General features: G+C 70.2%; 38 protein-coding genes. 26 read left to right on the top strand and 12 right to left on the bottom strand.

Going from position 1 to position 40,462, the window contains the following annotated elements; genetic code table 11:
* Window positions 1-367: 367 nt before the first annotated feature.
* On the bottom strand, window positions 368-1,231 hold the full coding sequence (locus H504_RS0122270) for a glycosyltransferase family 2 protein (RefSeq protein ID WP_026424587.1): 864 nt from the start codon (window positions 1,229-1,231) through the stop codon (window positions 368-370).
* Between the two features lie 354 nt (window positions 1,232-1,585).
* Between H504_RS0122270 and H504_RS0122260 the strand changes: the two genes are divergently transcribed.
* Window positions 1,586-2,668 (top strand): glycosyltransferase family 4 protein, encoded by a 1,083-nt coding sequence (locus H504_RS0122260; protein WP_026424586.1) that lies wholly within the window; start codon window positions 1,586-1,588, stop codon window positions 2,666-2,668.
* Between the two features lie 5 nt (window positions 2,669-2,673).
* Here the strand turns inward: H504_RS0122260 and rfbD are convergent, their stop codons facing one another.
* Together rfbD and rfbB are read right to left on the bottom strand one after the other, a co-directional pair.
* A complete protein-coding gene (rfbD, locus tag H504_RS0122255; protein WP_026424585.1) occupies window positions 2,674-3,570 on the bottom strand; it encodes a dTDP-4-dehydrorhamnose reductase in 897 nt (298 codons plus the stop codon).
* Between the two features lie 3 nt (window positions 3,571-3,573).
* Window positions 3,574-4,566, bottom strand: a complete 993-nt coding sequence (gene rfbB / locus H504_RS0122250; RefSeq protein ID WP_026424584.1) for a dTDP-glucose 4,6-dehydratase — start codon at window positions 4,564-4,566, stop codon at window positions 3,574-3,576.
* A gap of 206 nt (window positions 4,567-4,772) precedes the next feature.
* Here rfbB and H504_RS0122245 point away from each other — a divergent pair, with 206 nt between their 5' ends.
* The 3 genes from H504_RS0122245 to H504_RS0122235 are packed head-to-tail and all read left to right on the top strand — an operon-like array spanning window position 4,773 to window position 7,813.
* Window positions 4,773-6,380, top strand: a complete 1,608-nt coding sequence (locus H504_RS0122245) for an LCP family protein (RefSeq protein WP_026424583.1) — start codon at window positions 4,773-4,775, stop codon at window positions 6,378-6,380.
* Between the two features lie 10 nt (window positions 6,381-6,390).
* A complete protein-coding gene (locus tag H504_RS0122240; RefSeq protein ID WP_026424582.1) occupies window positions 6,391-7,047 on the top strand; it encodes a TIGR03089 family protein in 657 nt (218 codons plus the stop codon).
* The gene (locus H504_RS0122235; protein ID WP_026424581.1) at window positions 7,040-7,813 is read left to right on the top strand and encodes an SDR family NAD(P)-dependent oxidoreductase; all 774 of its coding nucleotides are present in this window, start codon (window positions 7,040-7,042) and stop codon (window positions 7,811-7,813) included. The genes H504_RS0122240 and H504_RS0122235 overlap by 8 nt, the downstream gene beginning before the upstream one ends.
* Window positions 7,814-7,901: 88 nt before the next feature.
* Here the strand turns inward: H504_RS0122235 and H504_RS36370 are convergent, their stop codons facing one another.
* Together H504_RS36370 and H504_RS43685 are read right to left on the bottom strand one after the other, a co-directional pair.
* A complete protein-coding gene (locus H504_RS36370) occupies window positions 7,902-8,915 on the bottom strand; it encodes an NYN domain-containing protein (RefSeq protein ID WP_211239380.1) in 1,014 nt (337 codons plus the stop codon).
* Window positions 8,903-9,028: a hypothetical protein gene (locus H504_RS43685; protein WP_281173653.1), complete on the bottom strand. Its 126-nt coding sequence runs from the start codon at window positions 9,026-9,028 to the stop codon at window positions 8,903-8,905. Before H504_RS43685 ends, H504_RS36370 begins: the two co-directional genes overlap by 13 nt.
* Before the next feature lie 323 nt (window positions 9,029-9,351).
* On the opposite strand from H504_RS43685, the gene H504_RS36365 reads away from it, so the two are divergent.
* Both H504_RS36365 and H504_RS0122220 read left to right on the top strand, forming a co-directional pair.
* Window positions 9,352-10,956 carry a DHA2 family efflux MFS transporter permease subunit gene (locus H504_RS36365; protein ID WP_169735438.1) on the top strand — a complete coding sequence of 535 codons (1,605 nt, stop codon included), beginning with the start codon at window positions 9,352-9,354 and terminating at the stop codon, window positions 10,954-10,956.
* Between the two features lie 11 nt (window positions 10,957-10,967).
* On the top strand, window positions 10,968-12,785 hold the full coding sequence (locus H504_RS0122220) for a Xaa-Pro dipeptidyl-peptidase (RefSeq protein WP_026424580.1): 1,818 nt from the start codon (window positions 10,968-10,970) through the stop codon (window positions 12,783-12,785).
* A 5-nt stretch (window positions 12,786-12,790) separates the two neighbouring features.
* On the opposite strand, the gene H504_RS0122215 is transcribed toward H504_RS0122220, so the two are convergent.
* A complete protein-coding gene (locus H504_RS0122215) occupies window positions 12,791-13,015 on the bottom strand; it encodes an acyl-CoA carboxylase subunit epsilon (RefSeq protein ID WP_026424579.1) in 225 nt (74 codons plus the stop codon).
* A gap of 10 nt (window positions 13,016-13,025) precedes the next feature.
* Window positions 13,026-14,648 carry an acyl-CoA carboxylase subunit beta gene (locus H504_RS0122210; protein ID WP_026424578.1) on the bottom strand — a complete coding sequence of 541 codons (1,623 nt, stop codon included), beginning with the start codon at window positions 14,646-14,648 and terminating at the stop codon, window positions 13,026-13,028.
* 168 nt (window positions 14,649-14,816) lie between these two features.
* On the opposite strand from H504_RS0122210, the gene H504_RS0122205 reads away from it, so the two are divergent.
* From H504_RS0122205 to H504_RS0122170, 8 genes are all read left to right on the top strand, one after another.
* Complete coding sequence (locus H504_RS0122205) at window positions 14,817-15,611, top strand: biotin--[acetyl-CoA-carboxylase] ligase (RefSeq protein WP_026424577.1); 795 nt, start codon at window positions 14,817-14,819, stop codon at window positions 15,609-15,611.
* Between the two features lie 96 nt (window positions 15,612-15,707).
* Entirely contained in the window at window positions 15,708-16,253 is a 546-nt protein-coding gene (locus tag H504_RS0122200) for a PH domain-containing protein (protein WP_026424576.1), read from the top strand.
* A gap of 1 nt (window position 16,254) precedes the next feature.
* Window positions 16,255-17,196 carry a hydroxymethylglutaryl-CoA lyase gene (locus tag H504_RS0122195; protein ID WP_026424575.1) on the top strand — a complete coding sequence of 314 codons (942 nt, stop codon included), beginning with the start codon at window positions 16,255-16,257 and terminating at the stop codon, window positions 17,194-17,196.
* A gap of 42 nt (window positions 17,197-17,238) precedes the next feature.
* Window positions 17,239-18,087, top strand: coding sequence for an SAM-dependent methyltransferase (locus tag H504_RS38915; RefSeq protein WP_051386128.1), 849 nt, complete (start codon window positions 17,239-17,241; stop codon window positions 18,085-18,087).
* A 623-nt stretch (window positions 18,088-18,710) separates the two neighbouring features.
* Window positions 18,711-19,136, top strand: a complete 426-nt coding sequence (locus H504_RS0122185) for a YbaB/EbfC family nucleoid-associated protein (protein WP_035305342.1) — start codon at window positions 18,711-18,713, stop codon at window positions 19,134-19,136.
* On the top strand, window positions 19,136-19,441 hold the full coding sequence (locus H504_RS0122180) for a WXG100 family type VII secretion target (RefSeq protein ID WP_035305339.1): 306 nt from the start codon (window positions 19,136-19,138) through the stop codon (window positions 19,439-19,441). The genes H504_RS0122185 and H504_RS0122180 overlap by 1 nt, the downstream gene beginning before the upstream one ends.
* Window positions 19,442-19,450: 9 nt before the next feature.
* Window positions 19,451-21,913, top strand: coding sequence for a TNT domain-containing protein (locus tag H504_RS43270; RefSeq protein WP_051386127.1), 2,463 nt, complete (start codon window positions 19,451-19,453; stop codon window positions 21,911-21,913).
* Window positions 21,910-22,176 (top strand): hypothetical protein, encoded by a 267-nt coding sequence (locus H504_RS0122170; protein WP_026424572.1) that lies wholly within the window; start codon window positions 21,910-21,912, stop codon window positions 22,174-22,176. Before H504_RS43270 ends, H504_RS0122170 begins: the two co-directional genes overlap by 4 nt.
* Here H504_RS0122170 and hisN read toward each other — a convergent pair.
* The gene (gene hisN, locus H504_RS0122165) at window positions 22,153-22,932 is read right to left on the bottom strand and encodes a histidinol-phosphatase (RefSeq protein WP_026424571.1); all 780 of its coding nucleotides are present in this window, start codon (window positions 22,930-22,932) and stop codon (window positions 22,153-22,155) included. The two genes, H504_RS0122170 and hisN, sit on opposite strands and share 24 nt — an antisense overlap.
* A gap of 39 nt (window positions 22,933-22,971) precedes the next feature.
* On the opposite strand from hisN, the gene H504_RS0122160 reads away from it, so the two are divergent.
* A complete protein-coding gene (locus H504_RS0122160; RefSeq protein WP_026424570.1) occupies window positions 22,972-23,640 on the top strand; it encodes a response regulator transcription factor in 669 nt (222 codons plus the stop codon).
* Between the two features lie 2 nt (window positions 23,641-23,642).
* Window positions 23,643-24,941: an ATP-binding protein gene (locus H504_RS0122155; protein WP_026424569.1), complete on the top strand. Its 1,299-nt coding sequence runs from the start codon at window positions 23,643-23,645 to the stop codon at window positions 24,939-24,941.
* On the opposite strand, the gene H504_RS0122150 is transcribed toward H504_RS0122155, so the two are convergent.
* Both H504_RS0122150 and H504_RS36350 read right to left on the bottom strand, forming a co-directional pair.
* The gene (locus tag H504_RS0122150; protein ID WP_026424568.1) at window positions 24,942-25,478 is read right to left on the bottom strand and encodes a GtrA family protein; all 537 of its coding nucleotides are present in this window, start codon (window positions 25,476-25,478) and stop codon (window positions 24,942-24,944) included.
* Between the two features lie 82 nt (window positions 25,479-25,560).
* Entirely contained in the window at window positions 25,561-27,927 is a 2,367-nt protein-coding gene (locus tag H504_RS36350) for a sigma-70 family RNA polymerase sigma factor (protein WP_051386126.1), read from the bottom strand.
* Between the two features lie 183 nt (window positions 27,928-28,110).
* Here H504_RS36350 and H504_RS36345 point away from each other — a divergent pair, with 183 nt between their 5' ends.
* The 6 genes from H504_RS36345 (at window position 28,111) to H504_RS0122115 (ending at window position 34,094) form a co-directional block, all read left to right on the top strand.
* Complete coding sequence (locus H504_RS36345) at window positions 28,111-28,941, top strand: hypothetical protein (RefSeq protein WP_051386125.1); 831 nt, start codon at window positions 28,111-28,113, stop codon at window positions 28,939-28,941.
* A 46-nt stretch (window positions 28,942-28,987) separates the two neighbouring features.
* On the top strand, window positions 28,988-30,184 hold the full coding sequence (locus H504_RS36340; RefSeq protein WP_035305336.1) for a glycosyltransferase 87 family protein: 1,197 nt from the start codon (window positions 28,988-28,990) through the stop codon (window positions 30,182-30,184).
* A gap of 12 nt (window positions 30,185-30,196) precedes the next feature.
* Entirely contained in the window at window positions 30,197-31,381 is a 1,185-nt protein-coding gene (locus H504_RS0122130) for a 5-(carboxyamino)imidazole ribonucleotide synthase (protein ID WP_026424567.1), read from the top strand.
* Between the two features lie 53 nt (window positions 31,382-31,434).
* Window positions 31,435-31,905 (top strand): 5-(carboxyamino)imidazole ribonucleotide mutase, encoded by a 471-nt coding sequence (gene purE / locus H504_RS0122125; protein ID WP_035305349.1) that lies wholly within the window; start codon window positions 31,435-31,437, stop codon window positions 31,903-31,905.
* Between the two features lie 91 nt (window positions 31,906-31,996).
* Window positions 31,997-32,836, top strand: coding sequence for a hypothetical protein (locus H504_RS0122120; RefSeq protein ID WP_026424565.1), 840 nt, complete (start codon window positions 31,997-31,999; stop codon window positions 32,834-32,836).
* 73 nt (window positions 32,837-32,909) lie between these two features.
* The gene (locus tag H504_RS0122115) at window positions 32,910-34,094 is read left to right on the top strand and encodes an acyl-CoA dehydrogenase family protein (protein ID WP_051386124.1); all 1,185 of its coding nucleotides are present in this window, start codon (window positions 32,910-32,912) and stop codon (window positions 34,092-34,094) included.
* Window positions 34,095-34,416: 322 nt separating this feature from the next.
* Here H504_RS0122115 and H504_RS0122110 read toward each other — a convergent pair whose 3' ends face one another.
* Entirely contained in the window at window positions 34,417-34,944 is a 528-nt protein-coding gene (locus H504_RS0122110; RefSeq protein WP_035305333.1) for a DinB family protein, read from the bottom strand.
* Window positions 34,945-35,135: 191 nt separating this feature from the next.
* Here H504_RS0122110 and H504_RS0122105 point away from each other — a divergent pair, with 191 nt between their 5' ends.
* Both H504_RS0122105 and H504_RS0122100 read left to right on the top strand, forming a co-directional pair.
* Window positions 35,136-35,750, top strand: coding sequence for a Maf family protein (locus H504_RS0122105; RefSeq protein WP_026424562.1), 615 nt, complete (start codon window positions 35,136-35,138; stop codon window positions 35,748-35,750).
* A 70-nt stretch (window positions 35,751-35,820) separates the two neighbouring features.
* Window positions 35,821-37,182, top strand: a complete 1,362-nt coding sequence (locus H504_RS0122100; protein ID WP_026424561.1) for a dicarboxylate/amino acid:cation symporter — start codon at window positions 35,821-35,823, stop codon at window positions 37,180-37,182.
* Window positions 37,183-37,229: 47 nt separating this feature from the next.
* Here H504_RS0122100 and H504_RS0122095 read toward each other — a convergent pair whose 3' ends face one another.
* Window positions 37,230-37,931 (bottom strand): hypothetical protein, encoded by a 702-nt coding sequence (locus tag H504_RS0122095; protein WP_026424560.1) that lies wholly within the window; start codon window positions 37,929-37,931, stop codon window positions 37,230-37,232.
* A 141-nt stretch (window positions 37,932-38,072) separates the two neighbouring features.
* Between H504_RS0122095 and H504_RS0122090 the strand changes: the two genes are divergently transcribed.
* On the top strand, window positions 38,073-39,842 hold the full coding sequence (locus H504_RS0122090; protein WP_035305329.1) for an acetyl/propionyl/methylcrotonyl-CoA carboxylase subunit alpha: 1,770 nt from the start codon (window positions 38,073-38,075) through the stop codon (window positions 39,840-39,842).
* Window positions 39,843-39,889: 47 nt separating this feature from the next.
* A complete protein-coding gene (locus H504_RS36335) occupies window positions 39,890-40,405 on the top strand; it encodes a DUF1707 SHOCT-like domain-containing protein (protein ID WP_051386123.1) in 516 nt (171 codons plus the stop codon).
* Window positions 40,406-40,462 lie beyond the last annotated feature (57 nt).

The raw sequence follows: 40,462 nt of genomic DNA, 5'->3' as shown, positions 1-40,462 counted from the left end.
GCCTTACCCAGGCTGCCGCTAGGGGCCCCAAACAAAACAACTTCACCACAACGGGCACCACCGCTTTTATCTGGCGCCAATGGCCGGCGTCGCCGCCAGGCGACAAGGCCGAACCCCGAGCGCAGCGAGGCCCAGTGACCCCTCACACCAAGATCAACCAGCCGAAAAGCCCCCAAATACACAGCCTAACCGGACCCACCGACAAGATCCGCCCACCAACCAAGAACCATGATCAACCTGAGCCCCTGAATACACAGCCTAGACAACCCCACCGACAGTCCCAGCCCACCGACAATCCCCGCTCACCAACAAGTCCCCGCCCACCGAACAGCCCCCCAGCAGCCCAACCCCACCAAAGCCCCAGCCCTCACCGACTCTCCATCCGCAACCGCACCGCCAGCCCCGCCTTCACCACCCCCCGCACCGGCGCCCACACCACCCCCCGATGCCGATCGGCAATATACCGATAAGCACTGTCATGGTGCGCCACCAACATCTTATCCGACACTTTCGCCGTAGAAACCCCCTGAATATGCATCACCTTCGCCGACGGAACGTACACGTTCTGCCACCCCGCCAACCCCAACCGCTCCCCCAGATCCACATCCTCGAAATACATGAAATACCGCGCGTCAAACCCATCCACCGAGTCAAAAGCCGCCCGCCGCAGCAACAGGCATGACCCGGACAACCACCCCGCCACCCGCTCCCGAACATCCGCCGCCGACTGCTTGTACGCCCGCGTCCACGGATTGGCGGGCCACACCTTCCCCAGCACCCCGTGCCCAATCCCCTTGCCCAGCGACGGCACCTCGCGGGCGGACGGGTACACCTCACCAGAACGCTCAGTGATCAACGGCCCGAACGAGCCCCCCCGGGGCCACCGGTCAGTCGCGTCAAGCAGTTCGTCCAACGAGCCGGGCGACCACTCCAGGTCGGGGTTCGCCACCACCACCCACCCGTACTCCGGCCCGAGCGCGGCCACCCCCCGGTTGGCCCCCCCGCCGTAGCCGAGGTTCCCCCCGGTCCGGACCAGCTCGACGTGGTCGTGGGCGGCCGCAGCGGCCTCGGGTGCCCCGTCGACCGAGCCGTTGTCGGCGAGGATGACCCGCACGTCGCGCCGGGTGGCGCCGGCCAGGGTGTGGATGAACCGGTCCAGGGTGTCCCCGGGCGAGTAGGTGACGGTCACGACGGCGAGCCGGTCGCCGTAGGCGGTGGGTTCAGCGGTCACGACCCGACATTCTGCACCGCCGGGCAACCCCGGTCGCGGTCGGTGTTCGCGCCGCCCAACCGGCCACCGCTCGATCGGGTGAAATACCGACCGGTCGCGTCCACACTGGACATACCGACACCCGGCGTGCGCCAACCGGCCCCGCCGACTCCCGCGATCGGGTCACCGGGGCGGTGCCGCGGGGAGCGGCGGGGCGTTTCGCGCGGTTGAACACCCATCACACGCTGCGATGAGGCACGCTATGGCCAGTGGCACCGCGCGTGGAGGAGGCAGAGGCTTGGCCGTAGGCACCCCGGCGCGGCCCCCCGCGCGGACCCAGCGCCGTGACCGCACGCCTGTCAGGGGGACGCCCGCATGCCCAAGCCGATCCGGGTACTGATCGACGGGACGCCGCTGCTGGGCAACCGCACCGGCGTCGGCCGCTACACCGCGGCGCTGGCCGAGGAGCTGGCTTCGTCGTCCCATGTGGACATGCGGGCGGTCGCCTTCACGCTGCGCGGCTGGCGCGGTCTGCGCCGGGTGCTGCCGCACGGAGTGCGGGCCCGCGGCATCCCCTCACCGGCCGGTCTGCTGCGGGCGGCGTGGTTGCGGTCGTCGTTCCCGCCGGTCGAGCTGTTCGCCGGGCTCACCGATGTGGTGCACGGGACCAACTTCGTGCTGCCCGCCGCGTTCCGGGCCGGGGGTGTGCTGACCGTCCACAACCTCAGCTTCCTCGACTACCCGGAGGAGCTTTCGCGTTTCGACACGACGCTGCCGGAACTGGTCCGGGTCTCCGCGCGCCGGGCTGGGATCGTGTGCACCCCGACCCGGGCGGTGGCCGACCTGGTCGTCGACCGGCTGGGTGTGGCCGAGGACAAAGTGCGCGTAACGCCCCTCGGCGTCGACCCGGCGTGGTTCACCGCCCGCCCACCGAACCCCGACCTCGCCCAGCGGCTGGGCCTGCCGTCGGACTACCTGCTGTACGTGGGGTCCGCGGGTCCACGCAAGGCATTGGACTGGCTGGTCAAGGCGCACGCGAACACTCCGTCGCTACCGCCGCTGGTCCTGGTCGGCCCCGGCCACGGGTCGTACGGCGGTCGCGTTAGGACACTCGGTTACCTGTCCGAAACGGACCTGCGCAGCGTGATGGCGGGCGCCAGCGCGCTCACCCTGCCCTCCCGCGACGAGGGCTTCGGCCTGCCGGTGATCGAGGCGATGGCCTGCGACGTCCCGGTGGTGTGCACTGACGTCCCCGCGCTGCGGGAGGTGGCGGGCGGACATGCGCACCTGGTGCCCTTCGGCGAGATCGACGCCCTGTCGGCCGCCCTGGTCAACGCCATGGAGAAACCGCTGTCCCCCGGCACGACCAGCGACCGCAGGGCGCACGCCGCGAGCCACACCTGGCGCCGCTGCGCGGAACTGACCGTCGCCGCCTACCGCGCCGCCGCCGGCCACTAGGGCGTTCAGCCAGCCCGGAACTCGGCGCCGTGGCGGGCGAACGCCTCGGTGAGCGCGTCCCGCCAAGGCCGCAGCGGGGTCAGTCCCGCGTCGGCCCACGCCCTGCCGGAGAGCACCGAGTACGCCGGGCGCTTGGCCGGGGTGGGGTAGTCCTCGGTGCCGCAGGACTTCACCCGCTCCGGGTCGGCGCCCAGCTCCTCGAAGACCGCGCGGGCGAACCCGGCCCAGGTGACCTCGCCGCCGCCGGTCGCGTGCAGCACCCGCGACGCCGGGCCGTCGCCGTCGCCGATCCGCCTGGCCAGCTCGACCAGACCGGCGGCCAGGTCGAACGTCCAGGTCGGACCACCCAGTTGATCGTCTACAACGGACAGTGTGTCGCGCGAGGACTCCAGCCGGGCCATCGTCTTCACGAAGTTCCTGCCGTACGCCCCGTACACCCAGGCGGTGCGCACCACCCAGGCGTCGGCCCCGGAGCCCAGCACCGCGTCCTCGCCCGCCAGCTTGGTCAACCCGTAGATCGACTTCGGTCCCGGCGCCGCGTCCACCTCGTACGGGGCGGTCGCGTCACCGGGGAACACGTAGTCGGTGGACACGTGGACCAGCGGCACGCCGCGCGACGAGCACACGGCGGCCAGCACCCGGGGGCCGTCGGCGTTGACCGCGAACGCCCGCGCCTGGTCGGTCTCGGCCTTGTCCACCGCCGTGTACGCGGCCGCGTTGACCACGACCAGCGGGCGGCCCCGGTCGACGAGGGTGGACACGGCCTCGATCACCGAGCCCGCGCTGGTGATGTCCAGCTCGGCCGAGCCGGGCGCCACCACGCGCAGGTCGGCGCCGCCGAGCGCGGCGAGCTCCCGGCCGAGCTGACCGTTGCCGCCGGGTACGAGGAGGGCGAGGGTCACTGGTCAGCTCCCGGGTAGTGCGGCGCGCTGCTTGAGGGGCTCCCACCACGCTCTGCGGTCCCGGTACCACGCGACGGTGTCGGCCAGACCGTCCGAGAAGGACACCCTGGGCGCGTAGCCCAGCTCGGTGCTGATCTTGGTGATGTCCACCGAGTAGCGCCGGTCGTGCGCCTTGCGGTCGATGACCGGCTGCACGAACGACTCGTCGGCGCCGGTGGCGGCCAGCAGCAGGCTGGTCAGCTCGCGGTTGGTCAGCTCGGTGCCGCCGCCGATGTTGTAGATCTCGCCCGCGCGGCCGGAGTCGGCGACCAACTGGATGCCGTGGCAGTGGTCGTCGACGTGCAGCCAGTCGCGCACGTTGAGGCCGTCGCCGTAGAGCGGGATCTTCTTGCCGTCCAGCAGGTTCGTGGTGAACAGCGGGATGACCTTCTCCGGGAACTGGTACGGCCCGTAGTTGTTCGAGCACCGGGTGACGCACACGTGCAGCCCGTGCGTGCGGTGGAACGAGCGGGCCAGCAGGTCCGACGACGCCTTGGACGCCGAGTACGGCGAGTTCGGCTCCAGGATGTGCGTCTCCGCCCAGGAACCCTCGTCGATCGAGCCGTACACCTCGTCGGTGGAGACGTGCACGAACTTGGCCACGCCCGCGTCGACGGCGGCCTGCAGCAGCACCTGCGTGCCGAGCACGTTGGTCAGCACGAAGTCCGCCGCGCCCAGGATCGACCGGTCCACGTGGGACTCGGCGGCGAAGTGCACCACCAGGTCGACCCCGGCCATGACCTGGCGCACCAGGTCACCGTCGCAGATGTCGCCCTCGACGAAGCGCAGCCGCTCGCTGTCGGCCACCGGGTCCAGGTTCGCCCGGTTGCCCGCGTAGGTCAGCTTGTCGAGCACGACCACCTCGGCGTCGGCGAGCGACGGGTACGCCCCGCCCAACGCCTGACGCACGTAGTGCGACCCGATGAAACCGGCCCCACCCGTCACCAGCACCCGCATGTGGTTCACACCGTCCTCACACTCGCGTGGGCTACCCCACCCGAAGTCTTCCACGTCCGCCACGTCTGCCCTGTCTCGCACGTCTTTCCGTGTCGGAGTAAACGTCGACGCTCACCGGTCCGTGTTACCGGTGACCGCGCTGACAGCCAGACCACACGAGCCTGGGTAATCTGGGGTTGTCAGGGCTTGACCGGGGAGGAGCGTGCGTGAGCGAGCGTGCGCGGGTAGAGGTCGCCGACCGGCCGGGGAACGATTTACCCGCGACGCGTCGGCCGTCGGCGGTGCTGCGGGCGGGCACGGTCGTCGTACGCGTGCTCGTCGTCGTCCTCTCCCTGTCGGTGGTGGCGGCCACCGGGTACGGCTGGTGGGCCTTCGGCGGCATCGACGACCACACGGTCACCACCGACGTCATCGAGGCGCACCCCGGCGACTCGGGCGGCGGCAGCACCGACCGGCTGGACACCGCGATCGACATCCTGCTGGTCGGCATGGACAGCCGCACCGACGCGTACGGCAACCCGCTGCCCAAGGAAGTGCTGGCCATGCTCAACGGCGGCAAGTCCGACGGCGAGCGCAACACCGACACGATGATCTTGGTGCACATCCCGGCAGGCGGCAAGAAGGCGGTGGCCTTCTCCTTCCCGCGCGACTCCTACGTCGACATCGGCCCCGGCTACGGCAAGCACAAGCTCAACTCGGCGTTCCTCAACGCCTACCTCGACGCCCGGCACGACCTGCAGGAACGCGGCGAGAGCGGCGCGAAGCTGGAGACCGACGCGGTGGTGACCGGCCGCAAGAACCTGATCTCGGTGATCGAGAAGCTGACCGGCGGCGCGGTCACCATCGACCGGTACGCCGAGGTCAACCTGGCCAGCTTCTACGAGGTCACCAAGGCCGTCGGCGGCGTCGAGGTGTGCCTGAAGAACGCGGTGAACGAGCCCAAGTCCGGCGCGAACTTCCCGGCCGGTGTGCAGACGATCTCCGGCGCGGCGGCGCTGTCGTTCGTCCGCCAGCGCTACGACCTGCCCGACGGCGACCTGGACCGGATCATCCGGCAGCAGACCTTCCTGGCCGCGCTGGCCAACAAGGTGCTGTCCGCGGACGTGCTGACCGACCCGATGAAGGCCCGTGACCTGATCGCGGCGGTGCAGAAGTCGGTCGTGCTGTCGTCGAACTGGAACCTGACCCGGTTCGCCGCCCAGATGCAGGGCCTGTCCGGCGGCAACATCACCTTCCGCACCGTCCCGACCACCGGTCTGGCCAAGATCGCGGGGCAGGACGTGGTGACGGTCGACCCGGCGGCGGTGGCCGCCGAGATCAAGACGGTCATCGCGCAGTCCGACGCGGGCACCGACACGGGCGGCTCGCCGGTCACCACGGCGACCACCCCGCCGCCGTCGACCAGCGCGGAGTCCACCGGCATCACGGTCGACGTGCGCAACGGCACGAAGACCAAGGGCCTCGCCGGTGTCGTGCTCGACCACCTGGCCGACCAGGGCTTCGACCGGGGTGAGGCGGGCGACGCCGCGGTGCAGCAGACCTCGGTGATCCGCTACGCGCCGGGTGAGCTGGCCAAGGCCAAGGCCGTCGGCAGCGCGCTGGCCACCACCAAGCTGACCTACGCCGAGGACCGCACCCTGGACTACGGGCACGTGCGGCTCACCCTCGGCACCACCTACCCGACGTCGTCCACGTCATCGTCCTCGTCGCCGGGCACCCGGGCGCTCACCACGAACGGCTCCAGCGCGCCGAGCACGTCGACCACGGTCCCGCCGCCGAACGTGGACGCGGGCAGCCTCAAGTGCGTCGACTAGCGTTGATCGGGTGAGCCTCACCGACACCCTGCTCCGGCCCCTGCGCCCCGCCCAGCCCCTCGTCACGCACTACGACGACGCGGCCGGGACCAGGGTCGAACTGTCCGTCGCCACGGTCGCGAACTGGGCGGCCAAGACGGCGAACTGGCTGGTCGAGGAGCACGACGTCGAGCCGGGTGTCGAGGTGGCCGTGCGGCTGCCCGCGCACTGGCAGACGGCGGGAATCCTGCTCGGCGCGTGGTGGGCCGGGGCGCACGTGGTCGCCGCCGGACCCGCCGCCGTCACGTTCGTCGCCCCCGGGGAGTCCGCCGACGGGGTGACGGCCGCGGTGTCGCTCGACCCGATGGGCCGCGACCTGGGCGGATCAACCGACGGGGTGATCGACTTCGTCGGCGAGGCGCGGCTGTTCGGGGACGACTTCGCCGGGTCGCCGGTCCCCGGGTCGGCGCTGGCGCTGGCCGGGATGACCGTGGCCGAGGTGCTGGCCGCCGGGGCGGGTCTGCCCGCCGGGGCCCGGGTGCTGTCCACCCGCGAGTGGACCGTGCCGGACGGGGTGCTGGCGGCCCTGGTCGCCCCGCTGGTCGCCGGTGGGTCGGTGGTGCAGGTCAGCAACCCCGCCCGGCTCGACGCGCACCGGGCGGCCGAGCGGACCACGGTCGATGTTTGACCGGCGGGTGGCGGTTGTCACCGGGGCCGGGTCGGGCATCGGGCGGGCGTTGACGGTGGCACTGACGGCGCTGGGCGCCCGCGTCGCCGCGTCGGACGTGAACGCCGCGGGTCTTGCCGAGACGGTGGCCTTGACGGGCGCTCACGGCTACGAGGTGGACGTGTCCGACCGCGACGCCGTTTACGCCCACGCCGAGGCCGTGCGCACCGACCTGGGACCCGCGAGCTTCGTCATCAACAACGCGGGCGTGGCCCTGAAGGGCACCGTGTCGGAGATGACCGACGAAGACCTGCGGTGGGTCCTCGACACGAACTTCTGGGGTGTCGTGCACGGCACGCGGGCGTTCCTGCCGCAACTGACAGCCACGCGCGGACACCTGACCAACATCTCCAGCGTGTTCGGGCTGATCGGGGTGCCGACGCAGAGCGCCTACAACGCCGCCAAGTTCGCCGTCCGCGGCTTCACCGAGGCCATCCGCCAGGAGCTCCACCCACAGGTCGGCGTGACCTGCGTGCACCCGGGCGGCATCCGGACGAACATCGCCCGCAACGGCCGCACCTCGAACCCGGCGGAAGCCGACGACTTCGCCCGCGCACTGGACCGGGTCGCCCGCACCACCCCGGACCAGGCCGCGGCGACGATCATCAACGGCATCCGCCGCAACCGCCCCCGCGTCCTCATCGGCGCCGACGCCCACGCCATCGACCGGCTGGCCCGCCTGCTCGGCCCCGCCTACCAGCCGCTCACCCGCCGCCTCTTCCGCTGAGCGGGACTGCCGGTGGGGAGTTGTCCATTTCGCGCCAACTGGCATATGCCGTGAAGCCTGGCCCGCGATCCGCTAGGGGAGTGCGAGCTCAAATGAGCCGCACGGTCCCGACCTGTCCAGTGGGTTCGACGTCAGCCGCGGAGCTTGGGGTTTCGGCCGCCTGCTGGGAGGGTTCGGTCGCCGCGACCGGTGTGTCTGCGGCGCCCCGGCGGTCGACCTCGGCCCAGAAGTGGGCCCGGAGCTCGTATCGGATGTCATCGCTGAGGTCGTACTGGCCCAGAGCATCGGAGAGATCGCGGAGCAGGGCACGATCGACATCGCGTGGGATGGACGGCCTGCCTGCCGACAGTTCGGTGTGTTCGTCGGGCGCACGGCCGTTGAACCAGGTTGTCAAGACGTGGCTGGTGACACGTTCGATAGTCTCGGCAACCTTGTCCGATGTCAGGGAGGTCGTGGCCGGGCGGTCGGTGTTCCCGAGGACAAGGTCTGCCAACGGATGGGCATGTGTGCTGCTGGTGAATACCACCCCAGACGAGGGCGGAGCGGGAGGGATCGTCTCGTTCGGGGGCTGCGCGGGCGGACGCGGGCGGTTGGCCAACGCCATTGGCGACGGCACCTGAGAATGGCGCGTCGACGCGGACGCGGTGATCAAAGACTGGGCCTGTGTCTTCCGGGGGGTGATCGCGCTGTCGAGCCCATCGGCGGCAATCAGATCCAGGTCGTCGTCGGCGGCGGCCAGGAGACTCTGGCTGACGCCGTGCGCCGCACCGGTGACGGTCGGCACAGCGAGGATGGTCACCTGAAGACCATGCGCCTGGGCCTCTTCCACGGCTTCGGTGAGGTCATCGTCCCCCGAGACGAGAAAGGCGGTGTCGATGGCGGCGTTGCGCGCGTGGGCCACCAGATCGAGCCCGATCCGCAGATCGACCCCCTTCTGCTCCCCGTCGAACCCGATCCGTCCCGGTCTCAGCTTGACCCTGGCCAGCATGCCGATCTCCTGCTGGCTCCGGTCGGGGACGCCCTGGTTGGCCGCGTCGTACCAGTGCACTCGCAGCAGCGGAAGCCCCGCCTTGGCCTCGGCGTGGTCGATCAGTGCGTCCACCAGGCGTTGGTGTCGGTGACGATGCCACTACGCAGGGAGGTCCCGGTCGCCCGTGTGGCCGCTGCCGCCAGCAGGTACCCGGCGTCTACGTACACCACACAACGTGACCTCACCGATACCCACTCCTCCGCTGCCGCTCACCGCACTACCGACTCGTGCCACGACGGGCCACCGACTCTACTGGCTCGGGCATCCGTCTCCCCACCTTCGCCACGACCTCCGCCTGCAGGTCCGAACACCGCCACCTTGAGGAAACGGACAATGGCGACGCGAAATGCGTTCCCTGCTGACCGGAACGCACCAGTGCGGTTGTGCGCACGACGACGCGGCGAACTCGCCCGGCCGAAACTGTGCTTCCGGGATCCGGGTGGACCCGGCCGTTCGGCTGAGCGGTGGCCCTAGGCTTGCCCGGGTGCGGGGCCGGGCTGGAGTGGCGATGAGTGGTGGGGTGCGCGGCCCGTGGGTCGCGCTGGCGGCGCTGTGCGCGTGCTTCTTCATGGTGATGCTGGACTCCACGATCGTCACCGTGGCGATCCCGGCGATGCTGCGCGGGTTGGACGCCAACCTGAACCAGGTCATCTGGGTCAACAGCGTCTACCTGCTGGCCAACACGGTGCCGCTGCTGCTGACCGGCCGGTTGGGCGACCGGTTCGGGCCGAAGCGGGTGCTGGTGGTCGGGCTGGTGCTGTTCCTGGCGGCGTCGCTCTGGAGTGGACTGTCGACGTCGGCGGAGTCGTTGATCGCGGCGCGTGCGGTGCAGGGGCTGGGCGCGGCGGCGATGACGCCGCAGACGCTGTCGTTCATCACCCGGTTGTTCCCGCCGGAGCGGCGGGGGGCGCCGATCGCGGTGTGGGGCGCGGTGGCCGGGGTGGCGACGATCACCGGGCCGGTCGTCGGCGGGCTGCTGGTCGAGCACATCGGCTGGGAGTGGATCTTCTTCCTGAACCTGCCGATCGGGGTGGCCGGGCTGGTGCTGGGGCTGGTGCTGCTGCCGGACTGGCGGCCGGAGGGACAGCCCACCTTCGACATCACCGGCGCGGCACTCGCGTCGGGTGGGCTCGCGCTGCTCGTTTTCGGTCTGCAGAACGGACAGCACTACCACTGGGGCACGATCGTCGGCCCGATCGGCGTGCTGCCGGTCATCGGGGTCGGCCTGGTGCTCTTGGGCGCCTTCACGGTGTACCAACGCCGGGCGCGAGACCCGTTGCTGCCCAGGGGTTTGTTCGCCAACCCGGTCTTCGGTTGGGCCAACCTGACGCACTCGGCGCTCGGGTTCGCGACGACCGGGATGTTCCTGCCGCTGGTCATCTACGTGCAGTCGGTGCTGGGGCTGGACCCGGTGGCGTCCAGCCTGCTGTGCGCGCCGATGGCGGGCGCGGCGGCGTTGGCGGCGTGGCTGGCGAGCCGGGTGCGGCTGGCCGGGCGGACGCTGATCATGTCCGGCCTCGGCGGGTTGGCGGCCGGGACGGTCGTGCTGGCGGCGCTGTCCGAACCGGACACCGACCCGCTGGTGCTCGTCCCCGGCCTGGTGCTGGCGGGCCTGGGCATCGGGTTGGTGTTCTCGCCGCTGACCGCGTCCGCGACCCTCGGCATGCCGCCGCACCTGGTGGGCGCCGCGTCCGGGGTGTTCAACACCTCGCGGCAGGTCGGCGGGGTGCTCGGCAGCGCGACGACCGGGTTGCTGCTGCAGGTCGGGCTGGGGTTCTCGATCCCGGGGGCGGCGCGGCAGTACGCGAAGTTCCTGCCGCCGCGCTACGCCGACGAGTTCGTCGACCGGATCACCGCCGCCGCCCAGACCGCGGGCCAGTTCGGCGGCGAGGGCCCACAGGTGCCGTCCGACTGGTCACCCACGGTGGCGGCGAAGGTACGCGAGTTGGCCACCGACGCGTTCCACCTCGGGTTCACCAACGCGGCCAAGGCGACGCTGGTGCTGCCGGTCGTCGTCTTGGTCCTCGGCATGGTGTGTGCGGCGGGTATCCGGTTGCCTCCAACTGGTAACGCGAAAAAATCGGGACTGTCAAAGGAACGCGTCGGTCCGTAGCGTCTGCTCACATGGCTCTGCGGCGGTCCCTGCTCACCACGGTTGTTGCCGTTGCCGCGGCCGTCGGGACGATCACCGTCCCCGCGTCCGCCGCGTTTGGCACAGCAGGCAGTGAACCCATTTACTCTTACGCCAACGCGGTAAGGGACACGGTATGGGTCGACACTGGTATAGCCGCGCCCAACGGTTCCCGGGTACGCGTGGCCGCCGACATCATCCGACCACGTGAAGTTACCGGGCGTGTACCGGTCATCATGGATGCCAGCCCGTACTACGCGACGCTGGGGCGGGGCAACGAGAGCCAGAAGAAGACCTATGACAGCGCCGGTAAGCCGGTGCAGTTCCCGCTGTTCTATGACAACTACTTCGTGCCACGCGGTTACGCCGTCGTACTCGTGGACCTGTCGGGCACCGCGCGTTCCACGGGTTGCGTTGACGTTGGCGGTAAGTCCGAGGTCGCCTCCGCGAAGTCCGTCATCGATTGGCTCAACGGCCGCGCGACCGGTTACACGGCCGCGACCGGTAGCACTACCGTTACGGCCAGTTGGTCCACGGGCGCGGTTGGGATGATTGGCAAGTCGTGGGACGGCACCATCGCGAACGCCGTCGCCGCAACCGGAGTCGACGGCCTCAAGACGATTGTGCCGATCAGCGCCATCAGCTCCTGGTATGACTACTACCGCGAGGCGGGCGCGGCGTACAACAGCGGCACACCGGCGAGTCTGTCGCAGCTCGTGGAGAACTCATCGGGCGCGGCGGACTGCGCCGCGGTGAAGACCACGCTCACCAACGGTTCCCCGACCAGTGGCGATTACACCCCCGTGTACCGCGAACGCGACTACACCGCCGACGCGGCCAAGGTGAAGGCCAGCGTGTTCATCGCGCACGGGTTGAACGACACCAACGTCAAGACCCTCAACTTCGGCCAGTGGTGGAACGCGCTGCCCGCCACCGTCGAACGCAAGATCTGGCTCTCCCAAACCGGCCACGTCGACCCCTTCGACTACCGGCGCCAGGTCTGGGTGGACACCCTGCACCGCTGGTTCGACCACTACCTGCTCGGCGTCGACAACGGCGTCGAGCGGGCGCCCCGGTCCACTGTGGAGGTCAGCCCGGACGTCTGGGAGGACGACCCCGCCTGGCCGTTGGCGTCTACCGCCAAGACCTACCGACTCACCCCGGGCCCGGTCGCGGGCGTCGGCACCCTCGGCGCGGGTGTGCCCCTCGCGGGCGCCACCGCCACCCTGACCGACAACCGCAGCACCGAGTACGACTGGATCAACAACCCGACGAGCACGTCGTCCGCCCGGGTCCTCTACTCGACCGGTTCCCTCTTAGCCGACACCCGCATCTCGGGCACACCCCAGATCACCGTCACCGCCACGTCGTCGCAATCCGCCGCCCGCCTCACCGCCGTCCTCGTGGACTACGGCTCCGCGACGATCCGCAACTACCGCGCCAACGGCGAAGGCATCCGCAACCTCACCACCACCTCTTGCTGGGGCGACAGCGCACCAGGCGACAGCGCCTGCTACATCGACACCGCCGCCAACACGACCACCGTGACCCAAAACGTCATCTCGCGCGGGTGGGCAGACCTGGGCCACTACGCCGGACTGACGTCCCGCCAGACTCTTAGCCCCGGCAAGCCCTACACCATCACGTTCAACCTGGCCTCAACCGACCAAACCATCCCCGCGGGCCACCGGCTGGCAGTGGTGATCGGCAGCACGGACGGGTCGTTCATCAGCCCAGCAGGCAGCAACACCCGCCTCACCATCGACCTGACCAAGACGTCCTTACGCCTGCCGGTGGTCGGAAACCTCTAAGCCGGTCAGCGCGGGAGGACGGACGCGCGCCAAGCGCCGGGGCCGTGGGGCAAGGGGCGGCGCACGGCGGCGGAGCGGTTTGACCAGGTGCTTGGGGGAGCCGGTTGCGCGGTGTTGGCCGGGGTGGACGCGACGGCGGCGATCACGGTGGTCAGGGCGGCCAGTTCGGCGTCGTCCGGGGTGCCTCGGACGACGCGGAGCAGGGGGCGGCTTTCCTCGGCGGAACTCACGGTGCGCTCCTCACAGGGGAATGTTGCCGTGCTTCTTCGGGGGCAGGGTTTCGCGCTTGTCGGCGAGGATGCGCAGGGCGCGGGAGATGGTGCCGCGCGTGTGCGAAGGCGGGATGACCGAGTCGACGTAACCGCGTTCGGCCGCGAGGTACGGGTTGAGCAGGGTGTCCTCGTACTCCCGGTCCAACCGGGCGCGCAGGGCGTCGACGTCCTCACCGGCGTCCAGCGCGGTCTTCAAAGTCTTGCGGTGCAGGATGTTCGACGCGCCCGAGGCGCCCATCACGGCGATCTGCGCGGTCGGCCAGGCGAGGTTGATGTCGGCGCCGAGGTGCTTGGAGCCCATCACGTCGTAGGCGCCGCCGTAGGCCTTGCGAGTGATCACGGTGACCAGTGGGACGGTGGCCTCGGCGTAGGCGTAGATCAGCTTGGCGCCGTGCCGGATGATGCCGCCGAACTCCTGGTCGGTGCCCGGCAGGAACCCGGGGACGTCGACGAAGGTGAGCACCGGGACGTTGAAGGCGTCGCAGGTGCGGACGAAGCGGGCGGCCTTCTCGGACGCGTCGATGTCCAGGCAGCCCGCGAACTGGGTGGGCTGGTTGGCGACGATGCCGACGCTGCGGCCGTCGACCCGGCCGAACCCGACCACGATGTTGGGCGCGAACAGCGGCTGGACCTCGAGGAACTCGCCGTCGTCGACGACACGGGCGATGACGTCGTGGATGTCGTACGGCTGGTTCGCCGAGTCGGGCACCAGCGTGTCGAGCTCGCGGTCGCCGTCGGTGAGGGTGTCGGCGACCGAGCCGTCCTCGGTGGCCACCGGGAACGCGGGCGGGTCGGACAGGTTGTTGGACGGCAGGAACGACAGCAGGTCCTTGACGTAACCGATCGCGTCTTCCTCGTCGACGCCCATGTAGTGCGCGACACCGGACTTGGTGTTGTGCGTGCGCGCGCCGCCCAGCTCCTCAAGCGTGACCTCTTCACCGGTGACGGTCTTCACCACGTCTGGACCGGTGATGAACATCTGCGATGTCTGGTCGACCATCACGATGAAGTCCGTCAGCGCGGGCGAGTACACGTGCCCGCCCGCGTTAGCGCCCATGATGAGTGAGATCTGCGGGATGACACCGGATGCGAGCGTGTTGCGGCGGAAGATCTCGCCATAGAGGCCGAGGGACACCACGCCCTCCTGGATGCGCGCGCCGCCACCCTCGTTGATGCCGATGATCGGACGGCCGGTCTTGAGCGCCAGGTCCATCACCTTGACGATCTTCTCGCCGTAGACCTGGCCGAGGGACCCGCCGAACACCGTGACGTCCTGGCTGAACACACACACCGGGCGGCCGTCGACCGTGCCGTAGCCGGTGACCACTCCGTCGCCATACGGCCGGTTCTTCTCCAGGCCGAAGTTGGTGGAGCGGTGTCGGGCGAGCTCGTCCAACTCGACGAAGCTACCGGGGTCGAGCAGCAGGTCGATGCGCTCGCGGGCGGTCTTCTTACCCTTGGCGTGCTGCTTCTCCACCGCGCGCGCCGAGCCCGCGTGCACTGCCTCGTCGTAGCGCCGGTACAGGTCGGCCAGCTTCCCCGCCGTGGTGTGGATGTCCAGCTCACCATCGGGCTCGGTCGCACTGCTCATGACCAGGCAGCTTAACCACCGTTAGCGCCCCCTTCGCGCGAGGCGTAGAGCACACCCCGGCACCTTGACCTCAAGCGCACTGGAGATCGCAGAGTTACCGCGCCACCCCCTACCGGCTGTTCCTGCTCCGACCAGCCAGGTCGGGGGGTGGCCTCTACCCTTGGCCCCATGGCAGCACTCGACGTGGAGGCCCTGCGTTCGGCGCTCGTTGGCTCTTACGCCGCTGTGGACGTGGTCGACTCGACTGGATCAACCAACGCCGACCTGGTGGCGGTCGCGGGCAATGCTGCCGACCACACCGTGCTCATTGCCGAAGAACAGACAGCCGGACGCGGCAGGCGGGCCCGAGGATGGGTGTCTCCCCCCTCCTCCGGTCTCTACCTCAGTGTCTTACTGCACCCGGACGGTGTCCCCGTGGCGCGCTACGGCTCGTTGGCGATGGTCGCGGGCGTAGCCCTGATACGCACAGCCCGGCACGCAGGGGTCGCGGCGGCTCTTAAGTGGCCGAACGACCTGCTCGCGGGGGCCGACATGGCTAAGTGCGCGGGTGTGCTCGCCGAGGTTGCCAGTCCCGGTGTGGTCGTCGGTATCGGTCTCAACGTGGCTCCGCTGCCGCCGGATGTTCCGCTCGGGCCAGGTGGGTTGGCACCGACGTCGCTCGCGCAGGAGGGTGGAAGCAGCGACCGGACGGAGATCGCGATCGCCCTCTTGCGCGCGTTCGCCGAGGCGGAGCGGTCGTGGCGGGGCGCCCAGGGGGACCTGGCGACGTCCGGGCTGCTCGCCGAGTACCGCAGTAGCTGCGCCACCCTCGGTCAGCGCGTACGAGTCGAACTACCCGATGGGGCCAACCTGCAAGGGCTGGCCACGGACATCGACGGCGAGGGTCGCCTGGTGGTCGACGTGGCGGGCACGGCGCGCACTCTGTCGGCCGGTGACGTCGTACACGTGCGACCGGGGTCTTGATCCCCCGACTGTGGCGCTGTTCACCAGTCCGTGACGCACTGTGGCGCGCGCTCCGAGTACGGTAGCCCGCGTCACCAGTGATGATCGGGAGGAACCGTGGCGTACCCGGATGACGTGCTCAGTGAGGGCGAGCAGGTTGTCCTGCACAAGCACCCGCACTGGAAGATGCTGCTGCTGCCCTACCTGATCCTGCTGGTGGTGCTGGCGGGCGGCATCTGGCTCGCGGTGCTGGCGCAGGACCTGTCCTGGCACAACATCGCCTACATCGTGCTCGGCGCGGTCGCCCTGGTGATCCTCGGGTGGGGCTTCCTGGTGCCGTTCGTGCGCTGGCGGACCACGCACTTCATCATCACCACCGACCGGGTGATGTTCCGGATGGGCGTGGTCAAGCGGACCGGCATCGACATCCCGCTGGCCCGGATCAGCAGCGTGCGGTTCGAGCACGGCCTGATCGACCGGATCGTCGGCTGCGGCACCCTGATCGTCGAGTCGTCCTCGCAGGAGCCGCTGGAGTTCGACGACATCCCCAACGTGGAGAAGGTGCACACCCTCCTCTACCGCGAGGTCAACGACAACCCGTACGACGACTTCGGCCGCGAAGAACGCCCCCACGGCGACCACCCCGAGCGCGGACGGCGCTGACATGGGCGCGCGCGAGGTAGGTCTACCGGCGACAGTTAGCGCGAACGGCCTACCCCCGCGGGTGACCATCTGGGAGGTCGGCGCGCGCGACGGACTCCAGAACGAAAGCACCGTCGTCCCCGTCGCCGTGAAGCTGGAGTTCCTCGCGAGGCTCGCCGACGCCGGTCTGGGCGTGCTTGAGGCGACCAGTTTCGTGCACCCCAAGTGGGTGCCGCAGTTGGCCGACGCCGAGGAGCTGCTGGCGGGTCTTACCCGGGTGGACGGCGTCAACTACCCGGTGCTGGTGCCGAACGAGCGCGGCTTGGACCGCGCGCTGGCCGCGGGTGTGCGGCACATCGCGATCTTCGGCAGCGCCACCGAGACCTTCGCCAACCGCAACCTCAACCGGACCCTGGACGAGCAGTTCGCCATGTTCGACCCGGTCGTCTCCCGCGCGCGCGCCGAGGGCCTGGACGTCCGCGCGTACGTGTCGATGTGCTTCGGCGACCCGTGGGAGGGCCCCGTCGCCGCCGACCAGGTCGCCACCGTGGGCAAGCGCTTGATGGACATGGGCTGCTCGCAACTGTCCCTCGGCGACACCATCGGCGTCGCCACCCCCGGCCAGGTCGAGGCGGTCATCGGCGCCGTGTCGTCGGTGGGCCTACCGGTCACCGATATCGCCGTCCACTTCCACGACACGTACGGCCAAGCCCTCTCGAACACCCTCACCGCGCTAAGACTCGGAGCCACCACCGTCGACTCGTCAGCGGGCGGCCTCGGCGGTTGCCCCTACGCGGAGTCCGCCACCGGCAACCTGGCCACCGAGGACCTCGTCTGGATGCTCGACGGCCTGGGCGTCGAAACCGGCGTCGACCTCGACAAACTCGCCGACACGAGCGCCTGGATGGCGGACCGGTTGGGTCGCCCGTCACCGTCCCGGGTGGTCCAAGCCCTGCGCGGGTGACTCTGCGTTGACAGGCCAGCACTCCGGGTGAACCCTGGGGGCATGACGAGCCAGGCCCCAACCCCGGCCGACGTGGAGCGCCGGCACGACGCCAACAGCGCGCTCTACGACCTGTGCCTCGGCCCCAGCCACCACATCGGCGCCTGGCTCGCCGACGACCTCGACCAGTCCGGCACCGCCTGGGACCAGGTCGCCCGCGCCCAGGAACGCATGGTCGACCACCTCGCCGCCCTGCTGGACCCCCACCCCGGCGACCACATCCTCGACATCGGTTTCGGCTCCGGCGCCTCCGCCATCCGCCTGGCCCGCACCAGGGACGTGCGGGTCACCGGCTGCTCAGTCAGCCGCACCGAGGTCCGCCTCGCCACCACCCTCGCCGAACACGCGGGCATGACGGAAAAAGTCACCTTCGAACACGGCAACGCCATGGCGCTACGCCACCCGGACAATTGTTTCGACGGAATCTGGGCCATCGAAAGCATCGACTACATGAACAACCCCCTCCGCGCCCTCACCCACGCCCACCGAGTCCTCAAACCCCAAGGAAAAGCAGTCATAACAATCGCCAACCGCCGCCGCGACCTGGACCCTGGAGAACAACGCTTCTGGTGGCGCCAATTCGCCATGTGCCTCCCCCTCAGCATCCCAGAATTGGTAGACCACGCCCACGACGCAGGCTTCACCATAGACCAAGCCACCGACGTCGGCGAAGAACTCCACATCGCCCGCACCTGGGACCTCTGGGCCGAGCTCTACCAACAAAACAAAACCACCCTCACCCACCACTACGGTGCCGAAGGCATCGTCGCCATGGACAGCGGAATCACCACCCTCCTCTCCGTCCTCACCGGCAAACTAAGCTGCGCCATCCTCACCCTCCACAAAGAATAAGAAGCACAATAAAGAGAATTAGACGACCCCAACCCAACCCACATCACATCACCAAAGGCCGCCAACCCGCCCCGCGCGCCTCGAAACCCGCCGACACCAACCGCCCGTTGTGGTGAAGTTGTTTTGTTTGGGGGGAGCGGTGGCCTAAGCCGGCCGGCGGGTAAGGCCACGTCTTTCCAGTGGCCCCGCCTTTTAGCCTTACCCAGGCTACCGCTAGGGGCCCCAAACAAAACAACTTCACCACAACGGGCACCACCGCTTTCATCTGGCGCCCGCGGCCGGCGTCGCCGCCAGGCGACCAGGCCGAAACCCGAGGCGCAGCCGAGGCCCAGAGCCCCCTCACACCAAGATCAACCGAGAACAAAGCCCCCAAATACACAGCCTAAACGGACCCGCCGACAAGATCCGCCCACCAACCAAGAACCATGATCAACCTGAACCTGAGCCCCTGAACACACAGCCTAGACAACCCCACCGACACTCCAACCCCACCGCACCACACCACCCAAGCAGCCCCGACGCGATCACCTGATTGACTGGGAACCACCACCGGGTACACCGCGTCCAAGCGCGCGCCAGGACATGCCCGGTCGTCGGCGCGGAGGGGGTCGAGGGAGGCAGTGATGACCGATCACCGCACGCAAGTCGATGATCTCATCGCCGAGTACCAGCGCAGCCGGGACCAGCTCGCCGAGGTTCACCGCGCGCTTGCCGCCATTCGCGAGTCCGCGACCAGTCCGTGCGGTGTGGTCACCGCCACCGTCTCCGCCCAGGGTGTCCTCACCGCACTTCACCTGCGCGACGACGCCTACCGCGTCTACCGTCCCGCCGAGTTGGCCGCCGTCATCCTGCGCACCACCGCCGCGGCCGATGCCCAGGCTGCGAACGCGGCGAGCCACGCGGTGACACCCGTGCTGCCCCAGGGCACCGACCCGGAAGCATTGCTCAACGGCACCGCCGATCTGCGGCAAGAGGAGATCACGCCGCCGGTCGAAGAGGAGAGCTACGAGAACGTCGCCTGGCTGGAGCCGGACGCGGGGAGGCCGTGATGGACAGGTTCGAGGCGGACCCGGAGTTGCTCGCGCGGCGCGCGGGTGAGTTCGACGGGCTGGCTGACCGGGTCGGCGCGATCCACCGCGCGTTGGCCGACCAGCTCGCTGCCAACGGCCAGTGTTGGGGCGGCGATGACGTGGGTCAGCGGTTCGCCGCGACGCACACGCCGTCGGCCGACGAGGTGCTGGCGGCGCTGGACGCGTTGCCCGGTCAACTCGGCGACGTGGGTGGTCGGTTTCGTGCGACCGCCCGTTCGTACCAACGCACTGACGAGCACAACGCCCGAGTTCTCGACGCCTAGGGGATCGTCATGGGGTTCGAGCTGCCCGCTGATCTGGTTGATGTCGCGAAGGCCGCCGGGGTGCGCTGGCCGGAGGCCGACGAGGACAAGATGCGCGCGTCCGCGTCGGCTTGGCGGGAGGCGGGCACCCGGGTGGCCGCTCTCGCGGGTGACGCGGACAGCACCGCGCACTCGACGTTGTCCACCTTCCACGGTGACGCCGCCGACGCCGCTTCGCGGCACTGGTCCAAGTTCGTCGACGGCGACAGCAGTCACTTCCACGCGACTGTGCGGGGCTGCGCCGCCGCCGCGGACCGGTTGTCCCACGCGGCGGATCAGGTCACCGCGGCCAAGCACCGGATCGTGCAGGCCCTGACCAACCTGCGGAAGAACGCCGACGCCGCGAACGCCGCTGCTGCTACGGGGAACCGAACCGCGCTCTTAGGTCTGACCGTGGCCATTCGCGGTACGGCTGTCAACGTCGCTCACATCCACAACACGTTGTTGAGCGCGGTCCAGCAACGCGGGCCGGACATCACCTTCACCGACGACCTGATCAACGCCAACCCCGGCGCGACCGGTGCCATCGGCTCCGGGTTGTTGCCCGCCCTGTTGAACCCCGTGGTGAAGACGGCGCAGTCCACGGTCGGCGCGCTCCTGCCCGGCCAGTTGGGCGAGGCCGTCCAGGCCACGCTCGGGCACGCGGTCAGCACGGTCACGCACACGGTGGCCGCCGCGACGGAGCCGATCATGGCGGCCGCGGAACCGGTCGCCGATCCGTTGAAGCCGATCGTCACCAACGTGACCAAGCCGGCTACGGACATCCTCGTCAACGCCCCGGTAGCGCAAACGCCTCCGGTGGCGCAGACGCCGCCCATCGCGCCTCCGGTCACTACGCCTCCCGTGCAGCTACCTCCGGTGACGGTGCCACCGGTGACCGGCGCGATTCCGGTTCCGACGCAGCACGTGCCGGACGTGTCGGTAGACCTACCGCAGCCGCCGGTCGGGATGCCGACCGACTCTGTGCAGGCCGCTTCCGCTGTCGTGCTCGACCCGGCTACCGCCCCTCTTACCGGCACGCAGCAGCCGGGTAGTACGACGGTTCAACCGGGCGGCACCGTAAGCACCTCTCAGCCGGTAAGCACTACGCAACCCCCCAGTGGTGGTGTGCCGTTCCAGTCCGGTGGTTCGCCGCTCGGTGGTCGGCTCAGCGGGGTCAACTTCGGTGGGACCCCGACGGCCGCCAGCCTGCCCGGCGCGGGCCTGCCGACCGCGCCGCGACCGGTCTCCCCCGGCATGCTCGGCGTCCCCGCTCAAGGGGGTTCGGCGGGCGGTGCCCCGCTGGACGAGCCGGAGCAGACGGAGCGGTCCAAGCGGGCGTCGACCCGGTCCACACCCGGCGCCCAGTCCGCCGAGGAGACGGCCCGGACCGGGGAGCCCGGCCGCGGGCAATCCGGCGCCCGGTCGGCCAAGGCCGGTGGGTTCGGCGGCGACAGAACGGGACTGCCCCGCGAACCTGGTGAGCCGGGTGGACGACTCGCCGCCGACCTGACCACCAAGACCGACCCGCGGCCCGGCCGGATCAGCGACGCCTTGCAAGGCAAGACAGGCGACACCCGTAGTCCCGCTCAGCAAGGCAAGGCCGGTGACCCCGCCCAGCCAGGTAAGCCCGTCGACGCCGGTAAGCCGGGTGACGCGGTCAAGTCCGGTAGGCCCGGTGAGGCGGGCGGCGATTCGGGCAAGCCCGGCTCGGGCAGGTTGTCGGGTGTGGCCCAGCAGCCACCTGACGGGGGTAAGGCAGCCGTCGCGGCCACCGCGGGCAGTAGGCCGGACAAGTCCGCGGACGACGCGGCGATCGGGCTGTTCCTGGCGCAGATGTTCCCGATCGGGCACCTCCCGGTCGTCACGGGCGAGCCCGCCACGCAGGTTCCGCCGCCCGCCGAAGACGTCGACTACGCGGCCGGTCTGCGGTTCCCGCCGGGCGACCACCCCAGGTCCGAACTGGCGGATGGCGCCACCCCGGTCCCGCACCGCGCACCGACCCCTGGCCGCGGCGCGCTGGACCTGCTCAGGACCTACGACCCGCTCGGCGGCATGCACGAACGCGACTGGGACCGCAAATACCTCGTCCGCCTGTACGACCCGAACGCGTCGCAGACCACCGAGTACGCGTGGCCGCCCAGTGAGCTCTATCCCGAAGGCGGTGTAGAGGCCGGTGAGGCAGTCGTGTTGACCGAGGGAACCGTGCTCGACAGGTTCGGCACCGTCAACGGTCGCGTGTTCAGCGCGGACGCCACGCCGTTCGCGTACCGGTCGCTGCCGCCCGCCCACGCTGACGCCGGCTACCGCCGTTACCGGGTGCTGCGGCCGCTGCCGGTGTGGCAGGCCGTGTCGGCGTCCTGGTTCGGTCAGTCCGGCGGTGGTGAGCGCTACCGGGCCACCCACTCCGCCGCCGAGCTCGTGGCCCTGGGTCTGCTGGAGGAAACCCCGTGAACACCGAGTCGATCGTCGGGCTACTCGCCGCGATAGGCGTACCGGCCGAGGTCGTGTCGCTCGGCGAAGAGGCCGACAACACGTGGTGCCTGCTGCAGGACAACAACGGCTGGGAGGTGTTCTGGCGCGAGCAGGGCAACCGCTACGACTGGGCCCGGTTCACCAACGAGCAGGTGGCCTGCCACTACCTGTTCGGCAGGCTCACCTGGTCGCAAGTCGTACGGGGTGTCGTCGGCGTGCTACCGGTCGCCGAGCAGGCCTAGCGCCGCGTCGTGCAGGTGGCCGTTCGACGTCAGCACCGAGCCGCCGTCGAACCGGGCCGCGCCGGACAGGTCGCTGAACCGGCCACCGGCCTCCTCGACCAGTACCTGCAGCGCGGCCACGTCCCACGGGTTCACGATGGCCTCGGCGGCCAGGTCGATGGCGCCCTCGGCGACCAGGCAGTGCTGCCAGAAGTCGCCGAACGCCCGGTTCTCCCAGCAGGCGTCCACCAGGGAGAGATACCTCTCACGGGAGTGGTGCTCGACCCATGACCCGAGGTGGGTGGTGGACAGGTAGGCGTCCTCCAGGGACCGGACCCCGGACACCGAGATCCGCTCCGGCGCGGCGCCGTCCCGGCTCACCCAGGCCCCTTCGCCCCGCGCGGCCCACCACCGCCTGCCGAGCGCGGGCGCGCTGACCACGCCGACGGTCGGGAACCCGTCGACGACCAGGGCGATGAGGGTCGCCCAGGCGGGTACGCCGCGCAGGAAGTTCTTCGTCCCGTCGATCGGGTCGAGCACCCAGGCCCGACCGGCGCCCACGGCACCGCCGCGCTCCTCGCCCGCCACCGCGTCACCGGGGTGCGCGTCGGCGAGCAGCGCGCGGACCGCGTCCTCGACGGCGGTGTCGGCGTCGGTCACCGGGGACCGGTCGGGCTTGCGCTCGACCACCAGATCGGCCGCCAGGAACCGGGACCGGGTGAGCGCGTCGGCCGTGTCGGCCAACCGGAGGGCAGAAGTCAGGTCGTCGCTTGACACGGGCGCGATCGTGTCACGCCTACCCTGGGGGACGTGAGCGTGGTGTTGCTGGCCGAGGACGACGTGGCCATCGCGGATCCCCTCTCCCGTGCACTGAACCGGGAGGGGTATGAGGTGCGGGTCGTCGGAGACGGCCACTCCGCACTGGAGGTGGCCTCCACCGGCCACCCCGACCTGCTCGTACTCGACCTCGGGCTGCCCGGGATCGACGGGCTGGACGTGTGTCGCCGGTTACGCGCGGCGGGGCGGGGCATCCCGGTGCTGATGCTGACCGCCCGCGCCGACGAGGTCGACTTCGTGGTCGGCCTGGACGCGGGCGCCGACGACTACGTGGCCAAGCCGTTCCGGCTGGCCGAGCTGCTGGCCCGGATCCGGGCCCTGCTGCGCAGGCAGGCGCCGGGCGCCATCGACGTCAACGGGGTGCGGATGGACCTCGCCGCCCGGGTCGTCACGGTGGACGGCGCCGAGATCACCCTGGCGAACAAGGAGTTCGAGCTGCTGCGCGTGCTCATCCAGCGCGCCGGTCAGGTGGTGACCCGGGAGGAGATCCTGACCGAGGTGTGGAGCGACCCGGAGCTCAAGACCAGCAAGACGCTGGACATGCACATGTCCTGGTTGCGCCGCAAACTCGGTGAGGGCGGCCCGCGCTCCACCGAGCGGCGCATCGCCACCGTCCGCGGGGTCGGGTTCCGCTTCAACGCCGAGTAACCGTGCGCCGCCGCATCCTGCTCGCCATCCTGCTCGCGGTGACGGTCACCGCGTGCGCGTTGGGCATCCCGCTCGGCTACACGGCGCTGCAGGTCGTGGAGAGCGTGACCCGTGAGGACCTGACGGTGCGCGCGCAGCAGATCGCGGCGACCCTGGACGACGAGATCGCCAACGGTCGGGAGATCGACCTGACGAAGGTGCAGCTCGCCGTGCCCATCGGCGGGCGGCTCACCGTGACGCTGCCCACCGAGCGGGAGCGGGAACGCACGTTCGGGCCCGCCGCCGTGCCGGACATGGTGTCCGAGGAGGTCCCCATGTCGCGCCAGGGCCGGGTGCGGCTGGAGATCGACGCCGCGGGCATGCGCACCCGGCAGACCCAGGTGGCCGCCCTGGTCGCGCTGGTGGTCGCGCTGACCGTCACCGTGGGCACGGTGGTCGCCATGGTCACCGCGCGCAGGCTGGCCCGGCCGCTGCTGCACGTGGCCGACCGGGCCAGTCGCCTCGGCGCGGGCGACTTCCGGCTCGACCGCGGCCGCTACGACCTGCACGAGCTGGACATGGTGGCCGAGGCCCTGGACGCCTCCGCCACGGCGCTCGCCCAGCTCGTCCAACGCGAACGCGACCTGGTCGGCGACGTCTCGCACCAGTTGCGCAGCAGGCTCACCGCGCTGCAACTGCGGTTGGAGGCGCTGACGATGGTCTCCGACGAGGATGCCGCCGTCGAGGCCCGCGAGGCCCTTGACCAGGCCGAACGCCTCGCCGAGGTCTTGGACGAGCTGTTGGCCGCCGCCCGCGAGGCCCGCGCCGTCGACGCCGAACCCGTCGAGTTGGCCCGGGAGCTGACCGTCATCGCCGACGAGTGGCGCGAGATGCTGCGCGCCGAAAGCCGCTCCCTGCGTCTGCGCCTGACCCCCGGCGTGATGGCGCGCGTCACCCCGGCCCGCCTGCGCGAGGCCATCGGCGTGCTGCTGGACAACGCCCTGCGCCACGGCAGCGGCACCGTCACCCTGTCCTCGCGCGGCGGTGAGACCTTCGGCGGCAGTGAGACCGTCGTCATCGAGGTCACCGACGCGGGCGCGGGAGTGCCGGACGAGCTCGCGGCGCACATCTTCGAGCGGGGCGTGTCCGGCGGCGGTTCGACGGGACTCGGCTTGGCGCTGGCGCGGGCGCTGGTGGAGTCGGACGGCGGCCGGTTGGAGCTGTCCACGGCGCGGCCCGCGACGTTCACGGTGTTCCTGCCGGTGCCGAAGGCGGGGAACGTGCCCGGCGTGCGGTGGCCTACCGAGCGCTCACCCAGGTGATCAGGCGGCCTGCTCGTCGTCGGTGTTGACGACGTGGAGCGGGCGGACCCGGGCCTCGGCGTCCGGGAAGACCCACTTCTTGAAGGCCCACCAGCGGAACACCATGGCGACCAGGGTGCCGATGATGATGCCGGAGCAGAAGTCGGCGACCTCCTGGGTGAACAGGGTCACGTGCGGCACGGCCAGGTTGAAGACGTACCGCGACACCCACAGCGGCATCGCGTTGAGGACCACGCCGATACCGCTGACCAGGAAGAACAGCGCGGCCTCGTGCGGGCGTTCGCGGCCGCCGCGGTCACGGAAGGACCACTCGCGGTTCAGCACGTAGGACACGATGGTCGCCACGATGACCGCGAGGATGAGGGCGGTCACCGGGTTGCGGTTGAGCACGGTCAGCTTCAGCGCGTAGTTGACCGCGTTGGTGACCACGAAGCACACGCCACCGACCACCGCGAACTTCAGCAGCTCGCGGTGCTTGACCAGCAGCGCCCGCACCGGATGGGGCAGACGGGCGAGCAAGGTCTCCACAATGGCCATGGCGGGGGAGTCTAACGACCCTGGTGGGGGGCGGCCCGTTCGCCGTCCCGCACAGTCGCGCCGGTCACTTCCTGTTCACCGCTCAGCACCCCAGCAGCCGCCACATCGGGTCGGACCGGCCGATCTGCACGCACAGCACCAGGCTGATCAGCGGCTTCGGCTGCTGGACCACGGTCGGCCGGGTGGTGGTGGTCGTGGTCGTCGGGTTCGGCGCCGTGGTGGGCGGTTTGGTGGTCGTCGTGGGCGGTTTCACGGGCGTGGTGGTCGCGGTGGGGCCTGTGGTGGTTGTCGGCGGGGTCGTTCCTGCCGGTGGCGGGGTCGACCCGGGCTCGGTGGTCGGTTCCGGCTCGGTGGATGTGGTCTGCGGGTGGTGGTCGTCGCCGGGCCACCACGGCACCGTCACCGTCGTGCTGTCGGTCGCGTCGCCGAGGGCCGCGCGGATCACCAGCTTGCGCCGACCGCCGCGCTCCTCCTCGGTGCCGCCGCCCTTGCGGGCGATGCCGACGCTGATGTCGATCTTCTCGGTGGGTGGCAGCGGCGCGGTGGACACGCAGTTGACGAAATCGGCGCCGGTCGTGCAGACCACCTCCCGCGTCGCGGCGATGAACCGGACCCGTCGGTCGAAGGTGACCGCCACCGCCTTGGAGCTCTCGCCGGTGTTGGTCGCCGTCGCCACGACCCGCGTCTCCCGGCTGTGGTCCACGCCCGGCTCCTCGACCACGGCGCCGGAGATGTCGACGCCGTCGGGCAGCGGGGTGACCTCGATGCCGATCACGAAGTCCAACGACACCTCGGTGCCCGCGGTGAGCGTCCCGGCGATCTGCGCCGTGATCTGGGTGTCCTCGGCGACCAGCCGGTAGACCAGGGTGATCGTCTCCCCCGGCGCCAGGCCGCGGTTCGTGCCGCAGACGACCCGGCCGGTGCCGCCGGGGCAGTCGATGGTGGTGCTCAGCAGGTCCAGGCGCAGCATCCGGGGGCCTGCCAGGCTCGCCGGACCGGGTTCGGCGCGGACACCGGTCGGCAGCGGGAGCACGGCGACGACCGGCTCGGACACGGCGGTGCCCGCGTTGCTGACGGTGATCGGGACCTCGGTCGGGGTACCCGGCTTGAGCGACACCGGACCACTCGGGCCGGACGCGGACAACCTGGGCGTGCCGGGCGGCGGCGGGGTCGTCGTGGTCGTCGGCTCGGGTGCGGTCGTTGCGGTCGGCTCGCTGGTGGTCGTCGTGGGTACTGGGGTCGTTGTCGTGGGCTCTGTCGGCTCGGCGGTGGTCGTGGGAGCCGGAGTCGTGGTGGTGGGTTCCGGCGTAGTGGTCGTTGGCTCTGTGGTTGTTGGCTCTGTGGTGGCTGGGGGGACCTGGGGTGGCGCGGTGGTGCGGGGCGCGCGGGTGGTGGACGTCGGCACTTGGCTGGTGGCCGCTGTCGGCACCTGGGCGTGGTTCGGCGCCGCCACGAGTCCGACGACGACGGCGGCCACCAACGCGGCCCCTGAAACCGCCGCCGTGACGACCTGCCGGGGAACGCTCGAAATCGCGCCAAGAGCCCCGCTGGACCCACTGCTCCCGGCAGCCGCGGTAGTCCCAACGGCGGTGGTTCCAGCGGCCGCAGCGCTACCCGCCACTGCCGCCGCGGAGGTCGACTTGGCGGCGGCGAGGTAACCGGCGACGGCGAGCGGACCGAGCACCAGCGGCGCGATGAACAACCGCAGGCCGCTGTTGACGTCGGCCAGTTCGGCGGCCAGCGCCCGGCACCGGTCGCACTCGTCCAGGTGGGCCTCGACCTGGGCCTTCTCCCGCTTGGACAGGCCGCCGCGCACCCACGCGCCGAGCCGGTCCGCCGTCGCCCGGCACCGCTGGTCGGCGCTCTCCGCGAGGTGGACCTGCAGGTACGCCTGCTTGAGGCCCTCACGGGCGCGGTACGCCAGCGCAGACACGCCGTTCGGGGTCAGCCCCAGCAACGGCGCCACCTCGGCGGGCGACTGGCCCTCGATCTCGGTGTGCCACAACACCGCGCGCCACCGCTCCGGCAGCCGCTGGAACGCCCGCGCGGCCAGCGACCGCTCCAGGCCGGCGACGGCAGTATCGGCGAACGGGACGCTTACCGCGTCCTGGCTGATGCCGCTGACCTGCGTCAGGTCGTCGGAGAGCTCAAGACGGCGGTCTCGCCGGGTCTTGTCGTAGGCGGTGTGCCGCAGCGCCGTCAGCAGGTACGCGCGGAACGCCGCGTCTGGCCCCCTGCCCTGCCGCAGCGTCTCCAGGACCTTCGCGAACGCCTCCGACACGAGGTCGTCCGCCTCGGCGGCGGACCTGGCCAACTGCCGCGCCAGGTTGCGCGCCGCACCCGCGTGCCGCTCGTAGAGGGAACCGTAGGCCGCCGTGTTCCCCGCCCGCACCGCCGCGATCAACTCGGCGTCGCTCGGGCCTTCGGCCTCGGCCGGAACCGTCGACACTGCGCTCCCCTCAGACTCGGCCACCCCCGCGTCGCCACCAAGTGTGACTGATGCTCACCGTAACGTCACGCATCACTCAGGCGGGGGAGATTGCTTTTCGCACCATCGATTCACCCGTTTCGCGTCACAACCGCAACCGAGCCGCGTCTTCCTCTTCGGAAAGCGGCGAAGGGACTCGAAGCTGTGGCGGTACGAGAAGCGGACTCGCGGCGGCGCCGCGATACAGCTGAAGGTACTGACCGTGCGCTGCACGAGCTGCGCGCCCGGTGGCGAACGGCCAGCCTCCGCGCCGGTTGGCGCTTCCCCAGCGACTGGGGCGCCCCGGAGGTCGACGAGGTGTGCGCCACCGTCCTCGACGGCGGCGACCTGCCCGCCGCCCTCGGCGACCTCGCCAGAGCCCGTGCCTTCGCCGGGGCCGACCTGGACGAGACCCTCGCCGACCTCGCCGCGCTGCACGCCGTTGTTTCGGCGCCGGGTGAGGCCTCGGTTTGCCCCGACCCCGACGAAACCCCGTCGGCGCTGACCCGCGCCGCCGCCCTCGCCTGGGCCGACGCGGCCCTGAGCAGGCTGAACGCCGGGGACGTGACGGACACGCTGTCCGGTCAGGCCAACGCGGACTACCTGCGGGTGCGCCTCGGGGAGATCTACGCGGAGGGCCGCCGGAAGGGGTACTGCCCGTCGCACCGGTACGTGCTGCTCGTCGCCACCCTGGACTTGGCGGCCGTGTCGGGCTGGTCCCGCATGATGGCGATGGTCCTGGTCGGTGACGTCCTGCGTGCCGTCTTCGACGGTGGGGAGAGCGTCGCCGTCCTCGGCCCGTCCGTCGCCGTCGTCCTCACCGAACGCGACAGCCGCCTCGCCGAACGCACCTCCGACGCCCGCCTCCTGATCAAGGACCGGCTGGAGGTCGACCCCGACCTCGGCGCCGCCGCCCTCCCGGAGATCCGCGTCCAACGCCTCCCGTCCAGCGAGACCCCGGCGATGGCGCTGCTGCGGGACATCAGCCGGGCATGAGCCACCGTCCCGCTCCGCGTGTGGCGGAGCATGGTTGGCTGGGGGTGTGACCGGGTTAGCCCTGCGTGAGCGGACGTCGTGGGTGGCGTTTGTGCTGCCTGCGGCGTTTGTGCTGGTTGGGGTTGTCGGGTGGCTGTTGGGGTGGCACCTGGGGGTGGACAACGCCGTTTACCGGTCGGGTGCGGTGGCGTTGGTGCACGGGGAGCCGCTGTACGACCGGATGGCGTTGAGCGCGGAGCCCTCTTGGGCGAGGTTGCCGTTCACGTACCCGCCGACGGCGGCGTTGTTGTTCGTGCCGTTGGCGGCGGTGCCGACGCAGGTCGCCTGGGGGTTGTTGGCGGCGGTGTCGTTGCTGTTGCTCACCTGGGTGATCAAGACGGCGGTGCGGGCGGTGCCGGGGCGGCCGGGGTGGCTGGAGCCGGACAAGACGGCCGTCGTCCTCGGTGTGCTGCTGGTGGGGTTGGAGCCGGTGTGGCGGACCGTGTTCCTGGGGCAGATCAACATCGTGTTGATGGCGTTGGTGGTCGCCGACGTCCTGGTGCTCGGCGCGCGGGGCAGCCGGGCGGGCGGTGTGCTGGTCGGGGTGGCGGCGGCGGTGAAGTTGACGCCGTTGGTGTTCGTGGCGCACCTGTTGCTGATCAAGCGGTGGGCGGACGCTGGGCGGGCGGTGGCGACGTTCGTCGTGCTGCAGGGGGTCATGTTCCTGCTGAACCAGCACGACGTCGTCGAGTTCTGGGGCCGAGCGGTGCAGGACCCGCAGCGGATCGGGCCGATCTACTGGGCGGGGAACCAGTCGCTCAACGGGTTGGTGCTGCGGCTGACCGACAACGCCGACTGGTCGATGAAGGTGGTGCTACCGATCGCGGTAGTACTCGCGGTCCCTTGTGCGTTGTGGGTGCGGAAGGCGAGTCCGCTACCGGCGCTTCTTATCTCCGCCTTCTTCGGGTTGCTGGTGAGCCCGGTGTCCTGGTCACACCACTGGGTGTGGGTGGTGCCACTCGTCGTCTATCTGCTGTCGCGGTTGCCTGAACGCGTGCGGTGGGCGAACGCCGCGCCCGTGGGGGCGGTTGTGCTCGTATTCGCCAGTTGCGTGCTCTTGGCCATGCGCAACGGGAAGGCCGTCGAGTTCCAGTGGACGGCGGCGGAGTACGTCATCGGCAGCGCCTACCTGTTGGTACCGCTGGTCGCGGGGGCGATCCTGCTGGCCAGAGCCAGAGCGCGGCCCGCGCCGGAGCGTGGGTAGAGTCCCCTGCTCGTGGACGCACGAACCGGTTTCCCCGTGGTCGGGATGGTGGGCGGCGGGCAACTGGCGCGGATGACGCACCAGGCCGCCGTCGCGCTCGGGCAGTCGCTGCACGTGTTGGCTGTGGCCGCGGACGAGCCCGCGCCGCTGGTGTCGCCGAACGTGACCCTCGGGCACCACACCGACCTGGCCGCGCTGCGCGAGTTCGCCAAGGGCGTCGACGTGGTCACCTTCGACCACGAGCACGTGCCGACCGAGCACCTGCGCGCGCTGGTCGCCGCCGGGGTGAAGGTCCACCCGGGGCCGGACGCGCTGGTGCACGCCCAGGACAAGCTGGTGATGCGCCGCAAACTGGCCGCGCTCGGCCTGCCGGTCCCGGCGTTCGCCGAGGTCACCGCGGTCGACGACGTGATCAAGTTCGGTGACGCCGAGGGCTGGCCGTGCGTGCTCAAGGCCGCGCGCGGTGGCTACGACGGGCGCGGCGTGTGGATGCTCGACAACGCGACCGAGGCCGCCGGGACCGTCGCCGAACTGCTCGACGCCGGGACGCCGCTGCTGGTCGAGCAGCGGGTCGCGATGCGCCGCGAGCTGGCCGCGCTGGTCGCCCGGTCCCCGTTCGGGCAGGGCGGCTGCTGGCCGGTCGTGCAGACCGTGCAGGTCGACGGCATCTGCGTGGAGGTCATCGCCCCCGCGCCCGACCTGGCCCCGGATCTGGCCGACCGCGCCCAGGACCTGGCGCTGCGGGTCGCCGACGAGCTGGGTGTCGTCGGGGTGCTGGCGGTCGAGCTGTTCGAGACCGACGACGGCATCGTCGTCAACGAGCTGGCGATGCGGCCGCACAACTCCGGCCACTGGACCATCGAGGGCGCGCTGACCTCGCAGTTCGAGCAGCACGTGCGCGCCGTCCTGGACTACCCGCTCGGCGCGACCGACCAGGTGGCCCCGGTCGTGGTGATGGCGAACGTGCTTGGCGCCGCGGAGGCGCCCGCGATGCGGGTCGACGAGCGGCTGCACCACCTGTTCGCCCGGTTCCGGGACGCGCGACCGCACTACTACGGCAAGCAGGAGCGCCCCGGCCGCAAGGTCGGGCACGTGACGTTCCTCGGCGACGACCTCGACGAGACCCGGCGCAAGGCGCGGCTGGCCGCGCACTGGCTCTCGACCGGGGTCTGGCTCGACGGCTACGAGATCCACTAGTCCCCCCTCCGAGGAGCACGAACGTGACCGAGTCCCCCGTCGTCGGCGTGATCATGGGCAGCGATTCCGACTGGCCGGTGCTGCGGGCGGCCGCCGAGGCGCTGGCCGAGTTCGACGTGCCGCACGAGGTCAGCGTCGTGTCCGCGCACCGCACGCCGCAGCGCATGCTCGACTACGCGACCTCCGCCGCCGACCGCGGCCTGAAGGTGGTCATCGCGGGCGCGGGCGGGGCGGCGCACCTGCCCGGCATGGTCGCCTCGGCCACCGTGCTGCCGGTGATCGGGGTGCCGGTGCCGCTGAAGTACCTCGACGGGATGGACTCCCTGCTCTCGATCGTGCAGATGCCCGCCGGGGTCCCGGTCGCGACGGTGTCCGTCGGGGGTGCCCGCAACGCCGGTCTGCTCGCGGTGCGCATCCTGGCGGCGGCGGACGAGGAGCTGCGCGCGCGGATCGCCGAGTTCCAGGCCGCGCTGGCGGCGATGGTGCTGGAGAAGGACGCCACCCTGCGCGCGTCCCTGGGCTGACCGCCGTGGGCTGATCAGGTGACGCGGGTAACAGCGGGAGGAACCGGGCGAATTCCCAGGTGTCGCGCTCGGTGTCGGCGAGGAGCCCGGAATGTCCGTGACCAGACCCGTCGTTCTTCCCCGTTTCACCGTTCGGGTCGCGGTGCCGATCGGGGTGCTGGTGGTGTTGGCCGGGGTGTTGCTGCTCGCCACCACCATCGCGCCGAGCATGGTGGACCGAGAGATCTACCAGGTCGTGCTTCAAACCGATGGCGACGAAACCGGCGCCGTGATCCCGTACGAGTCCCTGGACTGCACAAGGCAAGACGCCACGGCGACGTGCACGACGAAAGCCCTGGGTACGCCGCTACAGCTCACCATGACCTACCTGTCCGACAACGCCATGGAAGCCAAGTGCTCCGCCGTCTACAAGAGCGAGCCCTTCGGCTGCGAGGCGATGATCGGCGACTACGGGCACGAGTCGTCCAGCGCCTTCCTGCGCGTACGTGAACTCGGCCTGACCACGGCGCAGCTCGACCAGGTCAACGCCGACCTGCCGTGGTGGCGCGACGGCGAGCAGCGCGACACCGCCGTGTTCGTCATCGTCGGCGGGTTGGCGCTGGTGGCGGCCCTGGTCAGCGGGTTCGCCGCACCGCGGCCCGCGGACGAGCCGCGACTGCTGGTCTGGACGGTCGGCGTCGGCTGGGTGCTGCTGGTGACGTGCACCGGGATACTGCTCGCCCCCCGGAGCATGTGGAACCCGGGGAGCCTGCTGCTGTTCGCCAACCCCGTGACGATGTTGCCCGGCGGCCTGCTCATGTACTGGCAGTGGACGCAGGCCCAACCGGGCCGGACGGCGGTCGGCCGCGCCGCCGGATCGTTCGCGGTGACCGCGGTGGTCAGCGGGATCGCCCTGTTCCTGCTCCAGTTGACGGGCGGTTTCATCGACTGAGGGCGGGCGACGCGGCACACGGGGACAAGCACACGGGGACAGCGATGTGAACGAGTACTAACATCGTGACCGGATGCTGCGCTACCGGGAGGTAATAACCGTGGACACGGGCTTCGGGCTCTACCAGCTCGGCGACGAGCACAACGCGCTGCGCGAGGCGGTGCGCGACCTGGCCGAGAAGGAGATCGCGCCGCACGCGGTCGACGTCGACGAGCAGGAACGCTTCCCGGCCGAAGCGCTCAAGGCGCTGGCCAAGGCCGGGTTCGCGGCACCGCACATCCCGGAGGAGTACGACGGGCAGGGCGCGGACTCGGTGGCGACGAACATCGTCATCGAGGAGGTCGCGCGGGTCTGCGGGTCGTCGTCGCTGATCCCGGCGGTGAACAAGCTGGGCACGATGAACCTGATCCTGGGCGGCAGCGAAGGGCTCAAGCAGCAGGTGCTGCCCGCGATCGCCGCCGGGGAGATGGCGTCGTACGCGCTGTCGGAGCGGGAAGCGGGGTCGGACACGGCGTCGATGCGGTGCCGGGCGCGGCTCGACGGGGACCAGTGGGTGCTCAACGGGACGAAGTGCTGGATCACGAACGCCGGGGAGTCGTCGTGGTACACGGTGATGGCGGTGTCGGATCCTTCGGCCGCCAAGCCCGCGGACGGGATTTCGGCGTTCATGGTGCACCGGGATGATCCTGGCTTCTCGGTGGGGCCGAAGGAGCGGAAGCTGGGGATCAAGGGGTCGCCGACTCGGGAGATCTACTTCGAGGACTGCACGATTCCTGCTGATCGGGTGATTGGGGAGCCGGGGCAGGGGTTGCGGTTGGCTTTGCGGACGCTGGACCACACGCGGCATTCGATTGGGGCACAGGCGTTGGGGCTTGCACAGGGGGCGTTGGATGCGACGGTGGCGTATGTGAAGGATCGGAAGCAGTTTGGGAAGGCGATCGCGGAGTTCCAGGGGGTGCAGTTCATGATCGCCGATATGGGGATGAAGATTGAGGCTGCGCGGCATTTGGTGTATGCGGCGGCGATGAAGGTGGAGCGGGGGGAGGCGGATGCTTCGTTCGCTTCCTCTGCGGCGAAGACGTTTGCTTCGGATACTGCCATGGCGGTGACGACTGATGCTGTTCAGTTGTTTGGCGGGGCGGGGTATACGCGGGACTTTCCGGTTGAGCGGATGATGCGGGATGCGAAGATCACGCAGATTTATGAGGGGACGAATCAGATTCAGCGGATGGTGATGGCGCGGGCGTTGTTGAAGTAGACTGCTTGTCGCCTTCGGCGACGCCGCTGGATTGCGCCAGATAAAACGGTGGTGCCCGTTGTGGTGAAGTTGTTTTGTTCGGGGCCCCTAGCGGCAGCCTGGGTAAGGCAAAAAGGCGGGGCCACTGGAAAGCGTGGCCTTACCCGCCAGCCGGCTTAGGCCACCGCTCCCCCCAAACAAAACAACTCCACCACAACGGGCGGTTGGGATCGGCGGGTTTCGAGGCGCGCGGGGTGGGCTGGCGGCCTTCGTCGATACGGGTGGGCTTTTTGAGGCGCGCGGTGTGGGGGTGGCGCTTCGTTGATGTGCGGTTTGTGTGTGGTTAGCCCATGGTTCGTTGGCCGTCGATGGTTTCTCGGATGATGTCGGCGTGGCCGGCGTGTTGGGCGGTTTCGGCGATGATGTGGATGATTGAGCGGCGGATTGAGCGGGTGCCGCCGGGCTCGAACCAGGGGGCTACGGGCAGGGGCCACACCTTGTCGAGGTCGGCGGTCTTGATGAAGTCGTCGGTTCGGGTGGCGATTTCGGCGTAGTTCGTGAGGTAGTCGGACAGCTTTTCGCCGGGGTTCATTCGGTGTTGGTCGGCCCAGTCGCCGTAGTTGGCTTCCATTTGGGTGGGGCCACCGGCCATGAAGTGGTACCAGGTGGCCTCGGTGGCCGCCACGTGTTTGATCAGGCCGCCGATCGTCAGGGCTGAGACTGTGCTCTGCTGGGCCGCCTGCTCGTCGGTGAGGCCCTGGGCGGTGAAACGCAGGAAGCCCCGGTGTACGGCTAGCGCCTGCAGTAGGTCGGCTCGCTCTCCGCCGAGGTCTGAGGTGGCGGTCTGGCTGATCTCCAGCGGAGTGTTCATCTCTGGTCCTCTGCTCGACTCGGTGTCGAACCGACCCTACGACTCCATGCGGACAGGTTCGGTCCTCAAGGGGGTCGGACACCCGAAAGAAGACGGGTTGCACTCCGCGAACACGGGTCGCTACAGCAAGTCACGGCGAGGTTGGGGCACCCGGGCGACGAAGTGTGGGGGTACCGAAATAGCCTGCGCGAATGGAGTTCATTCTTGCGTCTCAGTCCCCAGCCCGGCTTGGTGTGTTGCGGGCGGCGGGGGTTGAACCGGTGGTGCGGGTGTCCGGTGTGGACGAAGACGCGATCGCGGGGGGGCTTGTCGAGCCGACGCCGGAGGGGGTCGTGGTGGCGTTGGCGGAGGCGAAGGCGCGGGAAGTTGTGCGGGAGGGGGATACCGCTGTGGTGGTGGGGTGTGACTCGATGTTGCACTTCGACGGGGAGTTGGTGGGGAAGCCGCACACGGCTGAGGTTGCGCGGCGGCGGTGGTTGAAGATGGTTGGGGGGACGGGGGTTCTGCTGACCGGTCACGCTGTGTTGCGGGTCGAGGATGGGGTCATCACCGAGACGGCCATCGGCGCCGAGTCGACGGTGGTGCGGTTCGGGAGTCCGACCGAGGAGGAGATCGACGCGTACATCGCGAGTGGGGAACCGTTGGGAGTAGCGGGGGCGTTCACGCTGGATGGGCTGGGCGGGTGGTTCGTCGAGGGGATCGAGGGGGACCCGTCGAGTGTGATCGGGATCAGCCTGCCGCTGACCCGGCGGTTGTTGGGGCGGGTGGGGGTCAGCGTCACCGGGCTGTGGCGTTCCACCAGGTGAGAGGGGGAAGTTTCCACCCTACTGGCTGGTTGGATCGGGTGAGTCCCCACCCAACCCCGGGAGTCCCCGAATGTCCGCAGACGTTTCGCAACCCGAGACGAGGAACCGCCGGAACCTCTACTTCGGACTGACCGTGCTGGCGGGTCTGGTCCTCGGCGCCGTGCTCGGCTTCGTGGCCAAGCAAACCGACACGGCCTGGTTGACCACGACGCTCAAGACGATCGGCAACATCTTCACCAACCTCTTGCAGTTCACCGTGATCCCGCTGGTGTTCACCGCCATCGTGGTGGGGGTCAACAGCTTGCGCGGGCTCGGCGGCGGGCGGACGGCGGCGCGGCTGGGTGGCAAGACCCTGCTGTGGTTCGCCACCACCTCGCTGATCGCGGTGCTGATCGGCATCGCGGTCGGGCTGATCGGCGGCGCGGGCAAGGGGGTGCACGTCCAGCCGAGCGCGGCGACGGTGGCGAAACTGGCCGACCGGACGCAGGGCAGTTGGCTGACCGTCATCAACAACCTGGTGCCGGAGAACGTGTTCGCCGCGTTCTCCAACGGTGACGTGCTGCAGGTCGTGTTCGTCGCCGCGCTGGTCGGGGTCGCGACCTACCTGCTGGGTGAGCGGGCGGCGCCGTTCGTGGCGTTCAACCGGTCGGCGTTCGACATCATCCAGAAGCTGCTCGGCTGGATCATCCGGTTGGCCCCGTTGGGTGTGCTGGGGCTGATCGGCACCGCGTTCGCCACCTACGGCAACCAGTTCTTCACGCCGCTGCTGTCGTTGATCGCGTCGGTGTACATCGCGGCGCTGCTGGTGCTGTTCGTGGTGTACCCGATCCTGCTGCGGTTCGTCGGCCGGGTCAGCCCGGTGACGTTCTTCGCGAAGTCGTGGACGGCGCTGCAGTTCGCGTTCGTGTCCCGCTCGTCCGGGGCGACGCTGCCGTTGAGCAGGCAGACGGCGGTGAACCTCGGCGTCGACCCCGGGTACGCCGGGTTCGCGGTCCCGCTGGGCACCACGACCAAGATGGACGGCTGCGCGGCGCTGTACCCGGCCATCGCGACGATCTTCATCTCGAACCTGTTCGGGGTGCGGTTGAGCTTCTGGCAGTACCTGGGGATCGTGCTGGTCGCCGTGTTCGGCGCGCTCGCCACCGCGGGCACCACCGGCTGGTTCACCATGCTGACGCTGACGTTGAGCACGATCGGGCTGCCCACCGAGGTCGTCGCGGCAGGCGTGGCGATCGTGTACAGCATCGACCCGATCCTGGACATGATCCGGACGGCGACGAACGTGGCCGGTCAGATCACCGTGCCGGTGCTGGTCGCCCGCGGTGAGGACCTGCTCGACGACGAGGTCCTGCACGCGCCCAGCGCTCCCCCGCTGCTCGACGGCGACGAGGAACCCCAGCGGACCAAGGACGAGGAACTGGTTTCCGCGTAGTGGAAGCACGGAACGGCCGCCCCGGGCTCCGGGGCGGCCGTTCCGCGTCACGGGCAGGAGCGGAGTTGGTTCTGGGCGGGCTCGATCGTCGGGTACCCGGGCAACTGGTCGAGCCGCTGGTACAGCTTGGTGCAGCCCACTTCCTGCCCGCCGAGGCCGAACACCTGCGCGTACACCGGCCGCCTGGCGCAGTCCGCGCCGGACGCGCAGTCCTGCTGCACGGCGACGACCTCGGGCGCGGTGTCGCCGTCGACGTTCACCAGGGACAGGTAGCGCGCCTCGGAGATGAAGGCGCGGCTGAGCGGGCTCCACTTGTCCGACCGGCCGACCACGACCTGCCCGGCGAGGCCCTTGTCGCCGTCGCCGCGGACCAGGCAGGCGGCGACCACGCCGGGCACGCACTGCAACGAGTCCGCGGTCAGCGTGATGCCGAGGTCGGCGACCGCCATCTCGATCACCTGCTGCCCGTCCGGGGTGCGGATCTTCACCCGGCCCGAGGTGGCGCCGGAGTCGGCCACCAGTTCGACCACGGTGCCGCCGAGGTTCGTCGTGCCGATCACCTGGCACGGGTCGCGCCTGCAGGTGGTCGGGTCGGTGGTCGTGGTGACCTCGGCGGTCGGGCCGGGCGCGCTGCGCACCGGTGCCGTCCGGACCCGCAGCACCGCCGCCCCGGTGAGCGAGGCGGCGACCACCAGGCCGCAGATGACCATGACGAGCACGAGCGTCGTCGGGGCGCGGCGACCGGCCACGGGCGTACCTCCGACGAACAACCTGGACCGACAGTGTCAGGGGCAGGGTAGCTGGATACTGTGGGGTTGCTCTCGGTTCCGGTCCAACACCGGATCCGTAAACTCCCGACCAGCCCGACCGATCCCCGGGGAGGAACCGGCGTGACCCAGATCCCGACAACGCTGCGCAAGGTCCTGGTGGCCAACCGGGGCGAGATCGCCGTCCGGGTGATCCGGGCGTGCCGGGACGCCGGGCTGGCCAGCGTGGCGGTGTACGCCGACCCCGACCGGGACCTGCCGTTCGCCCGGCTGGCCGACGAGGCGTTCGCGCTGGGCGGGTCGACCCCGGGCGAGAGCTACCTGGCGATCGCGAAGGTGCTGGACGTGGCGCAGCGGTCCGGCGCGGACGCGGTGCACCCCGGGTACGGCTTCCTGTCCGAGAACGCCGAGTTCGCCCAGGCCGTCATCGACGCCGGGCTGACCTGGGTGGGTCCGGACCCGCAGGCGATCCGCGACCTCGGCGACAAGGTGACCGCCCGGCACATCGCGCTGCGCGCGGGCGCCCCGCTGGTGCCGGGGACCAAGGAGCCGGTGTCCGGTCCGGCGGAGATCATCGCGTTCGCCGAGGAGCACGGGCTCCCGGTCGCGATCAAGGCGGCGTTCGGTGGTGGCGGGCGGGGCCTGAAGGTCGCCCGCACGCTGGACGAGATCCCGGAGCTGTTCGACTCTGCGGTGCGCGAGGCGGTGACCGCCTTCGGCCGCGGTGAGTGCTTCGTGGAGCGCTACCTGGACAAGCCGCGGCACGTCGAGGCGCAGGTACTCGCGGACAAGCACGGCACCGTGATCGTGGTCGGCACCCGCGACTGCTCGCTGCAGCGCCGCCACCAGAAGCTGGTCGAGGAGGCCCCGGCGCCGTTCCTGACCGACGCCCAGCGCGCCGAGATCCACTCGTCGGCGAAGGCCATCTGCCGCGAGGCGGGCTACAGCGGCGCGGGCACCGTGGAGTACCTGGTCGGCACGGACGGCACGATCTCGTTCCTGGAGGTCAACACCCGGCTGCAGGTCGAGCACCCGGTGTCGGAGGAGACCGCGGGTGTCGACCTGGTGCTGGAGCAGTTCCGGATCGCGGCGGGCGAGCGGCTGCGGCACACCGAGGACCCGACCCCGCGCGGCCACTCGATCGAGTTCCGCATCAACGGCGAGGACGCGGGCCGCGGTTTCCTGCCCGCGCCGGGCACGGTCACGCTGTGGCGGGCGCCGGACGGGCCGGGTGTGCGGGTCGACTCGGGCGTGGAGTCCGGGACGGTCATCGGCGGGCAGTTCGACTCGATGCTGGCGAAGGTGATCGTCACCGGGGAGGACCGGGCGCAGGCGCTGGCGCGGGCGCGGCGGGCGTTGGACGAGCTCGTGGTGGAGGGGATGGCGACGGTCGTGCCGTTCCACCGGGCGGTCGTGCGGGACCCGGCGTTCATCGGGGACGAGGACGGGTTCCGGGTGCACACCCGGTGGATCGAGACGGAGTTCGACAACCAGATCCCGCCGTTCAGCGGTGGCGCTGCTGCCGAGGAGGCCGAGCCCCGGCAGAACGTGGTTGTTGAGGTTGGGGGGCGGCGGTTGGAGGTTTCGCTGCCCGCGGGGTTCTCGGTGGGTGGCGGCGGTGGTGTCGCGGCTAAGCCGCGGAAGCGGGTGGCGGTGGCGGGGGCCGCTGCGGTGTCGGGGGACGCGGTGGCGGCGCCGATGCAGGGGACGATCGTGAAGATCGCGGTGTCGGAGGGGCAGGCGGTGGCCGCCGGGGACCTGGTCGTGGTGCTGGAAGCCATGAAGATGGAGAATCCGGTCACGGCACACAAAGCGGGCACGGTTACCGGGCTGACGGTGGCGGCGGGGGAGACGGTGGCGACCGGCACTGTGATCTGTGAGATCTCCGGCTGAGACAAACCTCAGCCCGATCTCGGTCCGGAGTACGTAGGATCTGGGGTGTGAGCGACGAGAATCCCCCGTCCGAGCTGCGCATCGGCGATGCCGAGCGGGAGGACGCGCTGCGCGCGCTCGGTGAGCACATGAGTCTGGGTCGGCTGTCGGTCGACGAGTACGGCGACCGCAGCGCGAAGATCACGACGGCGCGGACACAGGGGGAGCTGGTGGCGCTGTTCGGCGATCTGCCCGCGCCCAAGCCTGGGGTACCGGTGGCTCCTGCTCCTGCGCCTGTTGTGGTGAAGCCGAGTGCGCCTGCCGAGTGGGCGGATCGGCCACTGGCGCAGCGGCTGTTTGCTGCGTTGATTCCGCTTGCCTGGTTGGGGGGAATCGCGTTGTTGGTCACTGGCATGGTCGGGTGGCCGATCATTTTCCTGCCGATCGCGCTTACGGGAGTGGGGGGCGCGCTCTTTGGGGAGGATTGGAAGCATGATCAGCGGGGGCGTGGGCATGGGCATCACGGGCGGCCGCCGCGACCGCCGCGGATGGGGCGGCGGGATTATGGGCGTGGGTGGCACTGAGCCTCGGCTCTCATGGCCCGAGACTGTCGGTGGGCTCGTCTAGGCTGTGTATTCAGG

This window comes from Actinokineospora inagensis DSM 44258 (assembly GCF_000482865.1).
In the GTDB taxonomy this organism is placed as follows: domain Bacteria; phylum Actinomycetota; class Actinomycetes; order Mycobacteriales; family Pseudonocardiaceae; genus Actinokineospora; species Actinokineospora inagensis.
Note: the sequence above shows the minus strand (reverse complement) of the source record. Positions and strands in the feature narration are given on the sequence as shown.

Excerpts from the sequence above, each read along its gene's own strand:
- H504_RS0122180 (WP_035305339.1), top strand. The coding sequence starts at position 19,136 with ATGGACAGGTTCGAGGCGGACCCGGAGTTGCTCGCGCGGCGCGCGGGT.
- H504_RS0122150 (WP_026424568.1), bottom strand. The coding sequence starts at position 25,478 with ATGGCCATTGTGGAGACCTTGCTCGCCCGTCTGCCCCATCCGGTGCGG.
- H504_RS36365 (WP_169735438.1), top strand. The coding sequence starts at position 9,352 with ATGAGTGGTGGGGTGCGCGGCCCGTGGGTCGCGCTGGCGGCGCTGTGC.
- rfbB (WP_026424584.1), bottom strand. The coding sequence starts at position 4,566 with ATGCGGGTGCTGGTGACGGGTGGGGCCGGTTTCATCGGGTCGCACTAC.
- H504_RS0122260 (WP_026424586.1), top strand. The coding sequence starts at position 1,586 with ATGCCCAAGCCGATCCGGGTACTGATCGACGGGACGCCGCTGCTGGGC.
- H504_RS0122110 (WP_035305333.1), bottom strand. The coding sequence starts at position 34,944 with ATGAACACTCCGCTGGAGATCAGCCAGACCGCCACCTCAGACCTCGGC.
- H504_RS0122185 (WP_035305342.1), top strand. The coding sequence starts at position 18,711 with ATGACCGATCACCGCACGCAAGTCGATGATCTCATCGCCGAGTACCAG.
- H504_RS0122205 (WP_026424577.1), top strand. The coding sequence starts at position 14,817 with ATGGCAGCACTCGACGTGGAGGCCCTGCGTTCGGCGCTCGTTGGCTCT.
- H504_RS0122235 (WP_026424581.1), top strand. The coding sequence starts at position 7,040 with ATGTTTGACCGGCGGGTGGCGGTTGTCACCGGGGCCGGGTCGGGCATC.
- H504_RS0122115 (WP_051386124.1), top strand. The coding sequence starts at position 32,910 with ATGCTGCGCTACCGGGAGGTAATAACCGTGGACACGGGCTTCGGGCTC.
- H504_RS0122120 (WP_026424565.1), top strand. The coding sequence starts at position 31,997 with ATGTCCGTGACCAGACCCGTCGTTCTTCCCCGTTTCACCGTTCGGGTC.
- H504_RS0122195 (WP_026424575.1), top strand. The coding sequence starts at position 16,255 with ATGGGCGCGCGCGAGGTAGGTCTACCGGCGACAGTTAGCGCGAACGGC.
- H504_RS0122100 (WP_026424561.1), top strand. The coding sequence starts at position 35,821 with ATGTCCGCAGACGTTTCGCAACCCGAGACGAGGAACCGCCGGAACCTC.
- purE (WP_035305349.1), top strand. The coding sequence starts at position 31,435 with ATGGGCAGCGATTCCGACTGGCCGGTGCTGCGGGCGGCCGCCGAGGCG.
- H504_RS0122220 (WP_026424580.1), top strand. The coding sequence starts at position 10,968 with ATGGCTCTGCGGCGGTCCCTGCTCACCACGGTTGTTGCCGTTGCCGCG.
- H504_RS43270 (WP_051386127.1), top strand. The coding sequence starts at position 19,451 with ATGGGGTTCGAGCTGCCCGCTGATCTGGTTGATGTCGCGAAGGCCGCC.
- H504_RS0122105 (WP_026424562.1), top strand. The coding sequence starts at position 35,136 with ATGGAGTTCATTCTTGCGTCTCAGTCCCCAGCCCGGCTTGGTGTGTTG.
- H504_RS0122210 (WP_026424578.1), bottom strand. The coding sequence starts at position 14,648 with ATGAGCAGTGCGACCGAGCCCGATGGTGAGCTGGACATCCACACCACG.
- H504_RS38915 (WP_051386128.1), top strand. The coding sequence starts at position 17,239 with ATGACGAGCCAGGCCCCAACCCCGGCCGACGTGGAGCGCCGGCACGAC.